This is a genomic window from Undibacterium sp. Di26W, from assembly GCF_049340265.1.
GTDB lineage: Bacteria > Pseudomonadota > Gammaproteobacteria > Burkholderiales > Burkholderiaceae_D > Undibacterium.
The window spans coordinates 230,685-288,098 of the sequence record NZ_JBMPOR010000005.1; the positions used below are offsets into that span (position 1 = coordinate 230,685).

Below are 57,414 nucleotides of genomic sequence, written 5' to 3' on the forward strand. Positions count from 1 at the left end.
GACATCACCAGGCAGGCGATACCGGTGGTGCCAGCTGTGCACTTCACCTGTGGCGGCGTGGTCACCGATACCGATGGCCGCACTGATTTGCCAGGCCTGTATGCAGTAGGTGAAACAGCCTACACCGGCCTGCATGGAGCGAATCGTCTGGCCAGCAATTCTTTGCTGGAATGCCTGGTGGTTGGCCGTGCTGCCGCCAAGCACATAGAATCACAAGAACGTGCCAGCGTGATTGCCCTGCCCGACTGGGATGAAAGCCGCGTATCCGATGCAGATGAAGAAGTCGTCATCGCCAATAACTGGGATGAGCTACGCCGCTTCATGTGGAATTATGTCGGCATCGTACGCACCACCAAACGCCTGGAACGCGCCAAGCATCGCATACGTTTATTGAAGGAAGAGATAGACGAATATTATGCCAACTTCCGCATCTCGAATAATTTGCTGGAACTGCGCAACCTGGTGGAAGTCGCCTCGCTGATCGTCAATAGCGCCCTGTCACGTCGCGAAAGCCGTGGCCTGCATTTCAGCCGCGACTATCCTGACACCCTGCCCAAGGCCTTGCCTACGGTACTCTCGCCCAAGCGCAAAAAATAATTACCACCCTCACTCGCCATCAAGTTGCCTGCATCCGCATCTTGATGGCCCTCCCCTGCAATTCATTTCAGTCTCAGTTATCTGATTTTTTGTCGTACCAGCGGATAGTCGTTTGACAAATAAATTTATCACAGTGATACTGCCCGACGCCGCCTTTATTTCGTGCGCTACAGCGCAAAAAATTGGAGTGCTGCGGCCAGATAATTTTTCACGCACAGATAAAAATTCGAATGATAAAACTGAATCAGGTACGCAAAACCTATAAACAGGGTGGGAATGAAATCCGGGCGCTGGATGGCATAGACCTGCATATCGCCACCGGTGAATTTGTCGCCATCATGGGGCCTTCTGGCTCGGGCAAATCCACCTTGCTGAACGTACTCGGTGCACTGGACAAACCCGACCATGGCAGCTACCTGTTAAATCAGGATGAGATCAGCGCCATGGATGACGATGCGGCTTCAGAAGTGCGAAACCGCAACATAGGTTTTGTGTTCCAGTCTTTTCATTTACTGCCACGCCTGACTGTACTGGAAAATGTATTATTGCCACAACGCTACAGCAAATCACCCGATGCTCAGGCAGAATCCAGGGCGCGCCAGTTACTGGAACGCATAGGCCTGGGACAGCGCATGGACCACAGACCCGGTGAATTATCCGGCGGCCAGTTGCAACGTGCGGCAATTGCCCGCGCCCTGCTAAACCAGCCAGCCCTGCTGCTAGCAGATGAACCTACCGGCAACCTGGATTCCAAAAGTGCCGCTGATGTATTGAGTCTGCTGGGTGAACTTCACTCAGGCGGGCAAACTCTGGTGCTGGTCACCCATGACCCGGCAGTGGCGGCAAAAGCACAAAGAACCATCCACCTTGCCGATGGCCGTGTTGCAGAGGTGAACGCATGAAGAACAATCCAACCATGACCGTGCGCAACCTCGCTGCATGCTGCCTGCCTGCGGCAATACTGATCGCCTGCCCCTTGTTCACGGATTCATCGCTGGCGCAGACCAAGGTGCCATCAGCAACAACATCAGCAACCACAGCCACAGCAAAAACCCGTCCCGTATTACTGACCGGTGAAGTCATCGCCAAAGATTCGCAAGCCATTTTTGTACCGCCATCCAATTCTTCTCCTGTGGTCTTGCGCAATTTCGTGGCAGAAGGCAGCAAGGTCAAAAAAGGCGATTTGCTGTTGCGTATAGAAACACCCAATAGTTCCAACATCGAACAACTGATCATAGGCATAGACCAGACACGCGCAAAAACCGAAGCCGAAGTCGCAAAGCTGGAAGTGACCGCGCTGGAAGCCGAGAAAAACCTGGTCACCGCCAAAGCCGCGCTGGCCAAGGCACTGGTCGATGCGGCACTGCCAAAATTACAGATTACAGCACTGGATTTCGATAAATACCAGGCAGAAAAAGAACGTGCCGAGCGCGATTTGAAAGTCAAGCAACTGGCTTTTGATGATGGTGCAGCCGCAGTCAGCAGAAGAAAATCTGACGGCGATCTGGAACTGCAAAAACAGCAGGTCAACGTCGCCTATCTCAAAGCACAACTGGCGCGTTCGGAAGTACTGGCCAGCCAGGATGGCATCGTCGTACATGGCTACAGTGCCTGGCGTGGCGAAAGGCTGGAAGAAGGTTCCAGCGCGTTTCCTGGCAATATCGCCGGTCAGGTCATGGGGTCGGGACATATGGAAGTCAAGGCCTGGGCGCTGGAAGCCGACAGAATCTACCTGGCCGAAGGCCAGCCTGTGCAACTGACATTCGATGCCCTGCCCGGTGTGACCATCCAGACCACCATCACCACCATCTCGCATGCGCCGGAAGAACATACGCGCTGGGGTTATGGGCGTTATTTTCGGGTAGATATCAAATTACCGGCGCAACTGGGCAATTATGTCCTGGCCCCCGGTATGAGCGTACTGGTAGAACCCTTGCAGGCAGCAAAAAAATCTGCCGCTGCATTACTGCCAGTAGCCAAAACAGTGAAAAACGAAACAGCCAATGAAATCACCATAGAGGGTGACATACAGTCACGCGTGGTCACCCCGATCGGGCCGCCTTCCATTCCCTACATCTGGCAATATACCCTGGCGCAAATGGCACCTGAAGGCAGTCTTGTCAAAGCAGGTGACGTCCTGGTGATGTTCCAGGCATCCGAAGTGCCGACGCAACTGGCCAGCCAGAAAAGCCAATTGAATGAAAAACAAAGGGCTATGGAAAAACTCAAGCTGGAACACGCTGAAGCAGAAAAAGCTGCCGACCTGGCTGTCGCCGAAGCACAAAGCAATGCTGAAAAAGCCGCCAGAAAAGCCACCATGCCGAAAGAGCTGATACGTCGCATTGACTACGACAAACTGGTGATAGAAAAATCCCTGAATGCCGATCTGGCAAGCTTGTCAGTCAAATTGCGCGCCACCCAGATTCGTGCCCGCAAGGCAGAAAAAATCGGACTGGAAGCAGAAATCGCCCAGTTGCAAGGCAAGATAGATGTGCTGCTAAAAGGTCAGAAGAACCTCACCGTGGTCGCCCAAAAGCCCGGTATGATGATTTATAAAACCAATTTCAGTGATGACAAATTCGCTGTCGGCAGCCAGGTCTGGGTGGGTATATCGGTAGCCAGTATTGCTGATCCGGATAAATTATTTGTCTCGGCCAAAGTACCAGAAGCACAATCCAATGCGATACGGGTGGGGCAAACAGCACGCATCAATATCCCTGGCGCAAACTTGACCCTGCCTGCCCGCGTCACTGGTTTAAGCACGGTCTTCCACAGCAAATCCACCACCCAGCCCATCATCGTGCGCGATGTGGAACTGGAGTTTGAACAAGCACCCAAAGGCTTGAAACCTGGTGCCGCCGTGCAGGCGACACTCTCAGTTGCTGGCTCAACTGCTGGCACCAACCCGGTCATCAAACCTGCCGTGGAGAAAAAATGATGTGCGCAAAAATAATCTCTTGCCTGGCGCTTACCCTGATGACATGTGCCGCCTGCAGCAATCAGCCAGAATCAGCCCCAGTGGCCACTGAAAATTTTGCCTCGCGCAACTGGAAAGAAAGCATCGTCGTCGATGGCGAAATCATTGCTGCCAACAAGACGCCGCTGACCGTGCCAGGTGAAGGCTGGGATAGCAGGACATTGATAGAAATGCTGCCCGAAGGCAGCCTGGTCAAGAAAGGCGAAGTCATCGCCCGTTTTGATGCTCCCAGATCACGCATGGAACTGTCACAGGCCGAGCTGGAATTGTTGCGCAAGGCCCTGGCAGAAGAAAACATACAGGCGAGCGATGCCAGCAGCCGCTCCAGCCTGTCCGCTGACAGTGCCAAGGTACAAAACGACCTGAGTCTGAGTGAACGCTACGCGAACGCTGACCTGGCTATTTTTTCACGCAACAAAATACTGGATGATCTGCAAGACGCAGGTTTCCTGAAAACCAAGCGTGGTTACCTGAACTGGAAAACCAGCCAGGTACAGGCGCGCAGCGCCGCCGAACAGGCGGTACTGGGCTCGCAAAAAGAAAGCGTCACCCTGAATGCCAACCAGCATCGCAAAAACCTGAGTGCGCTGGATTTGCTGGCTCCCCATGATGGTGTATTCTTATTGCAGGCAGGCTGGGATGGCAGTAAACCACAGATCGGTGCCAGCAAACGCCCGCGGGAAGAATTTGGTTCCCTGCCCGACCTGGAACAACTGGTCGCCAATTTCAATATTGAAGAAGGCCGCACTTTTGGCCTGAAACTTGGCCTGCCTGTGAAAGTACGCCTGGCCGGTAGCGGCAAGGAAATTGAACTCAGCATCACCAAGGTAGGCAATAGTGCCAGCGTCATGTCGCGTGAATCCCCGGTGAAATTCATCAACTTCGAAGCTGCATTCAAAAAAGAACAGGCGCAAGCGCTGGGGCTAAAACCCGGCCAGGCACTGATAGGCACCGTCAGTCTGATCAACCAAGCCAATGCCATGACCCTGCCGAATATCGCACTGGTCCAGGACGGGCCCAATTTTACCGCCTATGTCAAGGAAGGTGATCAAGTCAAAAAACAGGCCGTGACGCTGGGCTTGCGTGGCCCGGCCCGTAGCGAAATCAAGACCGGCATCAGCAACGGTGCACAAGTGGTTTTACTGCCTGAAACCAAAGCAAAAGACAAAACCAAAGAAACCGCCAAGGAAAAGAATTCATGAACCGCGCCCTGATCCTTGAAGCAGTCAACGAACTGCAAAGACGCAAATTACGTACCGGCCTGACCCTGCTGGGCATGATATTCGGCGTCGCCGCCATCGTTGCCATGTTGGCCGTGGGCGAAGGTAGCCGCCGTGAAGCGCTGCGTCTGGTGGCCGAACTGGGGCTGGACAATGTCATCGTCGAAAGCAAGCAAATCGATGACAAGCGCCTCAAAGAAATCCGTACCCGTTCGCTGGGCCTGTCTGCCGCCGATGCTGATGCGGCGCTGTCTGTCGTGCCTGGTGCCAAAGCGGTGGCACTCAAGAAAGAAATCAAGGTGGACCAGCTTGCCAGCGGCAGCCTGGTCGTCACGGCGCGCGCTTTTGCGGTATCCAACAGTTACGCCGAACTGGGCGGCCTGCAAGTGGGCCAGGGGCGCTGGCTGAATGAGGATGACGATGCCAGCCTGGCACCGGTATGCGTTCTGGGTCCGCGTCTGGCACATAAATTATTTGGTGACAGCAATCCCATAGGCGAGCGTATTAAACTCAATCATGCCTGGCTGGAAGTGGTGGGTGTGCTGGCCGACCGCGCACTCAGCAAGACTGAATTTGAAGGTGTGAAACTGGGCCTGGATGATGAACGCCTGTTCATGCCCTGGCAAACCGGACGTGCCCGTTTTCACTTCACCATGCTGGAAGATGAAGTCGATGGCATCAGCCTGCGCCTGGATGGTAAAACACCACCCGATATCGCCGCCCGCGTCTTGCAAAACCTGATAGAACAAAGACACGCCGGCACCGATGACACCAACCTCATCGTACCTATGGGCCTGTACCGCCAAAACCAGCAAACCCAGCGCATCTTCACCATCGTCATGAGTTCCATCGCCGCCGTTTCCCTGCTGGTAGGCGGCATAGGCATCATGAACATCATGCTGGCGAATGTGCTGGAACGCCGCCGTGAAATCGGCCTCAAGCGCGCCCTGGGCGCACGCCGGCGCGATGTCATTGAACAGTTTCTGGCAGAAGCCCTGGTGATTGCCTTTAGCGGTGCCATTCTGGGTGTGATACTGGGTGCCATTGCCGCCTACAGCATTGCCGCGCTGGCCGGCTGGTCTGTCGCCTGGTCGCCGGTCAGTCTGATTGTAGCCGTCAGTCTATGTATCGCAGTGGGGCTGGGCTTTGGTGTATTCCCGGCACGACAGGCTGCTGCGCTGGACCCGATTGCGGCTTTACGGACGGATGGTTAAACAAAAAATAAAGTAAAAATCTCGCCGATTTCAACTGAACCTGATTGCGTTTAGTTGAAGATTGGCGAGACTGCTATACAAACTGCATCAAACAGTGTCAAACGATCCGCAAAGAATAATCCGTCGCCTTGATATCCTTGGTCAGGCTACCGATAGATATGCGGTCGACCCCGGTTTCGGCTATTGCCCTGACCGATGCATGATCAATCCCGCCAGAGGCTTCCAGCAGTGCACGGCCAGCAGTGATGGTCACTGCTTCGCGCATCATGGTGGTGTTGAAGTTGTCCAGCAAGATGGAGGTGGCTCCAGCGTTCAATGCAGTCTGCAATTGCTCCAGGGTTTCCACTTCTATTTGTATAGTCACACCGGCATTCAGGCTCAGGGCCTGCTGCATGGCGGCAGCGACGCCACGGGCGGCGGCAATATGGTTTTCCTTGATGAGGATGCCATCGTATAAAGCCAGGCGCTGGTTTTTGCCACCACCTACACGGACAGCGTACTTTTGTGCCAGACGCAGACCCGGCAAGGTTTTGCGGGTATCCAGTATTGCTGCTTTTGTGCCAGCGATAATAGCAACGTATTTGCTGGTGGCGGTTGCCACGGCAGACAATAATTGCAGGAAGTTTAAAGCAGAACGTTCGGCTGTCAGCAAGGCCCTGGCAGGTGCCTTGATTTTGCAGACGATGGTGTTTGCCTTCATCTGTGCGCCTTCGGCGTATTGCCAGTCCACTTCGATAGTTGCATCCAGGGCCGTCATGACAGCATCGAACCAGGGGGCGCCACACAACATGGCGTCTTCACGCACGATGACTTGCGCCTGCACCACTTCGTCGGCTGGCACCAGCAGACATGTCAAGTCAACAGCACCGACATCTTCAGCCAGTGCATCGCTTATATTGCGTTCAAATGCTGTTTGCAAATCCGTGTCAAAGGGAAAATGCGTATTCTTTAAATTACCATGCATATCTAGTAAACCTCAATTAATTTTATTATTCTTGCGCAGTATTCAGGCTGGGCCTATGCCAGAAAACAGTTTGGCTTCTTTCGCCAAATCAGCAGAAGGACGCACATTGGCTTTTTTGGCTGCTGCAAAATCCAGCATGCGGTCTATGCAGACCTTGGCTTTTTGGCCAACAGCAGGGTCAACCTGAATTTCATTATTGCCGTTTTCCAGCACCTGCACCAGATTGCGCAAGCCATTCATGGCCATCCAGGGGCAATGTGCACAGCTCTTGCAGGTTGCGCTATTGCCTGCGGTAGGGGCAACGATAAAACGTTTTGTCGGTGCGGCCATCTGCATTTTGTGCAAGATGCCATTGTCGGTGGCGACGATAAATTCATCGGCATCCAGGGTCTGGGCTGCGTGGATCATTTGCGAAGTTGAACCCACCACGTCAGCCAGGGCAACCACGGCCGCCGGTGATTCAGGGTGAACCAGGATTTTGGCATTCGGGTGTTCTGCCTTCAGCAAATCCAGCTCTACTCCCTTAAACTCGTCATGCACGAGACAAGAGCCCTGCCACAGCAACATGTCAGCACCGGTCTGTTTCTGGATATACGCCCCCAGATGCTTGTCCGGTGCCCAGAGTATCTTTTTACCCTGCGCATGCAAGTGTGCAACGATGTCCAGGCCTATACTGGATGTCACCATCCAGTCAGCACGTGCTTTGACGGCAGCGCTGGTATTGGCGTAGACGACCACGGTACGGTCAGGATGGGCATCGCAAAAAGCGGCGAATTCATCGGCCGGACAACCCAGATCCAGCGAGCAGGTTGCATCCAGGTCGGGCATCAAAATGGTTTTTTCAGGGCTGAGTATTTTTGCGGTTTCGCCCATGAACTTGACGCCGGCCACGACCAGGGTTTTGGCGGGATGGTCACGACCAAAACGCGCCATTTCCAAAGAATCGGATACACATCCACCGGTTTCTTCTGCCAGATCCTGCAATTCGGCATCGACATAGTAATGCGCAACCAGGACCGCCTGTTTTTCTTTCAACAACTGGCGCACCCTGGCTTTCAGTTCCAGTCGCTCTATGGCTGAAGGTACATCAGGCACGCGTGCCCATGCGTTGGCGGTACAGCTACTGCCCACATCCATTTGTGGACGTTCAAATTCAACAACTTTGGTTTCCATATGGTCCATATCGCCCTACATATCTGGAGTGCACGCATGCTGCGACACTCTGATGACAAGAAATATCTGGCAGCTCAGGGGCATCCCCAAGCTGCATTCCAGGCCATAGTATACGCTCTTACCAGATATTTACCCGGGTCGCCGCTGGACGCAGAGGAGAACGCTCGCCCTTGCACTGGAAAGCATCAGAAAATTCAGGCATGTTTGCCAGTGGCGCAATGACGCGGTATTTGTCTGGTGCATGTGGGTCTATTGTCAGTTTCATACGCAGCATCTCGTCGCGTATCAGGCTGCGGAAGCTTTGTGCATTGGCAACAAAGAAACGTTGATCTACCGTCAAGCCATCAATCTCTTTGGCTTGTGGTTTATGTTCCAGCGACTTGTGCAGGGCTTGCAGGGCGACTTTCATCCCGCCCAGATCGGCAATGTTTTCACCGGCCGTCAGCTTGCCATTGATATGCAGTTTGTCGATAGGATTAAATTCGTCAAACTGTTTTTCTATGGCTTTGACGCGCAGCAGGAATTTTTTCTCATCCGGCTTGGTCCACCAGCTTTTCAGATTGCCTTCGGCATCATACTGACGGCCTTCATCGTCAAAGGCGTGCGTCAGTTCATGGCCAATGGTGGCACCGGTATTGCCATAGTTGGCAGCCGGGTCGGCATTCACATGGTACAAAGGCGGTTGCAAAATACCCGCCGGAAACACCATTTCATTCATGGTGGGATTGTAATAGGCATTCACCGTCTGTGGTGTCATGCCCCATTCATTCCGGTCTATGGGCTTGCCCAGCTTGGCCAGGTTGCGCCTGAATTCGAATTCTGCCGCGCGTGCCATATTCGCTGCATAAGGGCCAGTGTCGATTTGCAGATTGCTATAATCACGCCAGACATCGGGATAACCTATCTTGACGATCAGGGTATCGAGCTTTTTGTAGGCCTGCTGCTTGGTCGTATCCGACATCCATTCCAGCTTGCTGATACTGTCGCGCATGGCCAGCTTGATGTTGTCCACCATTTCCAGCACACCCGTCTTGGCTTCAGGACCGAAGAATTTCGCTACATACAATTCCCCCATGGCTTCGCCTGCCATGACATCAATCGCATTCAAGACGCGCTTCCAGCGTGGTTGCAACTCTTTGGTGCCAGCCAGGGTTTTGCCGTAGAAATCGAAGTTGGCGTTGACAAAGTCTGCACTCAAGTCGCGGGCAGCAGCATTGGTCAGTTGCCAGCGCAAATAGGTTTTCCATTGATCCAGGCTGACACTCTGCATCATGCGCCCGGCTTCGGCGATGAATTTGGGGTGTGCCAGATTGAACTGCCCGGGCTGGGCCAGACCCAGCGCATTGAAATAAGCCGCCCAGTCGGTTTTCTTATCGCTCTTTTGCAGGGCATTCAAATCTGTCAGGTGATAGCTGGCTTGTGGATCGCGCAATTCCACCTTGGTCAGCGATGCCTTGGCCAGACGGGTTTCCAGCGTCATGACGATAGCCGCATGACGCTTGGCCTGATCTTGCGCGTCACCCAGCAAGCTAAAAATCTGTGCTACATAGGCCAGGTATTTGTTGCGTATCTCTTTGGTTTTGGCGTCATTCTTCAGGTAATTGTCGCGGTCTGGCAAACCCAGGCCGCCCTGCATGATTTCTGGAATATAACGTGTGGTGTTTTTTGCGTCCTGATCAACAGCAAAACCAAACAATGGCATGACGCCCTGCTTATGCAGACCAGCGATCACGATCAGCAATTGCTGGCTATCCTGGATGGCATTGATTTTTGCAAGCTGTGGCTCCAGCGGTTTAGCGCCCTCTTTTTCTATCTGCGTCTCGTTCATGCCGCTGGCATAAAAAGCACCAACGAGTTGCGCTGCACGACTCTTGCCTTCGCCGTTGGCGGCGGCCTCCGCAATCTGTTTCAGCGCAGCCAGATTTCTTTCCGTGACTTCGTCGTAGGCGCTATAACGTGCGCGATCCGCAGGGATGGGATTGGCTTTCAGCCATTCCCCATTTGCATACTGAAAAAAATCCTTGCAGGGATCGGCCTTTTTATCCATGGTCATGGATTCCAGCACCAATTGATTGGAGGTGGCAGTTTCAGCCATCGCCAGATTGCCCATGCATGCCAGGCCCACCAGACTGGCCAGCAGGCTACGTTTAAGAATATTTTTTGTTTCCATTTTTTATTTCCCTCTTTTTTGTATTTATTGCGGCAATACCTGCACAACCAAGCCCGAATACTGTCCTGGCGAACGATACACCCGCTGCGTCGCCTTCTGGAAATCTTCAGGATTGGCCTTGGGGATATCCATGAATTTTTGCGGATTCAAATCCACCAACGGGAACCAGGTGCTTTGCACCTGCACCATGATGCGATGGCCGCGCCGGAAAGTATGCTGGATGTCCGGCATGGTATAGCTGATGGCAGCTACCTTGCCCGGCTCAAAAGGTTCGGGTTTTTCGAAGCTGTTACGGAACTTGCCGCGCAAAGGTTCTCCCCGCACCAGTTGCTGGTACCCCGCCATGGTGACTGCAGGTGGCTGCACGTCGTTGGCCCGGTCGCGCACCACCTGTTTGTCTGGATAGGTGGATGGATACACGTCGATCAGTTTCACGATCCAGTCAGCATCCGTACCAGACGTGGACACAAACAATTTTGGATTAACCGGCCCGACCAGGGTGACATCTTCTTCCAGTGGCGCGGTCTGGTAGACCAGCACGTCGGGGCGACTGGAAGCAAAACGCTGGTCAGACACCACATATTCACGCGGTGCGCCGGTTGCTGCGTAAGAAATGAAAGGCACGGGCTTTTTGGGGTCGCTGATGTATTCATCAAAGGTATTGAATTCGGTCTGCGGTTCTTTCCAGCTCAGGCTGCCATCACTGCCAAAATACAGCGTACGCTTTTGTGCCTGCTGTGGTGGCCAGCTGGCATATTCACGCCAGACATTGGTGCCAGTTTCAAACACGGTCACCTCTGGCAAAGCCTTGCCGCTGGCACCTTTCAAATACTGCTCGAAGAAAGGGAAGACAATATTCTTGCGGTAGTATTCGCCGGTCTTGGTGTCGAAATTCACATTCCCCAGCGATTTGCCATCGGCACCACTCCAGGCACCATGCGACCATGGCCCCATCACCAGACCGTTGTAATACCCCTTGTTATTGTTTTTGATGCTGTGATAAGTCGTCAATGGCCCTTGCGGATCTTCAGCGTCATACCAGCCACCGACGGTCAACACGGCAGCCTTGATGTTTTTCAGGTGGGCAGCGATATTTCTGCTTTTCCAGAAATCGTCATAACTCGTATGTTCTATCGTCGGTATCAGCAACTCGCGCTGTTTGTCTGTCAGTTGCGCCGTGATGTTTTTCAGGCTCATGTGTTTGAGGAAAAACTCATAACCATCGGATGTACCAAAGTCGAATGATTCCCAGCGTTTGGGCAAGGTCGTCGGATTTTTTTCTATCGTAAAGCTGGAATAAAAACCAAAATTGGCCGCCAGCATGAAAGCTCCACCATGGTAGGAATCATCCCCCATGAACAAGTCTGTGACCGGTGCCTGTGGCGATGCGGCCTTGATCGCCGCATGCGAATCGATGATGCTGGCCGAAGTATAAAAGCCAGGGTAAGAAATACCCCAGATACCGACCTTGCCGTTATTACCCCTGACGTTTTTCAACAGCCATTCAACGGTGTCATACATGTCCTGGCTTTCCACACCTTCGCCAGCCTGTTTGTTGGCTTTGACGTGAGGTGTCATTTCTTGCCACACACCTTCCGACATAAAACGACCACGCACATCCTGCTTCACGAAGATATAACCACTTTGATCAAATTCTTTCGATGGCCCCAGTGAAGAAGGATAAAAATCCACTCCATAGTGTGACTGATCCCCCTCGTGTACACCGCTGCCATAAGGGGAACGGTTCATCAGGAAAGGATAGGTCTTGCTGCTGTCCTTGGGTACATAGACAACCGTGAACAGGCGCGCACCATCACGCATGGGGATTTGGTATTCGTACTTGGTATATAGCTCGCGTATGGCAGGCTTGGCAGCTTCAGGGGTATCCGCCATGGCTGATTCGGCATAGGCCGGGAAGCTGGCAAATAAGGCAAGCGCACACAAGCTTGCACATTTTTTCATCAGAAATTGCATAATATCCTGTATAAACTGGGTCTGGTTTAGGGGGGCTTGTATCAGGGTTTATTTCTGGGCTTGCTACAAAGCTTCAATCCGGGTGTAATTGAAGACTACATGCAGGACAAAATCGACGACTCTGGCGGCTATCTGCGGTTGCTGCGTCACCGTCGCGCTGATTTTGTCAAGAAAGCTCAAGAATAGTAACTGAGTGTAATTCCAGCAATAAGTTTCCTGTTTTCGTCCTAAGCTATAGAATCACCCTGAAATTTATCATTATATTGTCAGAATATCATGAACACACTGAAAAGAATTCTTCTGGTCTGCAGTTTGCTGGCGGTTAGCTTCCCGGCTATGGCGCACTCCAGCCACTTCCGCCCACGAGTCAGCCTGGGGATTTCGATTAACCCGTTTCCGATTTATTACGGCGCACGTTATTCCTACGGCTCGCGCTACTATCCGTATGACTATGGCTGGCCGTATTACAGCAGCGTGGTGATTGCCCCTTCTGTCAGTTATGTTGCACCGGTCACCCGCTACACAGAGGTGATAGAGCAGCCCTACAGCAACGAAAGCAATGTCATCAGCCAGCCAGATGTTAATCCGCAAAACAATGTGGGCAAAGACTGGCTGTATTGCCACCAGCCCGATGGTTTTTACCCTGCAATCAAAAACTGCCCTGGCGGCTGGCAACGCGTGCCGGCAGCGACTTCCAGATAGCTGATACCGGGTCAAGAAAATAAAAAAGGGTGCAATATTCATTGCACCCTTTTTACTTAGCCTGCATCTACAAAATATCTGAAAAATACTTGCTTTTCACACTTTATTTTGCCAATACAGCGCGTATGGTTGCGGCCAATTCTTCGGCAACAAATTTGGCAACGTAGGCGTCCGCGCCCACGGTCTTGATATGGTCTTCGTTGGTGGCACCAGACAATGAAGAATGAATCACTACCGGCAAGAACTTGAAGCGGTCGTCGTTCTTGATTTTACGTGTCAGGGTAAAACCATCCATCTCTGGCATTTCCAGATCCGTCAATACCATCGACACCTTGTCGCGCACGCCCTTGCCTTCTGCCTGTGCCGCTGCTGCCAGGGACTGTAATTTCTCCCAGGCTTCCTTGCCGGTCTTGGTCATGATGAACTGGGCACCCATTGCCGTCAGCGCCTGCTCAATCAAGCCACGAGCTACTGCAGAATCATCAGCTGCCAAAATAGCAGAACCAGGTATCATCTGCAGCTTGGCACCGATAGTTTCCGGGTCGACATCCTTGGTATCAGACGGCGTAATCTGACGCAAAATCTGCTCCACGTCCAGCACCTGTGCCAGACGGGTATTTTCTGTATCGCCATCCAGACGGGCAATGCTGGTCACCATACCACCCGCCGCACTGCTTTCCGCCGACAAGACCTGGCTCCAGTCCAGACGGACGATTTCTTCCACCGATTCCACCGCAAAACCTTGCGTGGTACGGGCATATTCAGTCACCAGCATGATATTCAGGCCAGTCTTGGGCTTCAGACCCACCACTGCCGGCAAATCAATCACAGGGATGATTTGCCCACGCAAATTCACTACCCCCAGCATATGCGGCATCGCCCCGGCCATGCCGGTGATGGTAGGCATGGCAACTATTTCGCGTACCTTGAAAACGTTGATGCCAAACAACTCAGATCGCTCGCTACTGCCATCCGTACCCAGACGGAACAGCAACAGCTCAAATTTGTTCGATGCGGTGAGGTTGGTACGTTCGTCAACTTCCTGTTGTACGGAACTCATGTCTGTTTTCCTCAAAAGTGATAGGACCAAGCCTATTATCCTACGGTTTGACTGCCACGCATTACTTTATAACACGGTAGCAAGGGGTATAAGCCTTGCCCGGCAACTTCATACGGCTTTGGGCTACAAAGGATGCCAGCAAGGTATCCATTGATGCCATTATTTCACTATCGCCACGAATTTCAAAATGTCCATGCTTTTCTATCGCCCGTATGCCCTGGTTCTTGACATTACCGGCCACCACACCCGAGAAGGCACGCCGCAAATTGGCTGCCAGCAAATGGGTTTCCTGGTTTTTGTGCAAAGCCAGATTACGCATGTTTTCATGCGTGGGTTCAAACGGTTTCTGGAATTCGGCATCGATTTTCAGTAACCAGTTGAAATAATAGGCATCACCCCTGGCCTTGCGGAATTCGCGTACCTTCTTGATACCGGCATGTACTACCTGTGCCACACGGGCCGGATCATTCACTATGATCTGATAACTCTTTTGTGCTTGTGGGCCCAGGGTTGCCGCAATGAACTGGTCAATCTGGCGGAAATAATCTGCCGCGCTTTCCGGCCCGGTAAAGATCAATGGGAAAGGCAATTCAGCATTGTCGGGGTGCAGCAAAATCCCCAGAAGGTACAAAATCTCTTCTGCCGTACCGGCACCACCAGGAAACACGATGACAGCATGGCCCACGCGCACAAATGCTTCCAGTCGTTTTTCTATATCCGGCAAGATCACCAGATCATTCACGATGGGGTTAGGCGCTTCAGCAGCGATGATGCCAGGCTCGGTAATCCCCAGATAACGCCCGGTGGTCACCCTTTGCTTGGCATGACCGATGGTCGCACCCTTCATCGGGCCCTTCATGGCACCTGGGCCGCAACCAGTGCAGATATCCATGCCACGCAAGCCCAACTGGTAACCTACCTGCTTGGTGTAATCATATTCTGCACCCGAAATCGAATGCCCGCCCCAACACACCACCATATTCGGGTTCACTTGCGGGCGCAGCAGATTGGCATTGCGCAAGACATGGAACACGGCATCACTGATGCCTTCCGTGGTGTCCAGATCAAACTTGCTGTCATCGCCAATTTCAGCCTTGATAAACAGGATATCGCGCAACACGGCAAACAAGTGTTCCTGTATGCCCCTGATCATCACGCCATCCACAAAAGCACTGGCAGGTGCACCCTTGACATCAAGCTTGATGCCACGCTCGCGCTGTACGATGCTGATATCAAAACTCTTATAGCGTTCCAGCAATTCCTTGCCGTCATCGAGGCCACTGCCGCAATTCAGTACAGCCAGCGCGCAACTGCGAAACACCTGGTACAAACCGCCATGACTATTGTCCAGCAATTGCAGCACTTCGGCCTTGGATAACACTTCCATCCGGCCTTCCGGGGAAATCTGGGTGTCGATTACTTCAAATTCCATGACTACTTTTTCACTCCTGAAAATAGCGCACAGGCTTGCTGCGCATGACTATACTGCCAAGCATACCGTACATCCATTATGCATGGATTTCTATCCAACTTCCGCAATAGCGATGTTTTTTTGATGCAAGAATTTGCGAACAATTGTTGCGGTGCTAAATCGTATAAAAATATTTACACATATAGATTGTAAGCCACACCGATGCCATGTACAATTCGCTTCCTTCAGACGCGGGGTGGAGCAGTCTGGCAGCTCGTCGGGCTCATAACCCGAAGGTCGTAGGTTCAAATCCTGCCCCCGCAACCAAATTGACAACACGCCACCGGCTGCGTTTAGCAGCTTTTCGGTGGCGTTGTTGTATTCAGCATGGGTATTGCCATCGCTACTGAGAATATCGCGCATCGAGCGATCAAGATGCGTGTCACGTACGATAACAGCGGATAACAGCGAATAACAGCGGACGGCAGCGCCTGAATAGAAAAATCAGGGCTCGGGTTCGTGATACACCGCTTCGATGTTGTGGCCGTCCGGACCAATGACAAAAGCGGCATAGTACCTGCCCTGATATTGCGGGCGCAGACCAGGCGCACCATTGTCTTTGCCACCAGCTTCAAGCGCTGCGTGATAGAAGGCATCAACTTGCTGGCGACTCGCGGCCCGGAAGGCCAGGTGAAGATGCGCCGGCTTCTGCTCGGTTTGGTACAGGCACAATGAGACTTCGTCTTTTGCACAAAGCTCGACACCATACGTCGGAACCCCCTCAGATACCACAGCGACGCCGAGCGGTTCCAGCGCTTTGAGGAAGAAGGCTTTGCTCGCAGCATAGTCGCTGACTCCGAATTTGACGTGATCAAACATGGCTTATCCTTAAGTGTGTGCTTGCATGAGGGCAAACTTGCTTTAAAGTGCTAGAAAATGTTAAATGGAAATTAGCAGAAAAGTTCAAATGAAGCAATTTTTGTGCATCCTTTCGACATCTTTTTTGCCGCACTTAATTGAAAAAACTTCGGTATAATCCTAAAAAAGATCAGTGCCTGAAAACGCTTTGATTTCATTGGATATTTTGGTTTTTTTGCCTGACAGATTTCGGGGCACTTAAACCGAAAGTCGCAGATTTCCCCCCACGAAACCAAGATTTTTCCATTGCATTCGCACGCCGTCAACAAACACAATCCCAGCCTTGGTAATTCAATGCAATCTTCCATCAGCAGACATCCACAACAACCAATACTTGCCAGCCTCACTCATTTAGCCTGATGAAAGACAACAAAGATAACACCACCCTGGAATTGCCGGGCTTTGGTGAACCATTGCCGCTAACACGCGAGCCGAGAAAAGTGGTTCAGCTGGTGCAGCGCCAGGGCAAGAAGCAGGAACAGTTGGAATTACTGGAGGTACTGGGGCCGACGGATTGCAGTGGCTTGCCAGCATGGGTGCATGATGAAAATACGGATCTGACTGGTTTGCCGGTCTGGCGCTAAGCCACCGATACTGTTACCACAAACTACGACCACCACTACATACGCACCAGCGCCTTGATGACCGGCCATTGCCGGCGTGAGATGGGCAGGCGTTCGGTTGCGCCGGACACAATCACCTGCCAGGATTCGGATATTTTTTCCTGGCCGGCTTCTGCATCAACCACCTGCACTGCTCTTTCCACACCACTGATTGCAGCCCGCGCCACCAGGGCATTGCGATGCACCCTGACCAACAGGTCGCCGAGTTCAGTTTCGATCGATGTCAGCGATTCTTCCACCAGATATTCACGCTGGCTGGTATGCAGGGTGACGTATTTCTGTTCGGCTTTAAGGAATAGCACCTCGACTACCGGCACCAGCAAAATGCGCCCTCTTTCCAGCACAGAAAAATGCTTGCGCCTGGGGATGGCATTATCACCACCCACCACCGGCAAGGTGGCAGGACGGCCATCGCGGATCTGTTCGGCGACGCGCTGGATGGCATCCTGCAAACGGCTGGCGCGCACGGGCTTCATCAAATAATCCAGCGCATGCACTTCAAACGCCTTGACGGCGAATTCGTCATACGCCGTCACAAATATGATGGAAGGCTGACGGAAGCCAGCCTGATGCCGCCCCAGGTGCTGTGCCAGTTCTATGCCGCTCATGCCTGGCATTTGCACATCCAGCAGCAAGATATCAGGTTGCAGAGTGGCCAGTTGATCCAATGCAGAGATGGCGTTTTCTGCTTCACCCAGCACTGCCGTTGGACAATCTGCCTGTATGTCGGACAAAAGGGTCATCAACCTTTGCCTGGCAGGGGCTTCGTCGTCAACGATCAATATCTTGGGAATCATCATCTCTTGGCAGGAAAATGCAGTCTGATTTCAAATTGCGCGTCCTTCACACCGTACTGCAGTTGCGCTTCAATATCATAGAGCAAACTTAATCGCTGCCTGATGTTTTCCAGCGCCATTTGGTTACCAGATGTTAAATTGGCGTTAGCATGATACGGGTTGGTAACAATTATTTCGACCTTGTCCAGCAAGCGCCCCAGCTCCACACTTATCCTGGCTGGAATGACTGAGGGTTCGACGCCATAATGCACGGCATTTTCCAGCAGTGGCTGCAATAGCAATGAAGGTATTTCGATTTCCTTCATGTCTTGCTCACTCAGCCTGTCACTGGCCCACTCTACCTGCAGGCGATCACCCAGTCGTATTTTTTCGATTGCCAGATATTGCTCGCACAGGCGCACCTCTTCGCGCAAGCTGGTCATGATGCGGTTGTCACGCATCAGTACCCGGAACAGGTCAGCCAGATCTTCCAGCATCAGTTCTGCCCGACGTGGCTCGGTACGGATCAGCGCCAGTGCTGTATTGAGGCTATTGAACAGAAAATGCGGACGGATGCGTGCCTGCAAAGCCTGCAGCCTGGCTTCGCCCAGCGCGGGTGAAAATGCACGGGCGCGCAATTCGAAATACTGCTGGAACGCCAGCCCCAGCAAGAAGCAACTGAACATCGCGAAATTAATATCGAAATGCGGGAAAGAGTATTCAAACCATTCCATGTTTTTCAGATACATCAAGTACAGGCCGGCAATTGCCGCTGGTAACAAGCCGCATAGCAAGCGCTGCAACCAGGGCTGAAAGGGAAAACGCATGGCCAGCCTGCGCAGGTTACACAGCAATAACAGCGACACCAGGCTGATGGTTTCCAGCAGGATGGCGCTCTCCAGGAAATTCTGCAGCACGAGATACCAGTTATCGCCACGCGCCCACAACACCAGCATGCCCACTATATTGACCGTCACCAGCACACGGGATATCACGCCGACATTGCAACAATCGGGGATCAGGGGTTCATCTTGTGGCAATGTGTTTTTTTTCGTCATTCTTGTTTCATTGAGGTGGACCACACGTGCATGAGGTGCTGACTACGTCCCCAATGCCTGACCAAATTGCATAAAAAACTGCAAAACCTGCGATATTGCACCGGGATTATTGGCATTTTGCGCATGTAAGGCGCCAAGTCACGGGGTATTGCAGGCCAAAATCTGGGATAATCTGCACCAATCTTTAAGCAAACGCAGCCAAATTGGCAAACTATTACTATGACATCACAATTCAATAAAAAAAGCGAGGCATGGTCTGCCCGCTTCTCGGAACCTGTCTCAGATCTGGTGAAACGCTATACCGCCTCGGTGTTTTTTGACAACCGCATGGCTGCTTTTGATATCCAGGGCTCGCTGGCCCACGCCGAGATGCTGCAGGCACAACACATCATCAGTGCCCAGGATTATGCCGATATCCAGCGCGGCCTGGCACAGATACAGTCAGAAATCGACAGTGGCAAGTTTGAATGGCTGCTCGACCTGGAAGATGTCCACCTGAACATAGAAAAACGCCTGACCGAACTGGTAGGCGACGCTGGCAAACGCCTGCACACTGGCCGCTCACGCAATGACCAGGTCGCCACCGACATCCGGCTGTACATGCGTAGTGCCATCGACAATATCGTAGTGTTGCTGGCCGACTTCCGCAGTGCCTTGCTGGACCTGGCTGAAAAAAATGCCGACACCATCCTGCCTGGCTTTACCCACATGCAGGTGGCCCAACCGATCACCTTTGGTCATCACATACTTGCCTATGTTGAAATGTTTGGCCGTGACAGCGAACGCATGCTCGATTGCAGAAAACGTGTGAATCGCCTGCCGCTGGGTGCAGCTGCCCTGGCTGGTACCACCTTCCCTATCGACCGTGAACGCGTTGCCAGGACGCTGGGCTTTGATGAAGTCTGCTATAACTCGCTGGATGCTGTCTCTGACCGCGATTTCGCCATTGAATTTTGCGCTGCTGCTGCGCTGATCATGACGCATATTTCCCGCATGTCGGAAGAACTGGTGATCTGGATGAGCCCACGCGTCGGCTTCATCGATATCGCGGATCGTTTCTGCACCGGTTCGTCGATCATGCCGCAAAAGAAAAACCCTGATGTGCCAGAACTGGCGCGTGGCAAGACCGGGCGCGTCAATGGCCACCTGATTGCCCTGCTGACCCTGATGAAAGGCCAGCCACTGGCCTACAACAAGGACAACCAGGAAGACAAGGAACCATTGTTTGATACCGTGGACACCGTGATCGACACCCTGCGCATCTTCGCCGACATGGCTGGCGGCATCAGCGTCAAGCCGGAAGCCATGCGTGCAGCAGCGCTGCAAGGCTATGCCACAGCAACCGACCTGGCCGATTACCTGGTCAAGAAAGGCCTGCCTTTCCGTGATGCCCATGAAGCCGTGGCACTGGCGGTACGCACCTGCGTTGACAAGGCTTGCGACCTCAGCGATATGTCACTGGAAGAATTGCGCGCCTTTTCCAGCCTGATCAATGAAGACGTATTTGAAGTACTGACACTGGAAGGCTCGGTTGAAGCCCGTAACCATATCGGCGGCACCGCACCAAATCAGGTAAAAGCAGCGATTGCCCGCGTACGTAAGCAACTGGCATAAGAACCTGTGTACGATCTTACTGCGCGAGCGCAATCGGAGTCCACGCGGGGCTCATGCGCTGCTCAAAATGCTCATGTACTTAAGTACATTCCGCTTTTTGCGCGGCTCTTCACCCCGCTGACGCACGCTCGCTACAGATCGCAAACAGGTTCCAAGCACCAATAGCCCTACAACAGCCCCACAAACAACAGTCCCTGCTCATGCCAGCGCACCTGCTTACGCAGTCGCTGGCATGCTCGCCCCCTCTCCGGCCCAGCATTTCCAGGCCAAAAAATCAGCCTCGTCAGTAGTACTACTTAAGTAATGGATATTGCATCGCAGCATGGCGTTTTATTGCTGCTGCGGTTGCCAGCCAATACAATCCTTCGTGACAATAAACATCCAATAAGTTTAGCGATCTCGCTTTCCTTGCATCTGGACAGGCAAATTCGTTCTGAATAGCAAGAGATACGAACAACACAATTCATCTGTTCCGTGTTGCTAATTGCGAATCGCAAGAGTCATCATAATTTTTCAGGAGATCACCATGTCATACCGTCTTAAATTGTTAGCTGCTACCACCCTCTTGGCCTATTCCACATTGAACCAGGCTGCTGATATCAAAATCGGCGTTGCCGAAGCCCTGACCGGCCCTGCAGCCAAATATGGTGTTGCCATCAAAAATGGTTTCACACTGGCGGCAGACCAGATCAATGCCAAGGGTGGTGTGAACGGCAACAAGATACAACTGGTGGTTGAAGATGAACAGGGCAAAAAAGAAGAAGCAATCAATGCCTTCAAAAAATTGCTGTTCCAGGAAAAAGTATTAATGATTTTTGGCCCTACCCTGTCCAATTCGGCCTTTGCTGCTGACCCGATTGCCAACGCCACCAAGACTGTCGTATTTGGCACCAGCAACACCGCTGACGGCATTACTAATATGGGGCCTTTCACTTTCCGCAACTCCGTCATGGAAGCGGACGTATTGCCAGTCACCACACGCGCAGCGGTCAAACAATTCAATATCAAGAAAGTGGCCGTCCTGTACGGCAATGATGATGCCTTTACCAAGAGTGGTTACGACGTTTTCAAAAATGCCCTGACTGAACAAAAAATCCAGGTCACGGATACAGAAACCTATACCAAGGGTGACGTGGATTTCAAAGCACAGTTGACCAAGATCAAAGCGTCCAATCCAGACGCCATTGTCTGTTCCTGCCTGGCAGAAGAAGCGGCGAATATCATCCTGCAAACCCGCTCTCTGGGTATGAAGCAGCCGTTCATAGGTGGTAACGGCTTCAACTCGCCAAAACTGTTTGAAATCGCCAAAGACGCTGCCGACAATACCCTGATGGGCAGCCCATGGTCTGCCGAAAACCAGTCTGCTGCCAACAAGAGCTTCATGGCTGACTACAAGGCAAAATTTGGTTCCGACCCTGACCAGTTTGCTGCGCAGGCATTTGACGCGCTGCAAATCGTTGCCGAAGCACTGAAAAAAGTCAGCCTGAGTGGTAACCTGGAAAAAGATCGCCTGGCATTGCGCGACGCCTTGCCAGCCGTGAAGATGGAAGGCGCCACCGGCAAATTCGCATTCCGCCGTGCTGCCCCCAAAGATGGCAAGGAAGCTGGCTACGATGCGCAGCAAGATGCCATCGTCAATATTGCCAAAGGCGGCAAATTTGTATTGTTAAAATAAATAGCCGCTGTATTGCTGACCCACACTGGGTCAGCAATACACGTTGCATGATTTCTCTTGCCGGGATGAGTTTCATCCGATAGAAATATACACATGTGCACATGTGTCGGTGACCTGCCCTGCATCTGCACAGGCAAGCAAAGCAATCCTAATCATCTGGATACCCATGCTGGAACAACAACTCATTAACGCTCTGACCCTAGGCAGCGTGTATGCGCTTTTCGCCTTAGGATTCACGCTGGTGTTCGGCGTCCTTGGCGTCATCAACTTGTCGCACGGCGCGATTTTCATGCTGGGTAGCTATATTGCCCTGCTGTTGGTCAGCGCTCTGCAGATGCCCCTGTGGGTGGCCATGTTGCTGGCCATGCTGGCCTGCGGCTTGCTGGGTGTCATCGTCGACTTTCTGGTCTTGCGGCCATTACGAAAACGCAATGCCCCGCATCTTGCCCCAATGATTGCCACCATAGGTGTGGCCATCATGATCACCAATATATCCCAGGGGATTTTTGGTGCAGAAAACAAACGCTTCCCTTTTGGCACCATACCGGAAGAAAGCTTCAGCCTTGGCAACCTGCACCTGACTGCGGTACAACTTGCGATTGTCGTCATCGCCTTTGTCCTGATGCTGGTGCTGCTGCAAGTCATGCGTCGCACGCAAATTGGCCGCGCCCTGCGGGCTATTGCCGAATCGCCCAAAGCTGCTTATTTGCTGGGCATCAATGTTGAAGGCCTGTTTTTCCTGACTTCATTTGCCGCAGCGGCACTGGGTGGCGCTGCCGGTGTACTGGTCGGCCTGTCGTTCAATGCAATTTCCCCATTCATGGGGCAACCCATGCTGCATAAGGGCATTGCCGTGATTATCCTGGGTGGCATGGGCGATATACGTGGTGCCATGATAGGTGGCCTGTTCCTCGGTTTTGCTGAAGTGATGAGCGTTGCTTATCTGTCGAGCGATTTCCGCGATGCGGTGGCTTTTGGTCTGTTATTTATCATCTTGCTGGTACGCCCTTCCGGTATGTTCGGCAGAGTACTGGAAAGAAAGGCGTAACACTATGCTTGAATGGTGGGATAGTTTTTGGGCTATTTATAGCACTGTCATTTTTGGCATAGGCGTCAATGCCATGCTGGCACTTTCGATTTACCTGACCTTGTCTTGCGGCTTGCTGTCACTGGCCAATGCGGCATTCATGGGCATCGGTGCCTACACAGCTTCCATGATCAGCATGCAGACCGGCTTGCCCTTCCCATTGGCCTTGCTGGCCGGTGCCATCATGCCTGCCATCGTCGCGCTGATCATCGGCATACCGACATTGCGTCTTTCCGGCGTCTACCTGGCCATGGCGACGCTGGGCTTTGGTGAAGTGGTACGTGTCATCGTGTTGAATATGGAAATCACCGGCGGCCCCATGGGCCTGAACGGCATTCCCCAAAAAACCGAGTGGTGGCACATCGTCATCCTGCTGGCGGTGATTTTGTTTGTACTGGCCAGGATGCGGCGTTCAAAAATAGGCCGTGCCTTTGAAGCAATCAAGGAAGATGAGATTGCCGCCCGCCTCATGGGTGTGAATGTCGGTGGCTACAAGCTGCTGGCGTTTGTGATGGGGGCATCCATCGCCGGTATTGCTGGCGGCCTGAATGCGCATTACACCTTCACCATAGGTCCAGGCAACTACGCATTTGAAAATGCGGTGGACATATTGACCATGGCAGTTTTCGGCGGCACCAGCAACTTGATCGGCCCGCTGATAGGCAGCAGCAGCCTGAGCCTGTTACCGGAACTGATGCACTCTTTAAAGAATTTCCGCCTGGCTGCCAACGGCCTGATACTGATACTGGTCATCCTGTATTTACCCAAAGGTATCTGGGACCCGGCAAGAATCAGAAACTTTCGCAAAAAGTTAACATCATCACGCTCCGGAAAGGTTAGCTAAATGCTGGAATTACGTTCTATCAGTAAAAATTTTGGCGGCCTGCGGGTATTGCAGGATGTCAGCTTCACCATGCCGCAAGGCAGTATCTATGGCTTGATTGGCCCCAATGGCGCTGGAAAAACCACCATCGTCAACCTGATTACCGGCCTGCTGCGCCCCAGCAGTGGTGAGTTGCGTTTCAATAGCCAGGACCTGACCACGGTGGCCAGTCACAAGATTGCCCAGTTGGGCGTTGCCCGCACATTTCAGAACATCCGTATTTTCAAGGAAATGAGCCTGCTGGAAAACGTCGTGGTCGGCATGCATGATCATCTCAACTATGGCGTGGCCAGCATGTTGTTCAATTTGAGCACATACAAAAATGCCGAAAAACAGGCCAAAGAACGCGCACACGAATTATTGTCATGGGTCAGGCTGGACCATAAAGCCCATATGCTGGCAGACAACCTGTCGTATGGCGAGCAACGCAAACTGGAATTTGCGCGCGCCCTGGCCACCGAGCCCAAGCTGCTCTTGCTGGATGAACCGGTAGCAGGCATGAATCCGGCAGAAAAAACTGAACTGATGGCAGAAATCAAAAATATACGTGAACGCGGTTTTTCGATTTTCATGATAGAACATGACATGCGCTTTGTGATGGAATTATGCGACCGTATTGCCGTGCTCAATTTTGGCAAGATCATCGCCGAAGGCACGCCCGAAGAAGTCCGCAACAACCCGGATGTGATTGAAGCCTACCTTGGCAAGGAGGACGCAGAATGAGTCAGATCTTGCGCGTCCAGGACCTGCATGTCATGTATGGCCATATCGCTGCCGTCAAAGGTATCAGCCTGGCCCTCAATGCCGGTGAAATCACCGCCCTTGTCGGTGCCAACGGTGCCGGCAAAAGCACCACCCTGCTGGCTATTTCCGGCTTGTTGAAATCAGCTTCCGGGCAAATCTTCCTGGAAGATGAAGACATCAGCCAAAAGTCGCCACACCACATCGTGCAAAAGGGTGTGGTACAGGTAGCCGAGGGCCGCGCCATTCTGACCACGCTCACCGTCAGGGAAAATCTTGAGCTGGGTGCCTACACCCGCAAGGACAAGACACAGATAGTGCAGGATATGGAATGGGTGTACACCCTCTTCCCGGTCCTGAAAAACCGTGCGACTGGCCTGGCAGGAAATTTATCGGGTGGCGAACAGCAAATGCTGGCCATAGGCCGTGCCCTGATGGCAAAACCCAAAGTGCTGCTGCTGGACGAACCCTCGATGGGGCTGGCCCCACTGGTGGTGCAGGAGATTTTCCGCATCCTGAAGGAAATCAATCAGACTGGCCTCAGCATCCTGCTGGTAGAACAAAACGTCAGGCAGGCGCTGAAGATCGCCAAACATGGCTATGTGCTGGAAAACGGCAATATCGTTCTCAGCGACACGGGGGCCAACTTGCTCAGCAATCCCAAGGTCATCGAAGCTTATCTGGGCGCATGATCAAATCACACGCCAACAAAAAAAAGACCATCTGCATCAGATGGTCTTTTTTTTCAAGGCGAACAATGTCGATCAGCCACCGGCAATCGTCATGTTCTCGATCAAGATGGAACCTGTCTGTTTGGTGCCTCTGATCAGGGTGTCGTTACCGATGGCAACAATCTGCTTGAACATGTCTGGCATATTGCCGGCGATGGTGATCTCTTCAACAGCGTACTGAATCACACCGTTTTCCACCCAGTAGCCAGAAGCGCCGCGCGAATAATCGCCGGTCACATAATTCACGCCCTGCCCCATCAGTTCAGTCACCAGCAAGCCACGCCCCATTTTTTTCAGCATAGCCACAAAATTATCCGAACGCTTGGTCAGCGATGATGTCATTGACAAATTATGCGAGCCGCCAGCATTGCCGGTGGTCTGCATGCCCAGCTTGCGGGCTGAATAAGTGGACAGGAAATAGCCTTGCAATACCCCATTGCTGACGATGTCACGTTTCTGTGTTTTCACGCCTTCATCATCAAACGGTGAAGAACCGACCGCACCGATGACATGCGGGTCTTCCAGTACCTGTATATGATCCGGGAAAATCTGGGTACCCAGCGAATCCAGCAGGAAAGTAGATTTGCGATACAGTGCGCCACCCGAAGTTGCCTGCACCAGCGAACCCAGCAAGCCAGCCGCCAGCGGTGCTTCAAACAAGACCGGGCATTTGCGGGTATCAAGCTTGCGTGCATTCAGCCTGGCCAGTGCCCGTTCAGCAGCATAACGGCCTATGGATTCAGGGTCGGCCAGTTTTTTTGCATTGCGTTGGGATGAATACCAGTCATCCCTTTGCATTTTTGCACCCTTGCCAGCAATCGGCGCAACAGAAATGGTATGGCGCGAAATAGGATAACCGCCCATGAAACCGCGTGAATTGGCCGCCACAAAATGCGATTGCTGGGCATGCACGCTGGCACCCTCGCTATTCGTGATGCGCTTGTCCACCGCAAACGCTGCTGCTTCCGTGCGTTTTGCCAGTTCTATGGCTTCTTCGGCACTGATCAGCCACGGGTGGCACAGTTTCAGGTCACGTGGTGCCAATTCCAGCAATTCTGGCTCTGGCAAACCGGCGCAATCATCTTCTGCCGTAAAACGGGCGATATTGTAGGCCGCGTCGACCGAGTCACGCAGTGCCTGCTCGGAAAAATCCGAGGTACTGGCATTGCCGCGTCTTTGGCCGATATACACAGTGATACCGATGCCTTTGTCACGGTTTTGCTCTATGGTTTCCACCTTGCCCTTGCGGACACTGATGGACAGGCCACCGCCCTCACTGATCTCTACCGCCGCATCAGATGCCCCTTTTTCACGGGCAAAACGCAACATATCCTGCGCGATTTGTTTTAACTGGTCTTGGGAATGGGTGAAAACTGGTTTGCTCATAGATGGGGTTTCTGTGGGAAGCTAAACGAAAAAACTGCCATGAAATTACCGCAATAATACCCCCTTGCCAATGCAAAGCTTGCCCTGACGTGGGTGTTTTTGGGTATTTCCTAGCTAAAAGGGGTATCATAGCAGCCGTTTCATTAAGTTAATAGTAAAGGCGCAGAATTATGCCAAATCCAAATCGTGGCTCATGTGGCTACCAATCCAATGAGTTCGAGCCAGAATACGATCGTCCATCCAAGTCACAATTAAAGCGCGAAATGACCGCCCTGCAAAAATTGGGGCAAGAACTGGTCGAACAAGCGCGTGAACGCGTCAAACGTGTCCCCATGCCAGAAGATGTGCGCGAAGCCATCCTGATTTGCCAACAAATCAAGGATCATGAAGGCCGCCGCCGTCAGATGCAGTATGTGGGCAAGAAGATGCGCACCCTGGATGAAGAAGAAGTCGCATTGATCCAGAGAACCATCGACAGCTGGAAAGGTGCCTCCAAATCGGAAACAGCCGCTATGCACGCGCTTGAACGTCAGCGCGAAAAACTGCTGGCCGACGACAATGTACTGACCGAGTTGCTGGCAGAAAATCCGCAACTGGATGTACAGCAATTGCGCACCCTGATACGCAATGCACGCAAGGAACAGGCAGAAAACAAGCCGCCCAAGGCCTATCGCGAGATTTTCCAGATTTTGAAAGACCTGCAAAAATCCAAAGCTGGTGCCAAGGCGGATGATGCTGACGAGTCTGATGAAGAAGATGACGACGACGAGTACGATGACAGATAAGTCTGTAGATCAAAGCAAGCTGAAAATCGGCCTGGTCTCCATTTCAGACCGGGCTTCTGCCGGTATTTATCAGGACCAGGGCTTGCCAGCCTTGCAGGAATGGTTTGGCAAGGCAATGACTACCCCCTGGGATATGGTCACCCGCCTGATACCAGATGAACGTGCAGCGATAGAACAAGCCCTGATTGCCCTGGTGGATGAAGAAGAATGCCATCTGGTCATCACGACCGGTGGTACCGGCCCGTCCCGGCGTGACGTGACGCCAGAAGCCACACTCGCCGTTGCCACCAAGGAAATGCCAGGCTTTGGCGAACAGATGCGCCAGATCAGCCTGAAATTCGTGCCAACGGCGATTTTGTCACGGCAAGTCGCCGTCATACGTGAAACCACTACCCATGCAGCCCTGATATTGAATTTGCCAGGCCAGCCAAAATCCATCAAGGAAACCCTGGAAGGCTTGAAAGATGCTGACGGCAAGCAGCAGGTCGCCGGTATTTTTGCAGCCGTCCCGTATTGCATCGATTTGATCGGTGGCCCGTATATCGAAACCGATGATGCGGTCTGCAAGGCATTCCGGCCAAAGAACGCCCTGCGCCCTAAAAATCCGGCCTGATATCTGACGACAACTGATCACCCGCCGACATGGCAACAATACTCACCCACCCCATCATCCCGTTGACCTGCGGTCTGTTGCTTGGCCGCCAGCGTATTTCATGGCCCTTGCTAACCCTGGGCATGTTGTGCGCCATCTTGCCAGATCTGGATGTCATCAGCTTCAAGCTGGGCATCGCCTATGAATCGGCATTTGGGCATAGAGGCTTCAGCCATTCGCTGCTGATGGCAGCACTGGTGGCGACTGTCGCCTGCGCATTTCATGCGCGCCTGGGCAGCAGCCGCCTGCGGGTCTGGTTGTTTATCGCATTTGCCACCGCATCCCACGGCATGCTGGATGCCTTGACCACTGGTGGGCTGGGCGTGGAATTTTTCTGGCCGCTGAATGAAGAACGTTATTTCTTTCCCTGGCAATTCATCAAGGTATCGCCAATAGGCGTGAACCGTTTCCTGACGGCACGCGGCTGGCAAGTCATGCAATCTGAATTGTTGAGCGTATGGTTGCCCTGCGCCTTATTACTGCTCACGGTAAAATCTGTCACTTATTTTAATTCTTCCAGAAAACCATCATGACACAAGACATTCTAGAAACGATAGAAATAGAAAGCAGCCCCAACCCCACGGTCGCTGTCATCTGGATGCATGGCCTGGGTGCCGATGCCAATGATTTTGTGCCCATCGTCAGGGAACTGGATCTGAGTGGCAACCCCGGCATCCGCTTTGTCTTCCCGAATGCACCGACCATGCCGGTGACCATCAATGGCGGGTATGTGATGCGTTCCTGGTATGACATACTGGGCACTGACATCGCCAGACGTGAAGATGAAAAGGGTCTGCGCGTATCGCAAAAACGCATAGAACAATTGATCGCCCGCGAAAATGCACGCGGCATTCCATCAGAACGCATCTTGCTGGCAGGCTTCTCGCAAGGTTGCGCCATGACCTTGCAAACCGGTTTGCGCTACCAGGAAAAACTGGGTGGCCTGCTGTGCCTGTCCGGCTATGTTCCCTTGCGTGATCTGATTGCCACCGAGCGCCATGCGGCCAACCAGGATACCCCCATCTTCCAGGCCCATGGCCGCTCCGACCCTGTCATCCAGATACAACGCGCCGAAGAATCACGCGATCTGCTGAAGCAACTGGGATACCAGCTTGAATGGCATGAATACATGATGCCACATTCCGTCTGCCCGGAAGAAGTGGACGATATCAGCCTGTGGCTGAAAAAGGTTTTGCAGGGCTGATCTGAAAGTCTGATGTTAGCTACATCAAACAGTTATTTGGGTATGGCTGAGGGTTTGAGTCAGCAGGGTTTTGCCCTGTTGCCCGGCTTTCTCAACCCGGCTGAACTATCGCAACTGGAACAGGCCTGCCAGCCCATCGCCCATGACTATGGTGTGCGGCTGGTCTTGCAAACCCATCCGGCTATTTCGCTTGCCCTGCCCTGGCAAAAAATACAGGCGGTCTTGCAGGCGGCAGGCATGCCGTATGCAAAGCCGGTACGCAGCATCTTCTTCAACAAAAATGCTGAACACAACTGGCTGGTAGCCTGGCATCAGGATATGACGATTTGCGTGAGCCAGAAAATGGATGTGCCCGGCTACACAAAGTGGACGCTTAAAAACGGCGCCCACCATGTCGAGCCACCGGCAAATGTATTGGAAAGCATGCTGGCCCTGCGCATCGCCCTTGATGCTGCCGACCATGACAATGCCGCCCTGAAAGTGATGGCAGGCAGCCATCGCCACGGCAAACTGCACGGTGCACAGGTAGATGCCTATATTGAGAATGCCGCGCAAACCGATGTGCAGGTCTGCGCCATGCAGGCGGGGGATGTCTTGCTGATGAAACCACTGCTATTACATGCATCGGACAAGGCCAACCATACTACCCATACTAGTCAGCGCCGGGTTTTGCACCTGGAATTCAGCGCCACCGCGCTGCCCACACCCATGCAATGGGCAGAAGCAGCGAATACAGTGACGGTCTGAATTTAAGAAAAGTCTTTCAAGGTTTCCAGGTCAATCTGCACCGAAGCATCACCGGCTGACATCCAGATTTGCCCATCCTGTATCGTGCATTGCAATTGCATGTTGCGCTGGGCGAGTTTTTCCAATGCCTGGCTTTGCTCTGAAGGTACATTCATGACACGCAAATTCTTGGCGCGGTCGAGACGGCTATTCATTGCCTTCCACCAGATATCACTGGCGCTGGCAAAGCTGTAGACGATGACTTGTTCCGAACGGCCACAGGCTTTCAGCAAACGTCTGTCGTCCGGCTGGCCAACTTCTACCCACAGTTGTATGGCATCGGTGTAATCCTTCAGCCAGATATCGGGTTCTTCGGTATCGGATATGCCCTTACCGAATTCCAGGCGTTCTGCCGCATGGATGGCAAAGGCCAGCACACGTATCATCATGCGTTCATCGGTTTCGGATGGATGGCGGGCGATCGTCAGGCTATGGTCGGCATAATAGCCACGGTCCATGTCCGAGATATTCAGGTCGGCCTTGTAAATGATGGATTTGAGTGCCATTACTTGAACACCACCGTCTTGTGGCCATTCAATAAAATGCGATGTTCAACAAAGCATTTGACGGCACGCGCCAGCACCACGCATTCCACATCACGACCGATGGCGGTCAGGGTTTCCGGTTCCATGGAATGATCAACACGCTCTACATCCTGTTCAATGATAGGGCCTTCATCCAGGTCACCGGTCACAAAATGCGCGGTAGCGCCTATCAGTTTGACGCCACGCTCATGCGCCTGGTAGTAAGGCTTGGCACCCTTGAAGCTGGGCAGGAAGGAATGATGGATATTGATCGCCTTGCCCTTCAGCGCATCGCATAACTGCGGCGACAGTATCTGCATATAACGCGCCAGCACCACCAGTTCTATATCATTGGCGGCAACGATATCCAGCACTTTTTGTTCCTGCGCACGCTTGGCTTCTGCCGGCGCACCTGCTGCCAGCGGCAAATGGTGGAAAGGAATGTTGTAGCTGGCCGCCAACTGATAAAAATCAGTGTGGTTGGACACGATGGCCTTGATCTCTACCGGCAATAAGCCACTTTTGTAGCGGAACAGCAAATCATTCAGGCAATGGCCGATCTTGGATACCATCAGCATCACACGTGGCTTGTGATGTGCATCATGCAATTGCCAGTTCATTTGCATGCTGCCACCGAGCACGGCAAAGTCGTCCCTCAACGCGCTATCACTGATCGCCGTATCTTCCACGGCGAAATGCACGCGCATGAAAAAGGTAGCCGACTGCGCATCACCGAACTGGGCCGAGTCAATAATATTGCAGCCATGATGGGCCAGGAAACCCGATACGCTATGCACAATGCCGCGTTGATCGGGACAGGATAAAGTCAGGATGTATTCTGGTCGTATGCTCATGATTTCAGGGGTATAGCCCGGGTTGATGACGATATGGGCTTTAAAACAAATTAAATTCGTAAATTTACTGGCAAGCTTAAAGATTAACCGTCTATTGTCGCATGATCGGCCGCATAATTCATAGAACCTGCTTTCAATTAAATAATCACAACAAAAAGCACGTTCGTTCTAATTCATGTATAGTCACTCTTCTGACACCCCCATTTTGATTCAGACGCATTCAGATGCGTTCAAACATATTCAAACGCAAACCGCACCAATATCAAGGAGACAGCATGAGCACACTCAGCAACCAGCAATACCGCCTCGCCGCCCGTCCGGTAGGCAACCCCAAGCATAGTGACTGGAACTTCACCACAGAAACCGTACGCGACATCACAGATGGTGAAATTGTCGTACAGACCATTTATATCTCGCTGGACCCGGCCATGCGTGGCTGGATGAATGAAGGTAAATCCTATATCCGCCCGGTCGCCATCAATGAAGTCATGCGCGCTGGCGGCATAGGCAAGGTGCTTGCATCCAAATCCCCCAAATTTGCGGTTGGTGATTATGTGTCCGGTGGTACGGGTGTGCAGCAATACTGGGTAGGTGCAGCCGATGACAAAACGGCTGGCTTTTATAAGGTCAGCCCTAAGCTGGCTCCCTTGCCAAAATTCATGAATGCCCTGGGCATGCCTGGCATGACGGCCTATTTCGGCCTGCTGGACGTGGGTCAACCCAAGACAGGTGAAACCGTGGTGGTATCCGGTGCCGCTGGTGCCGTTGGCCAGACCGTGGGCCAGGTCGCCAAGCAAAAGGGTTGCCGCGTGATTGGTATTGCCGGTGGCAAGGATAAATGCGATTTCGTTGTCAATGAACTGGGTTTTGATGCCTGCATCGATTACAAGACTGGCTCGGTCAAAGATGGCCTGAAAGAACATTGCCCGAATGGCGTTGACATCTACTTTGATAATGTCGGCGGCGATATCCTTGATACCGTACTGACCCGTATCAACCTGAAGGCACGCATCATTATTTGTGGCGCGATCTCCCAGTACAACAACACGACACCGGTCAAGGGCCCGGCCAATTACCTGTCACTGCTGGTCAACCGCGCCCGCATGGAAGGTATCGTCGTCTTTGATTACGCCGCCCGTTACGGCGAAGCCGTGGCTGAAATGGGCAAATGGATGGCCGAAGGCAAGTTCCAGACGCGTGAAGACATTGTCAAGGGCATAGAAACCTTCCCTGATACGCTGATGATGCTGTTTGAAGGTAAAAACTTCGGCAAACTTATTTTGCAGGTCAGCGAAGAATAAGCACCCTTCGCCCTTTAGCCGCAATACAGAAAAGCAGTCATGACGACTGCTTTTTTGCTTTGGCTGAATCCATCACCAGCAGCATCACCGTCACCACCGTCACTTCAGCCAGGGCTTTACCCAGGATAAACCTTCCGACGTACCTGCACGTGGGCGGTATTCGCAACCTATCCAGCCCTGGTAGCCCAACTCGTCAAGCAGGCCAAACAGGTAGGGATAATTGACTTCCCCCTGATCCGGCTCTTGCCGGTCTGGCACACCGGCAATCTGAACATGGCCAATGCCGGCATGCTGGAGTGACATATCCCGGCGCAGCTTGGTAGCGACATCGCCTTCGACGATCTGGCAATGGTAAATATCAAACTGCACACGCAAATTTTCTACTCCGGCTTCCTGGCAAATTTCCTGCGCTTCGTCTTGGCGGTTTAAAAAATAGCCCGGTATATCACGGGTATTGATGGGCTCAATCACGATGGTGATGCCATCCCTGTCAGCCAGCAAGGCCGCATAGGCCAGATTGCGCAGATACACGGCGCGGTGCTTTGCCCTGTCTTGCTCTGGCTGTATCAGCCCGGCCATCACATGCAGAGTACGGTTACCGAGGGCGCGGGCATAATCCAGCGCCTGTTCAAAACCCAGCTTGAACTCTTCTTCACGTCCGGGTATCGACGCCATGCCACGCTCACCCGCTGCCCAGTTACCCGGCGGGGTATTGAACAGTACCTGTGTCAAACCGTTGTCCTGCAATAGCTTTTGCAAGTCCTGCACCGGATAGTCATAGGGAAACAGGTATTCCACTGCCTTGAAACCATCTTTCGCTGCAGCAGCAAAGCGTTCGGTAAAAGCTAATTCGGTATACATCATGCTGAGATTGGCAGCAAAACGTGGCATTTTTGGCTCCTTATCTTTTTGCGTAACGTTGCGCCATCACGGCACATACCATCAACTGTAATTGATGGAACAGCATCAATGGTAATAAGACCATACCTACGGCATGGCTGGCAAATAAAACTTTGGCCATGGGCACACCGCTGGCAAGGCTTTTCTTGGAGCCGCAAAACACGATGGTGATCTCATCTTCCTTGCTGAAGCCGAAACGGCGGCTGATAAACATGGTCAGCCCCATGATGATAGCCAGCATCAGTCCGCTGACAGCCAGCAGGCTCAATAACATCAGCGGCGGCAATTGTTGCCACAGCCCCTGCACCACCGCCTCGCTGAAGGCGACATACACCACCAGCAAGATTGAACTCTGGTCCACCATTTTCAATATGCCTGCATATTTTTCCAGCCAGACCTGCAACAGCGGGCGCATCAGTTGGCCGGCAACGAATGGCAGCAATAACTGATAAACAATTTTCAGCATGGCGTCAATAGAGGAATGACTTTCGCCATGCGCCACCACGACCAGGCTGACCAGCAAAGGGGTAATGAAGATGCCCAGCATATTGCTGGCCGACGCACTGCACACCGCTGCCGGCACATTGCCGCGTGCCACCGAGGTAAATGCGATGGACGATTGCACGGTAGAAGGCAGGACGCACAAAAACAGAATGCCGACATATAACTCAGGTGTCAGCAAGGGTAACAGCAATGGTTTCAGGCTCAAGCCCATCAGGGGGAAAACGGCAAAGGTGAATATCATCACCAGCACATGCAGGCGCCAGTGGGTAAGGCCGGCCAGCACAGCCTGGCGTGATAATTTGGCACCGTGCATAAAAAACAGCAAGGCAATCATGCCCGTCGCCAGATGATCAAAACCTGTTGCGACGACCCCTCTGGCAGGAAAGAGACTGGCCAAAGCCACAACACTGAACAACAACAAGGTCATGTTGTCGGGTAAAAAACGAGGTCGCTTCATGATGGATGCGAAAATTCGGATAAAAGGTTTAAGTTTGATGCCTTGATTGTACTTGAATAATGCATGCCGGCATGGAGGTATGACAACACAGGGCCAGCAAAACACCACCGATTGCTTTTACCTGGCTTGACGCTACATTAATGACGCTACAATAAGGCCCCACACTGGCATCTGCCTTGCAGGCCAGACGAACACCCACCAGTAACCTGATAAAAAGCTTATGACCAATTCTTCCGCCCTGCATTTTCGACTGGCTACTGCTGACGATGTCAGCACCATCATGCGCATACGTCTGGAAGTAAAAGAAAATACCCTGTCCAACCCCAACATCATCACGCGCCAGATGTGCCTGGATTATCTGGATACCCTTGGCCGTGGCTGGGTGGCAGAACTGGATGGTGAAATCCAGGGCTTTTCATACGCCGCCCATGAAGACAGCAGCATCTGGGCCTTATTTGTCTCGCCCGGGCATGAGGGCAAAGGCATGGGCAAGGTCTTGTTGAAGCTGGCAGTCGATTATCTGTTCGGGCTGGGCAACCAGGAAGTCAAACTGGGCACCTCACCCGACACCCGCGCCGACCGCTTTTATGCGGCCCGGGGCTGGAAGCGGGGCGAAATGAAGAGTGCCACCGAGGTCGCGTATACATTAAGCAAGCGTTCTTAAGCCTCGGCAAACCACATCACCCAGAAATAGTTGGAACCACAGCTGGAACCACAGCCGGCAAATAGATATCGCAAAACTCCGCCGGCATGCGGCGCGCGCGGCCACTGCTCAATTCTATGCAGACCAGGTCCCAGCGACCCCGAAGTACGGTGGCACCGTCACTATCGCGTATCAGTTGAAAACGCCGGTCCATGGTGAGTTTGCCATCACTGGCAAACAGCCAGGTGGCCAGCGTCATTGATTCGCCCAGCAAGCTTGGCAAGACATAATCATATTCGCCGCGCCGTATCGCCATGGCCCTGTCCAGCCTGTGGTAATCAGCCAGGTTCAGGCCCAGGGCTTCTGAATGCCCCCACGCGACTTCTTCACACCAGCGTACATACACGGCATTATTGGTGTGGTTCAGCCCATCGATATCACTGTCTTGCGGTGTAACAGGCCGCGTGAATGGCTGCGGATAATCCCAGATCATTAAACCACTCATATATATATAGGGGGAGGTAGAGAGGATAAAAAAAGCCGATAGCTAAAACAGGTTTAAAACAGGTCAATCACAAACCCAGCTCTTGCCAGATCTGGTCTACCTTCGCCTTCACTTCTGGCGTCATCTGTATGGTGCTACCCCATTCGCGGCTGGTTTCACCCGGCCATTTATTGGTCGCGTCTATGCCCATCTTGCTGCCCAGGCCACTGACCGGAGAAGCAAAATCAAGATAATCGATGGGCGTATTGTCTACCAGGGTGGTATCACGCAAGGGGTCGACGCGGGTGGTAATCGCCCAGATGACTTCTTTCCAGTCACGGATATTGACATCTTCATCCACCACCACGATGAACTTGGTATACATGAACTGGCGCAAAAAGCTCCAGACACCAAACATGACGCGCTTGGCATGGCCGGCATAGGCTTTTTTTATCTGTACCACAGCCATGCGGTAGCTACAGCCTTCCGGCGGTAAATAGAAGTCTGTGATTTCGCTGAACTGCTTTTGCAGCAAAGGGATGAAGACTTCATTCAGCGCCACGCCCAGCACCGCCGGTTCATCTGGCGGCTTACCTGTATAGGTAGAATGATAAATCGGATCACGCCGCATGGTAATGCGGTCTATAGTAAACACAGGGAACCAGTCTTGCTCATTGTAATAGCCGGTATGGTCGCCATACGGGCCTTCCAGCGCATGTTCATAACCGCTGGGATGATTGGCATCTGGATAGATATGCCCTTCCAGCACAATTTCTGCCGATGCCGGCACGCGCAGTTCGCTACCTATTGCTTTGACCAGCTCAGTGCGGCTGCCGCGCAAGAGGCCGGCGAACTGGTATTCAGACAAACTGTCGGGCACTGGCGTCACTGCACCTAATATAGTAGCCGGGTCGGCCCCCAGGGCAACTGCGATGGGATAAGGCTGGCCTTTATTGACGATGCCATGCTCACGAAAATCCAGTGCGCCGCCACGATGGGCAAGCCAGCGCATGATGACTTTATTGCGTCCCAGGACCTGTTGTCTATATATACCCAGGTTTTGCCGTTTCTTGTTCGGACCTTTGGTAATCACCAGCCCCCAGGTAATCAAGGGCGCGATATCACCGGGCCAGCAATGCTGTATCGGTAAACGCGCAAGATCAACGTCATTGCCTTCCCAGACGATTTCCTGGCATTTGGCACCGCGTAATTCTTTGGGTGACATATCCCAGACGGCCTTGACCAGTGAACCCAGGCCCAGTATTTCCTTGAACCCTTTGGGTGGTTCTGGTTCTTTCAGGGCAGACAGTACATGCCCTATCTGACGCAATTCACTCAGGCTTTCTGCCCCCATGCCAAGCGCGACACGGCGTGTGGTACCGAACAGATTGCCCAGCACGGGTATGGTATGACCTGTAGGTTTGCTGAATAAAAGAGCAGGACCTTCGGCCCGCAAAGTGCGGTCGCAAATTTCTGTCATCTCCAGATAAGGTGAAACTGGCAGGTCGACCCGCTTAAGTTCGTTTTTTTCTTGCAATTGAGAAATAAAATCTCTCAAATCAGAATATTTCATGATTTTTCGCTTTTTTGTATCTTTACACTAGGAACACTAGCATTTTCAGGCAAGTGCTTGATTTTATTGAACTTTGCTGCAATGCAGCACGTTTCATCAGACATAAAAGTAATTAAAATTCATTTTGATAGTGTTGACTTGATATAAAACCGCCCCTACAATTCGCCCAACTTGATGAAGAGGTTAATGACTTCCGCACTTTCGATACAAAGAAAGTTTCGCCAAACGGTAACATCATTCAAGGGGATCGGGCCCCACATAACATTGTAAGGATTGTTTTCAAAAGGCGTCTGCCTTATCCCGAAAATAGTTGTTTGTCACTGGACACACCATGAACAGGTCCGACTGACCTGATTTGACAAACAGCTCCGGCGTCTTGCGATCACACACTGTGACGAGGACGATGTTTCTGATTCGCGGAAGTAGTTTTTTACGTTTGGCTTTTAAGTAAGTTGAATGACTCATCGCGGAGATTCAGGAGGTAACATGTTTCAACGTTTTATTTTAGCAGTACAAAGAAGCAGTATCGCTTCCACCGACAAGCGCCAGACGCTGTCCCTGGTAGCGCGTGACACTACAAATGGTTTTATGACTATCGTTCGTCAATTGTTCATGATGTCTGGCGTTATTGCCATGACGGCATTGGCGATGATGTTTATCAAACCGGAACTGACTGACAAATTCAAAGACCTGTCCCCTTATGCCGAAGCAGAAGAGGAAGAGACAGCGGCACCAGTACCTGCCCCCAATCTTGCAGCCTTGATGCATGCACCGGGCCAGACAGGCAGCAACCCGTATAAGCAAGCCGGTTTGTCTGAAGAAGACTCCAAAATGCTGGGTAACCAACGTCAACAACAATGGGTCACCAACTGGCTGGCAAAACGCTATCACATCGCCAACGATGCCACCAATATGCTGGTATCTGCCGCTTATCTGACGGCCAAGGAAATCAAGCTTGATCCTTTGCTGATTCTGTCCGTTATGGCGATAGAATCCGGCCTGAATCCGTTTGCGGAAAGCCCGGTTGGCGCACAAGGCCTGATGCAGGTCATGTCCAAGGTTCACCATGACAAGTTCCAGGAAATGGGAGGCGTCAAAGCTGCCCTGAACCCGGTCGCCAATATCAAGGTAGGCGCCCTGATCCTGAAAGACTATGTCACCCGCGGTGGTTCTGTCGAAGCAGGCCTGAAGATGTATGTCGGCGCAGCCGATGCAGAAAATGACTCTGGCTACGGTTCTCGCGTCTTGAATGAGTACAAACGCCTGAAAGACGTTTCTGCTGGCAAGAACGTGCCTACCTTCTTCAGCCCACCGGCTCCGGTAGCCCGTCCGGTGGAAGCAGCAGCCAAACCGGAAGCGGCCGAAGTCAAAGCACCGGTGGAAGCGAAAAAGGACCAGATCGCCACGCTGTAATTCTGCCAGGATACATTGCAGCACCTCTCTTCAAGTATAAAAATGCCGTCAGTATGAAAATACTGGCGGCTTTTTTATTTGTGCTATCTTCCCCGCGCTACTTTTTGACCAGGAACTTCTTCAGACGCCGGACTGCCTCCTCCAGGTTTTCCAGAGAATTGGCATACGAAATCCTGACATGGGTATGTGCAGTTGCCGGACCAAAATCCAGGCCGGGCACGATCACCACCCCAGCCTCGTTCAACACCTGCCGTGCAAATGCGTCAGCATCATCAGAAAAAGCCGAGCAATCCGCATACACATAAAATGCCCCATCAGGGGTAACCGGCACGCCAAAGCCCAGTTCACGCAAGGCAGGCACGATATAGTCACGCCTGCGCTTGAATTCTGCCTTGCGTTCTTCATAGATCGCAATGGTGGCCGCTTCAAAACAGGCCAGTGCCGCATATTGTGCAACCGATGAGGGGCAGATGAACAGGTTCTGCGCGAGTTTTTCCAGCTGCGGCACGATTCTTTCCGGCACCACCAGCCAACCCAGACGCCAGCCTGTCATGTTGAAATACTTGCTGAAGCTGTTGATGACCACCACATCATCATCCAGTGACAGGGCAGAAAACGGCGCTTCGTCATAGGACAGGCGCTGGTAGATTTCATCCACGATGGTAAAGCCGCCCAGTTGCTTGACGGTCGCCACGATTTTCTTCAGCTCAGCATGCGCGATTGAGGTGCCGGTAGGATTGGATGGCGATGCCAGCAAGACACCACTGCTTTGCGCATCCCAATGCTGACGTACGATGGCTTCCGTCAACTGGAAGCGATGTTCTGCCCCGCTGGCGATTAATTTGGCCTTGCCTTCAAAGGCTGCCACGAAATGGCGGTTACACGGATAGCAGGGGTCAGGCATCAGCACTTCCCTGCCCGGCTCGACCAGGGCGGCACAAGCCAGTAACAAGGCGGCAGAAGCACCGGCAGTCACAATAATGCGGCTGGTCGGCACTTGTATGCCATAGGTGCGCAGGTAATCATCGGCAATTGCCTGGCGCAGGGCTGGCAAACCCAGTGCCGAGGTATATTGCAGGCGGCCATCTACCATAGCTTTGGTGGCAGCATCAATGACCGGCTGCGGTGCGGTAAAGTCTGGCTCGCCTATCCCCATATGGATGAGATGGCGTCCCCCGGCTTCCAGCGCCGCTGCCATTTTCATGAGTTCCATCACGTGGAAAGGGGCAATATTGTCGAGCCTGGAGGCAAGATGATTGTGCATGCAGTATCCTGAAAAAACGGGCTAAAAAACTTGTTGGAGCATAGTTATATAGGGCTTACGCAAAATTGTCCCAGCAAGGCGTCAGCGACGAAGACAGTACTTTAGTACGACTAGGAGCTGCAACACAGCTGGGGTAGTTTTGCGTAAGCCCTATTATAAAAAAACCGTCTTATTTTTCAAAAATAAGACGGCATTCACTCTATACAATAGTACTTTCGCGCTTATTTGCCGGCAGCCACCTCGGTAGCGCGCAATTTGGCCGCAACCTTGTCCAGCACGCCGTTCACATATTTATGACCATCCAGGCCGCCAAATGATTTGGTCAGTTCTACCGCTTCATTAATGACGACGCGATAAGGGATTTCAATGTGGTTCTTCAGCTCGTAAGTACCAATCAGCAAGGCCGCATGTTCAATCGGTGACAGTTCGGCAATGCTGCGGTCGATCAGGGGCGCGATTTCTTCACGCAGGGTGATGGATTGTTTGATCGCGCCATGCAGCAGGGAATCAAAATGCTCTCTGTCAGCCTTGTCAAAACCGTGGGCTTCACGGATATGGGCTTCAATTGAACCCGAATCTTCATTGTTCAACAACCATTGATACAGGCCTTGCAAGGCAAATTCGCGCGCACGGTGACGTGGCGAGCGGGTCTTGCTTGGATTGGCATGTGGGGATTTAGTATTCATATCTTCTCTTACATTTTTTAAAGCTGGGGTGATCGTTGCAAGAACGATCAGGCATCATAGTGCACGTCTTCTGTGGCTTCTGCCAGTTCTTCCAGTGCCAGGGTAAGGTTGGCCATTTCTACGGCAACGCGGGCGGCGTCACGACCTTTTTCTTGCATGCGGACTTCTGCCTGCTCATCGTTTTCTGTGGTCAGGATGGCATTCGCAATCGGGATACCGGCATCCAGGCCAACGCGGGTAATGCCAGCGCCGGATTCATTCGATACCAGTTCAAAGTGATAAGTTTCACCACGGATGACGGCACCCAGGGCGATCAGGGCGTCAAACTGGTTGGTTTCTGCCAGTTTTTGCAGGGCCAGCGGCACCTCCAGCGCGCCAGGTACGGTCACATGCAGGATGTCTTCATTCAACACGCCCAGCAATGACAGTTCAGCCAGGCAGGCATCCAGCAAACCCTTGCCGACGTTTTCATTGAAGCGCGCCTGTACGATACCGACGCGTACACCTGCACCATCCAGATTTGCTTCGTAATGTCCTACTGTCATGATGTTCTTTCTTGCGCTGCTGCGCTTGATAATTGAATTGATATGGGGATGAGGACAGCATATCAGGCCGGCAGCGCAACCGCCGGTCTTTCGCTCCCATCACTGTTTGTCAGAGCAAGGCTTGTCCAAATAACCAACAACTTCCAGATTAAATCCTGTCATGGATGGCATTTTGCGTGGATTGGCCAGCAATTTCATCTTGCCGACACCCACATCCTTCAAAATCTGTGCACCGATACCGTAATTGCGCAAATCCATGCGGGCCGCACGGCTTACTGGTTTGGCTTCTGGCGTATCGAGCGCCTTGAACTGGTCAAACATCTGTTCTGCAGTTTCTTCGCAATTGAGCAGGACGATCACGCCGGAATCCGATTTCTTGATGGCGGCCATGGCTGCTGCCACATTCCAGGAATGCGTGGTGGCCTGGCTTTCCAGTAAATCGAGTATGGATACTGGCTGATGCACACGCACCAGGGCTGCTTTTTCATGGGTGATATCGCCATGCACCAGGGCCAGATGGGCCGAGCCGCTAGGCTTGTCACGGTAGACCAGGGCCCTGAAAGTGCCATGCACGGTATGCATTTCACGTTCGGCAACACGGTCAACAATGCTTTCTGTCTGGCTGCGATAATGGATAAGATCAGCAATGGTGCCGATTTTCATCGCATGTTCACGGGCGAATTCTATCAGGTCAGGCAGACGGGCCATGGTGCCGTCATCCTTCATGATTTCGCAAATCACGGATGCCGGTGTCAGGCCAGCCAGCTCTGCCAGATCACAGCCAGCCTCGGTATGCCCGGCACGCATGAGGACACCGCCTCTTTGCGCCTTCAGCGGGAAAATATGGCCCGGCTGGACAATATCGGCCGCAGTAGATTTTTTATCAACGGCGACTTGCACGGTACGGGCGCGGTCTGCTGCCGAGATACCCGTGGTGACGCCCTCTGCCGCTTCGATGGACACGGTGAAATTGGTACCAAACGACGTGCCATTGCGGCTGGTCATCATGGCCAGGTTCAATTGCTCGCAACGTTCTTCTGTCAAAGTCAGGCAAATCAGGCCACGGCCAAACTTGGCCATGAAGTTGATGGCTTCAGGGGTGACAAATTCGGCAGCCATAATCAGGTCGCCTTCGTTTTCACGATCTTCTTCATCAACCAGTATCACCATGCGGCCAGCGCGCAATTCGGCAACGATTTCCTGGGTAGTAGACATGCTCATAGGGGGAATATCCTGAACCGGGCCACCAACGCAATCACAGAAGCATTTTGCGTCGTACCACGGATTTTTCAGTGCAAATGAATGAAGTCGCTATTTTAAAGGATTTACGCCTGCTCTTCCCGTGCTTATATTGATTTATACCGGATTTCTTGCCGATACCTGCGGGCCTGGTGCCGGTTTATTCGATTTGTACCTGCCCCTGGGCGATTTCCCTGACTCTGCCACCTACCCGTATCGCTTGATCTTTTGTCACCTCAAGATATAAGCGGCAAGACCGCCCCATCTGTACGCCCTGGGCAATTACCATACTGACTGGCACATCCCGTCCCTGCGCCATCCACCAGCCACCCAGGTTGGCACAGGCAGAACCAGTGCCAGGGTCTTCGCTAAAGCCACCATCCTGTCTGGCAAAGACGTAACGCGCAGTGACCGGTCTGTGCCCTGCATTTGGCGCTGTCGCTTCATCAAAGGCAAACACATAAGCCATCCTGCGGCCCACCCGGTTGGCTGGCCATATTGCCAATTGCGCACTGTCAGGCTGTACTTTGGCCACGGCGGCGGCAGATTTCAGCGGTACCAGCAATTGTTCGCTGCCGGTATTCACCCACACCGGGTCAGACAGCAAATCAGATTCCTGCAAACCCAGCATGCCTGCCACCTGCGCGGGTGACAGTTCACAAGGCCGGGTCAGTACCTGATCACGCTGTACTTCGCCACGATATGGTGCCTCCAGGGTCCAGATGCCCTGCTGATCCAGCATCATGGGAATTATGCCAGCCTTGCATTCCAGGCTGAATTGTCTGTCACCTGCCTGCAGCTCATTTTGCAACTGCTGGACGACGTGGGCCGTGCCCAGGCTGGGATGACCGGCAAAGGCCATTTCCATGTCCGGCGTGAAAATACGCATCCTGGCGCTGGCACCGGCCTGCTCTGGCGGCAGGATGAAACTGGTTTCCGACAAATTGAATTGTTTTGCCAGCGCCATCATTTCGGCATCCGTCAAGCCGTCTGCCTGCTCAAACACACACAGGGGATTACCGCCAAACTGGCTTTCAGCAAACACATTCACCAGACGAAAAGCATACTTCCTCATGCCATGGCCGCCTTGGCATGGGCAACATTGACTTCTGCCGGCAACAGCACATTGTTTTTCACTGCCGTCAATTCAGCCAGGATGGAAATGGCGATTTCAGCCGGCGTCTTGCTACCTATATACAAACCTATGGGTCCATGCAATTTGGCCAGGTCGGCATCGGTCAGATCAAATTCCTTCAGTCTTTCCCGGCGCTTGGCGTTGTTGACGCGGGAACCAATGGCACCAACATAGAAAGCCTCGGATTTCAGGGCTTCCATCAGGGCCAGGTCATCCAGCTTGGGATCATGCGTCAGGGCCACGACCGCGCTGCGGCTGTCGAGTTGCATGTCCAGTATCAGGTCATCTGGCATGGCGTGGACCAGTTTGACGCCATCGACCTGCCAGCCATTGGTATATTCTTCACGCGGATCGCAAACGATCACCTGATAATCCATGCCCAGCGCAATACTGGACAGGAAGCGCGACAACTGCCCTGCACCAATGATCAGCAGCCGCCAGCGCGGGCCATGCACAGTCAACAACATGTCATCGCTTGCCACCAATTGTTGCGCGGGCGTTACCGTATCCAGCCTGACTTCGCCGGTACGTAGATCCAGTTGCCGGCTCAGCAGTTCGTGCTGTTCCAGTCTTTGCAACAATTCGCTGATACGGCTGCGGGCAGAAAGTGGCTCTATGCACAACTGTATGGTACCGCCGCAGGGCAGACCAAAACGATGGGCTTCGTCAGCGGTGATGCCATAGGTGACCAGTTCCGGCAGTTCCCGCACGATGCCTTCGCGCTGCACGCGTTCTATCAGGTCATCTTCTATGCAGCCACCCGATACCGAACCGACCACCTGCCCATTGCTGCCTATCGCCAGCGTCGCACCTTCGGGTCTGGGGCTGGAACCCCAGGTTTTGACGACCGTCACCAGTTCACAGGCCATGCCAGCACGTATCCAGGCATCACAGGTTTTCAATACTTCCAGGTCAATACTATCCATTGCTTTACATTCAAAATTAAGGAGCCGCTTGCCGTGCCCATGCACAAAAGTGTCAACATACCAGAATATTGTCTTACATGCAGCGCCGGAGATCTCCATTACATCGGTATGACATCTGTATGACATTTAGAGGACTTAGACGAGATTCTTTGCATTACAATGCCTGCCAAACCTATGTACTGGAGGCCACTTGTCAACAATCAAACAAAAAATAGCAGCCATACCGGAAGGTGCTGGTGCCCTGTTTTTCATACAGATTTTCGCCACACTGGGTTTCGCCGTCCTGTATTCCACCCTGGTGTTATACGCCACCAAGAAGCTGAACTTCAGTACCAAGGATGCGACTGCCATCATGGGCGTGTTTGGCGCATTCAATTATGGCCTGCATTTGTTTGGCGGCTATCTGGCGGGCCGGTTCATCAGTAACCGCAACCTGTTTGTCGGTGGCATGGTGTTGCAAGTCATCGGTTGTGCCACCATTTCCATCGGTACATCCGGCATGCTGTACTGGGGCCTGGCTTTCTTCCTGACTGGCAGTGGTCTGAATGTCACCTGTCTGAACCTGATGCTGACCCAGCGCTTCAAGCCGGAAGACAATCGCCGCGAAAGTGCCTTCCTGTGGAATTATGCCGGGATGAATCTGGGGTTTTTCATCGGCTTCACTGCAGCCGGCTATTACCAGTTGCTGGAAGATTATTACAGCCTGTTCATTTTTGCCACCATAGGCAATTTCATGGCGATCGTGCTGGCAGCCCTCAACTGGCGCGTCCTTTCTGATCTGAACACAACACTGCTGGATGCAACACCGCGCCAATTCCGCTGGCGCTTTCTGGTCGGCCTGCTGGTCATGGCGGGCCTTGTCCCGCTGGTTGAATTCATGCTGCACAGGGCAGAAGGCACCGGCGATCTGGTGATGATAATCAGCGTCATCATTGGCCTGATCCTGACTGCCCTGACCGCCATCCACAAGGATGAGCGCGAAAGCAGGAACATGTGTGCCTATCTGCTGCTGACCCTGGGCTCACTGGTATTCTGGACGCTGTACCAGATGGCCCCGATGGGCTTGCAGCTGTTTGCCGTCAACAACGTGGACCGCATGGTCTGGGGGTATGAAGTTGCACCGCAGTGGATACAGAATATCAATAGCTTCGTCATCATGTTTGGCGGCCCGCTGATGGCCATGCTGTTTGACAAACTGCGCGCACGCGGCTGGAATATTGATGTCCCGCGCCAGTTTTCTGCCGCCCTGATATTGATAGGCATTGCCTTTCTGGTGCTGCCGCTTGGAATACAAACGGCAGCCGCCAATGGCCTGGTCGCCTTCAAATGGATCTTCATCAGCTACCTGCTGCAAAGCGTGGCCGAATTGCTGATCTCACCCATAGGTTATGCCATGATAGGCAAACTGGCTCCGCGCCAGTATCAGGGTGTGATGATGGGGTCCTGGATGCTGGTGACCGGAACAGCCTCCATCCTGTCCAGCAAATTTTCTGGCCTGATACCGGAAGCAACCGAAGGCCTGCCATCCCTGACCAATCCTACCTACCACTACATCTTTTCGGTTCTGGGCTGGGGCAGCGTTGGTGTCGGCATCGTGCTGGTCGCCCTGATCCCGGTATTGCGCAAGCTGATTACCGATGGCCCCGGGAAGACAGCAAAAGCCTGAACCACATCCTGCCCTGCCCCTATCGTGGCAAATCAGGGCAAATCAGGGCAAGCTGAGAAAAATTATTCTGCAATGGGCGTGAAGCGCTGCACTTTCACCCCATTGATTTCCAGCGTTTCAAAGAACACTGCCTTGGGCCGGGTCCAGATGCTGCCGTCATGTGAACGATAGACGATCACCGGGCTCAAATCAGATTCCTGCGTTGCTTCGCATACCAGTTCGTAAATACCACCCTTGTAGTGGCGGTAGCGCTGTACCTTTGCCCTGTTGGCAGCGACATGTTTACCCCTCTTTGCGGGTACCACCTCAGCCAATGGTCCGGCACTTTGCTGCTTCAGAAAGGCAGGTACTTTGGCTGCCGTCAGCTTGTTCACATCTTGCAGCAGGCGTGGGTCTATGCCATTAAAGCCATAGCGTTCACCGAGTTCAGTGGCAATCCGCAGCATGAGTTTGGAGGCCACTTCAGCATCTGCTTCCGCCCTGTGGGCCGAACCTTTAAAGCGTATACCCAGCGACGACGCCAGCGGCCCCAGGGAATAACTGCCCAACCCCGGAAACACGCGCCGCGACAGTTTCACCGAACAGATGACGCCATCGTAAGACGGCCACAAGCCCAGACGATCGCTTTCTGCCAGCAAGAATTTCTCGTCAAAACTGGCATTATGAGCTGCCAGCACATCGCTACCGATAAATTCCAGCAGTTCGGGCATGACTTCCGATACTGGTGGCGCACGGTCCACCATGGATTGGGTAATACCTGTCAATTCGGTAATGAAGTACGGTATGCGCGCACGGCAATTGATCAGGGATACATAGCGATCCACAATTTCACCACCTGCTATACGCAAGGCGGCCACTTCTGTCACACGTCCACCCTGCTCTGGTGTCATGCCCGAAGTTTCAAAGTCAATCATCACTACTGGTTTTTCAAACATCATTTTTTTCACTGGCGGGAACTAATCAATATCAATACAATCTATTTACAGGTCGCGTCAATAAAAACATGCGAAAGCGGCCCCGGAGCTGCTCTATCTTGCTCCAGTCTCCTGACTTATCCTGATGACCGTATTGTAAACGCTGGCCGATCTGGCCCGGTCTTTACACTCATTTTGTCATCCAACAGCATTTGGTACTTCTTGGCTGGCATCGTCGCCACAGTCTGTCCATCTTATGCGCGATGTATCCATCATCATGCATGCAGCAATGAACGGGCAGCGCGCAGGCAGCACATTGTGTTTGTTAACTATGATAAATAAAATCTTTGACTTGTTTTCGCTCCCGACACGGGATTTATTGCGCGATCTGATCTATCGCCGTTTGTGGACATCGATACTGATCAGCTCCTTCGGTGCCCAGGTCACCATGCTGGCATTGCCACTGACAGCGGCGATACTATTGCACGCCAGTCCTTCGCAAATGGGCGCGCTGACCTTTATGGAAGTGCTGCCCTTTGTCTTGCTGTCCCTGCCATCCGGCGTGCTGCTGGACCGGGTGCGCAAGCTGCCGGTATATATCGTTGGTGAAATCACGATATCGCTGGCGGTTGCCAGTGTGCCGCTGGCATGGTGGCTGGGTTATCTGAGCATGACCTGGCTGTATGTAGTCGGCTTCATGATAGGCATGGTCAACACTACCGCCGGCTCAGCCTCACAAATCGTGCTGACGCAAATCGTACCGCGTGACCGGCTGGTTGAAGCCCATGCCAAAAATGCCCTGGCCACATCCGGGGCTGAAGTCGCCGGCCCGGCCACCGCCGGGGCTCTAATTAAATTAATGGGTGCACCACTGGCCTTGCTGGCAGATGCCCTGCTGTTGCTGACATCTGCCGTCATCTTGCGCGGCATCCATATCAATGAAGTACGTCAGCCACGGGAAGACGCGCATTTCTGGCGCGACCTGAAGGCTGGGCTGTCCTTTGTCACCAATAAGCCCTTGCTGATCGCACTGGCAATGACGGTCGGCGGCTGGCAACTTTGTTATAACGCCGCCCTGGTGGTGCAGATTTTATTTGCCACGCGTGAACTGGGCCTGTCCGAACAAGCCATCGGCCTGAGTTACATGGGCATGGGTATAGGTACCATTATTGCCAGTGTGTATGGCTATCGCATCAGTCGCCGTCTTGGCCCCGGCCCCTGCATGGTGCTGGGGGTGGCCGTCTGCGGGGTGGGCTGGAGCTTGCTGGCGCTGGCACCGGCCAATAATTGGGGTATCGCTGCCTTTAGCTTCATGCTGATGTGCTTTTCCATCGGTGGTGTACTGATTTTTATTAACTTCCTGGCATTGCGCCAGGCAGTGACGCCCGAAGCCATGCTGGGACGCATGACCAGCACCATGCGCTGGCTGATCCTGATACCGGCCGGCCCCGGTGCGCTGATCGGTGGCTGGATGGGCGAACACCTGGGCCTGCGTTATTCGCTGGGTTTTGCCGGTGCCAGCGCCCTGTTGCTGGCGTATATTGCCGGCAAAAACCCGGTAATCCGGGGCATTACTGCCCTGCCAACACTCAGTAAACAGGAAGAGATGCAGCAAGTGTGATCACGGCATTGCAAATTGACGGAAAAAAGCGAGATAATGCGCGATTATTTATGTTTTTTCATCGGCCTTTTCCGGCAGACAGGAGTCTGAATAGGCCGGTAATTCGCCAGGCTGAAAAAATATCCGCCTTTTTCTACCTCAATTTGACAACAATACAGGTACACCAATGCCAAAAGAAATGTCAGCCGCCAGTTCCAAGCCTGGGTTTAAACCCTACATCCCCGATTCGGCCCAATTACCCGAAATGACCGCACGCGCCCTTATCATGGGCGTGGTGCTGGGGATGATCTTCGGTGCGTCTTCACTTTATCTGGTTCTTAAAGTTGGCCTGACTGTCAGCGCCTCGATCCCGGTCGCGGTGATCGCCATTACCCTGTTCCGGCTCAGCAATAAACTGGGTGCCAAAGACGCCACCATTCTGGAAAACAGTATCACCCAGACTGCCGGTTCGGCGGGTGAATCCCTGGCCTTTGGTCTGGGTGTGACCATGCCAGCGATTCTGATTCTGGGTTTTGACCTGGAAATCTCGCGCGTGATGCTGGTTGGCTGTCTTGGCGGACTGCTGGGTATTTTGCTGATGATCCCCATGCGCAGAACCATGATCGTGGAAAAACACGATGAGCTGAAATACCCGGAAGGCACAGCCTGCGCCGAGGTATTAAAGGCAGCCGCAACGGATTCATCGCGCGAAGCAGCTGGTGAAAAAAATAACCCGAATGCGCTGGATGATGCCAGCAAACGCGCTGCCATCATCTTTGGCGGCTTTGGTATCGGCCTGCTGTACAAAATCGCCAACGTCGCACTGAAAGGCTGGAAAGATACGCCCGAAGTCTTGTTTGGTGCGCCACTGAAAGGCGGCTCGCTGGGTGCGGAAGTATCACCAGAATTGCTGGGTGTCGGTTACATCATCGGCCCGCGTATTGCTGCCGTCATGGCTGCAGGTGGCGTCATGTCTTACCTGCTGCTGATCCCCATGATCAAGTTCTTTGGTGATGCATTGAGTGTGCCCCTGGCTCCCGGCAACAAGCTCATCAGCCAGATGAGCGCGCATGATGTCCGTGGTGCCTACATTCTGTACATAGGCGCCGGTGCAGTTGCTGCCGGTGGTTTGATCAGCCTGGTGCGTGCCATGCCGACCATCTGGTGCAGCCTGTCGGCTGGCTTGTCTGGCCTGGGCAAGGGTGCGGCTGCCGTTACTGCACCAGTTCGTACTGACCAGGATATACCGATGAAATGGGTGGTCATCGGTGCGCTGGCGATCATCGCCATCATCACTTTTGCCACACCGCTGCACATGAACTTCCTGGGTGCGTTGCTGATATTGGTGTTCGGCTTCCTGTTTGCGACCGTGTCTTCCCGTCTGACGGGTGAAATCGGCTCTTCCTCCAACCCCATCTCTGGCATGACAGTGGCGACCCTGCTGTTCACTTGCCTGATTTTCCTCATCATGGGCTGGACTGGTGGTCAATACTATGTCACTGCCCTGTCTGTCGGCGCTATCGTCTGTATCGCTTCCAGCAATGCCGGCACCACCTCGCAGGATTTGAAGACCGGCTACATTGTCGGCTCCACCCCGCGCCTGCAACAGTATGCGATTCTGGCTGGTGCGCTTTCTTCTGCCCTGATCCTTGGCCCTATCCTGCTGAAACTGAATGATTCCGGCACCGTGTATGTACCGGCAGCCCAGGTGTCCCCGGCGCTGGTGACCGATGTCTCCAAACTGACCGACACCGCTCAACTGCAAGGCCCGCAGGCCGACACCGACAAAGGCACCTACAAGGTCTGGCACAAGAATGACAATGTGGGCGGCCCTGCCGGTAAATACTTTGTAGACAATGCCGGCAAGGCAGTGTATCTGGTTGACCCAGGTATCAACGGTGCTTACAACAAGCGCCCTGACGGTACTGAAGTCAAGAAATATGATGCGCCGAAAGCCGTGCTGATGTCTTACATCATCAAGGGCATACTGGATCGTCAACTGCCATGGACCCTGGTCTTGTTTGGGGTGATGATTGCCGTCGTGCTGGAAATGGCAGGCATACCATCGCTGGCCTTTGCCGTCGGCGTGTATCTGCCACTGTCTTCGTCTGCCCCCCTGTTCGTTGGTGGCATGATACGCTGGGCAGTGGATCGCCGGAATAGCAAGCTGGAACACAATCAGCACCTGAGCGAAGATGAGAAACAGGCTGCCGGTGACCGCAGCTCAGGCGTACTGCTGTCTTCCGGCTACATCGCTGGCGGTGCACTGGCAGGTATCGTGATTGCCTTTACCGCAGGTATATTGACAGACTTCGACAAGAAAATAGGCGACTGGGCAACGCTCAACAATCCTTTCTTTGAAGGGGCGAATGCCGATGCACTGTCACTGATCCCTTACGTGTTGATCGCATTTGCACTGTACTGGGTCGCCCGCGAAAAGAAAGCCAGCTAAACCGGCAAATCAATAAGCTGCTCCCGATTTCGATTCAAGAAAAAAGACAGGGTCTGAATGCCAGGTGCGATCAGACCCTTTTTTCTTGGCTATCCTGTGGCAAGCGGGTCATTGGAAGTACAATATCCGTCAATAATTTATACTGGAACCACCATGTCAGCACCTCACACCGCCGTCGATTGCAAGAATCAGCCCGTAGTCGTCGGTGACATCGTCCGCGTCGTCAACCTGGACAAGCAATTTATCAAGAGTTTCCCGCCTGATGAACGCATCCTGATCGAATCAATGATAGGCCAGTTCTTCAAGGTCATCGATCTGGATGAAGAAGGCCAGCCCTGCGTAGTCCGCGAATGGCATGACGAACACGGCATCATGCAGACCCATGTGATTGCGCTGGATTCGGAAGATATGGAAAAAATTTGAGCAGCCGTAGCTGCTCATTTCAATTTACCCAGGTGGCTTGCTATCAGCGGATATAGTCAAACAAAGACAGGCCGGATGTTTTGACGAATGACTGCTGGGCTGCCTGCAAGGTGGTTTGCTGCTGGTTCAGTTCGGTAATGGCCTTGGCATAATCAAGATCAAGCAAGGCAGACAGATCCTGCTTGTAGGACACACTCTTGGCATCGCCTTCACTATCGAGGTCATCAATTTCTTTCAGACTGGTACCCAGTTGGGCGCGCACCGTCAGCACATTATTCAGTGACTTGTCGATATTGTTATTACCCTGGGTCAGAGCTGCATTCAGGTCTTTTTTGGCAGCGACCGTATTGGCTGGCGTGTTCAGTGCAGTGATGATGTCAGTCAGCGTCTCAAACAGATTCTGATTACCGGGCTGTACCGAGAACTTGTCGCCCGGTCCAGGTGCCACCACAGGCGGGCCACCGGCATTAGTGACCTGCATATCGATACCATCAAAAGTGATGGTTGCACCACTGACGTAAGGGGTCAGCGGGACAACCACGGCACCCGTGGTTTTATTGGTCACGGTAAAAGAAGTGCCAAGATTATCGAATGCAACTTCGTAGTTGTTGCCGGTCAAATTTCCTGACGTGGGCACATTGATCGAAGCAGTAGCCAGTGCAGCGCCGACATTCGAGGGATTGGACTGTACATTGAACTGCCCGGGGGACGTGCGTATATTTTCAAAAATTGCCGTGCCAGCCCCACTCAGGGGGATTTGCCTTGAGGTATCCACCTGCAAATACCGTTGTCCCTGATCGCCGTTGTAAGTTGCGCCACCCAGTTTCTTGGTGTATGGCGCAACGGTCGTCGCAAAGCCGGAAAACAGGTAATTGCCAGTACCGTCAGTGGAATTGGCCAGGCCCATCAGTTGGTCCAGATTACCTTGCAGTTCCTGTGCGACATAACCGCGTTCAGCATCAGAGAAAGTACCGTTGCCAGCTTCGACTATCAGTGACTTGATATTGTGCATGGTGTCAGTCACATTCGACAATACACTCTCGGACACGCTGAGATTGTTTTTTGCACTTTGCCGGTTGGTGGCGAATTGGGTATTCAGCGAATCAGACTGAGAAATCACCAGGGCGCGGGCCGATGCAATGGGGTCATCTTCTGGTGTCAATACGCGTCTGCCCGCAGCGATTTGTTGCTGGGTCTTGTTCAAACCGACCTGAAGATCGCTGATCCTGGCGCCGCCAGATTCATAAATGGTACTTGTACTGATACGCATGATAGCCTCTATCCACCCAATTGAAGCAGGGAGTCAAACAATGTACTTGCAATTTGCATCAATTTGCCTGCCGCCTGGTAAGCCTGTTGATAGCGCAATAAATTCGTCGCTTCTTCGTCCAGATTAACACCTGATTCCGACTGTTGTGCGGTTACCGCCTGGGTCAACAGCTTGCCTTCCGAATCACTGGTGATTTTTAATTCATTGGCCTTGTTACCCACCGCGCTGACAAACTGGGCATAAGCACCCTGGAAAGTCGTGGTCTTGCCGGCCAGAGTATTTTGTGTTTGCAGACTGCTCAGTAAAACGGCATTACGGTTATCGCCTGAACCATTGGTGTTGGGAGCGACATCAAACACGTCACTATTTGCCGGATTACCCGACAATGAAAAACTGATGCCGTTGTAACTGATGGTCGCGCCGGTCGTATAGGGAATTGCCGTACCGGCTGGATAGGTCGTCGACGTACCGTTATTGGTGACTGTCACATTCGCGGTAGCCGGGAACCCTGTCAGGGTGTTACCCGCAGAATTGTAGGTCAGCCTTGTCGCCGCCACTGGCAAGGCGGCCGCCAGGGTAAAGGTGTCGCCATTCGCAGGTGGCGTGGCACCGTCGCTGACAGCAAAACTGACACCACTGAAACTGATCGTCGCGCCACTGGTGTACGGCACAGTGGCCGGCGGTGGATAAGTGGTCGTGACCGCACCAACCTTGACCGAAACGGTCGCCCCAGCCGGGAAGCCGGAAATCGTATTCGCAGCAAAAGTCAGCGTGACTGGCGCCGCCAGGGTAGTGCCGACATAGGAATCATCGGTGGTAGCCGCGCTGATAGTTGCCGTTGCAGAATTGCTGCCAGATGCCACCAGGGAATTGGTAACACCGACACTGACCTTGCCAGTACCAGTATTGGTGGTCGGGAAAGACGTTGTCACTGTCGCTGCAGCCGCCAGTTTTGCCGGGTCCTTGATGGCGATCGCTATGCTGGACCCGCCAGCCGCTGTCGGCCTGATCAGGAATTCATCACCGGCATTCGGTGCTGCGGCCGCAGGTGGTGGTGCCAGTTGGAAGTTCACCCCATCCATCTTCAATGGCAAGGTAGCCGAAGTCTGTGTTGCACCATCCGACAGGCGGGTAATTTTGTAGTTACCACCGATAAACTGCAAGCGGTAATCACTGGTCGTCAGCGCGCTGGCGTCAGTAATCGATGCATTGATGGCGGCGGTAGAGGTATTCAGGGCACTCGGTGTCGATATGGGTGTGCCTATCGTAAAGAAGTTACCACCCGCTTGCCCGTTCAGGTCCAGCCCCAGCTTTTGCTGATTATTGAAATCCGTCGCCAGGCCTATCGCGATACGACCTATGGAATTGCGGGCAACATCCAGCGTGCTGGCGCGAAAATCAAACAAGCCACCAAGCTTGCCGCCGGCAAAACTGTTTTCTGGCAACAAGACCGACGTACCATTTGACACATACGATACTTCGGAACGGCTAGGATCAGTCAAGGATTGGCTGACCGACAATTGATTGACAATGCTGCCCAATACCAAGGGCTGGCCATTGCCGATAAATACATTGTACTTGGCCCCCTGCGGCACCACACTGACCTTGGTCAGCTTGCTTAAATCAGTAATCAGTTGATCACGCTGATCCAGCAAATCATTCGGGCCACTACCGTTGCCGCTCACGCCCTGCGCTTTTTCAATGACATCGTTCAGGTTCGCCAGCTCGGTTGCATAGCCGTTGATGGAACCAACCACGGATGAAATCTGGCCATTCACATCGGAAGATATCTGGTCCAACCTGCCCTGCAAGCTGTTCATACGTCCCACCAGCGACTCACCTGCCGACAAAGCGGCCTGACGCGCTGCTGCACCAGCAGTACCATTCGGGCTGGATGCCAGGTTCTGGAATGCCTTGAAGAAATCCTGCAATGCGGGGGTCACGCCTGCGGTAGGGTCAGCAACCAGGTTATTGATCGAACTGATTTGCGAATAATAAATATCGGCCTGATTCTTGGACGACTGGGAAGAATTCACCTGTCCAGCCAGGAAAGAATTGTATTGACGCTGTATGTCGGTGACGGAAACGCCCTGCCCGATAAATGAGCCGCCCAGATTCTGGGGTGCATTGGCGGCTTGCAAGACAACCTGGCGGTTATAACCTGGAGTTGATGCATTGGCAATATTATGCCCGGTCGTCGCTATACCCAACTGCGCCGCAGACAAGGCCGTTTGCCCGATGCCAAAAATATTTGAACCCATAATTGAACCTGCTTTTTTGCTAAGTTAGCCGCCTATCGTGGCTGATCTCTGTCTTGGGGAACGAACAATGTGTATGTCAACAGATACCAGCACACCTCGTGCCATCAATCATGTTTTCGGTGCGTTTCGCCAAAACTTTAATCTGATGCACTTTCACAGGGGAAACTTAAGTTGAAAGAGACTGCTTGATGATTTTTGTCAGCTTGTTGGCATACTCAGGATCAGTGGCATATCCTGCTTTTTGCAAGCCGTAAGCAAAACTTGTTGCATCTTTTGCGTTAGCCATAACATTTTCATAACGCGGATTCTTGGTAATCAATTTAGCATAATCCTTGAACGCATCGGCGTAGGAATCATAGGCCTTGAACTTTTCCACCTTGCGCTGGGCTACGCCATTCACATATTCCGTTGTTACCGCATCAACAGTTTTACCCTTCCAGCCCTTGGTGGCTTTCATGCCAAATATGTTATGGCTGGCAGAGCCGTCAGCAGACTTGATCTCGCGACGGCCCCAGCCACTTTCCAGCGCAGCCTGGCCCAGCATGAACTTGGCGGGAATACCGGTTTCCTGGCTGGCCTGTTCTGCATGCGCTGTCAGTTTTTCCTGGAATTCCCGTACATGGTTAGGGCCGGTGAACGCAGTCTTCGGCGCATTGGCTGGCTGCTGCTCAAATTTCAGATTGTCCAGGTAAGAGTTCAAGCCTCGTATGCTGCTGGCACCGCTGGCACTACCTGTATTGCCGGGGTTATCCGACTCCAGCGCCTGGTTCATGGCATTGTTTGATAATTGCCTGACCAGCACATCCGCCAGGCCCACACCTTTTTTGGCCATGGTCTGTGACAATTGCTGATCCAGCATGGAGGTGTACATGCGGCTTTGTTCATTGTCCATGGGGCCATCCTGGCCACCGGCCTGGCGCATGGACTTCAGCATCATATTCATGAACAAGGCTTCAAATTGCTTGGCTGCACCCTTGATGGCATCAGGTGAATTATTTCTTGCCGATTGCTTTAGTTCGTCCAGCGATTTGCTGTCGAAGGCAGTTTTATCAGAGAAATCGGTACGGCCTATCATAACGATTCCTTAGATGATTTCCAGGTCGGCACGCAATGCGCCCGAGGCTTTGATGGCTTGCAGGATGGACAGTAAATCTTGCGGCGTCGCGCCGATTGCGTTCAAGGCCTTCACCACCTCTGATAGCGAGACACCAGCCTTCAGCATCAGCAACTGACCGGGGTCCTTGGTGATGGTGACGGTGGAATTGGCAGTCGCTGCCGTCTGACCTGCGGCCAGTGCATTCGGCTGGCTTACCGCATTATCGGTATTAATGACGACCGACAGGTTGCCATGCGCGACCGCACAGGTTTCCAGAGTCACCGCCTGGTTCATGACGATGGAACCGGTCCTGGCGTTCAGGATGACCTTGGCTGCCAATTGTGCTGGCGTGACATCGATGTTTTCCAGGTTACCCAAAAAGGACACGCGCTGATCAGCACTGGTTGGCGCCTTGACCTGGATCACACGGCCATCCATGGCGGCAGCCGTATCCGGACCAAAGCGGCGATTGATGGCATCCACCACCCGGCTGGCGGTAGAAAAATCGGAGGTATTCAATTCCAGCTGTATGGTCGCCCCCTGGGCTACAGAATTCGGCACGGCTCTTTCCACCGTTGCCCCGCCAGAAATTTTACCCACGCCCAAATGATTGACCTGTGCCTTGCTGCCATTCGCGGCAGCGCCCACACCACCGACCAGCACATTGCCCTGTGCCATGGCATAAATCTGGCTATCTGCACCTTTCAGCGGTGTCATCAGCAAGGTACCGCCACGCAGGCTTTTTGCATTCCCCATCGAAGACACGGTGATATCCAGCGTCTGGCCTGGTTGTGCAAATGCAGGCAAAGATGTCGTGACCATCACCGCTGCCACATTCTTCAATTGCAAACTGGTACCAACCGGGATGGTGACACCCAGTTGCTGCAACATGCTGATGATGCT

Annotated in this window: 52 protein-coding genes and 1 tRNA gene (2 of these 53 running past the window's edge); 26 read left to right on the forward strand and 27 right to left on the reverse strand. The window is 52.9% G+C overall.

The window, feature by feature from the left end; translation table 11 throughout:
- From nadB to ACO0LM_RS08915, 5 genes are all read left to right on the forward strand, one after another.
- Positions 1-597, forward strand: partial view of an L-aspartate oxidase gene (gene nadB / locus ACO0LM_RS08895; RefSeq protein WP_423036235.1) — the 3' portion only. It extends 1,011 nt beyond the left edge of the window; the window shows 597 of its 1,608 coding nt (coding positions 1,012-1,608); the start codon falls outside the window, past its left edge; it ends in the stop codon at positions 595-597.
- 230 nt (positions 598-827) lie between these two features.
- Positions 828-1,499 carry an ABC transporter ATP-binding protein gene (locus tag ACO0LM_RS08900; RefSeq protein WP_423036237.1) on the forward strand — a complete coding sequence of 224 codons (672 nt, stop codon included), beginning with the start codon at positions 828-830 and terminating at the stop codon, positions 1,497-1,499.
- A complete protein-coding gene (locus ACO0LM_RS08905; RefSeq protein WP_423036239.1) occupies positions 1,496-3,535 on the forward strand; it encodes an HlyD family efflux transporter periplasmic adaptor subunit in 2,040 nt (679 codons plus the stop codon). Before ACO0LM_RS08900 ends, ACO0LM_RS08905 begins: the two co-directional genes overlap by 4 nt.
- Complete coding sequence (locus tag ACO0LM_RS08910; RefSeq protein WP_423036241.1) at positions 3,532-4,776, forward strand: efflux RND transporter periplasmic adaptor subunit; 1,245 nt, start codon at positions 3,532-3,534, stop codon at positions 4,774-4,776. Before ACO0LM_RS08905 ends, ACO0LM_RS08910 begins: the two co-directional genes overlap by 4 nt.
- Positions 4,773-6,008 carry an ABC transporter permease gene (locus tag ACO0LM_RS08915; protein ID WP_422980741.1) on the forward strand — a complete coding sequence of 412 codons (1,236 nt, stop codon included), beginning with the start codon at positions 4,773-4,775 and terminating at the stop codon, positions 6,006-6,008. Before ACO0LM_RS08910 ends, ACO0LM_RS08915 begins: the two co-directional genes overlap by 4 nt.
- Before the next feature lie 97 nt (positions 6,009-6,105).
- Here ACO0LM_RS08915 and nadC read toward each other — a convergent pair whose 3' ends face one another.
- The 4 genes from nadC to ACO0LM_RS08935 form a co-directional block, all read right to left on the reverse strand.
- On the reverse strand, positions 6,106-6,972 hold the full coding sequence (gene nadC / locus ACO0LM_RS08920) for a carboxylating nicotinate-nucleotide diphosphorylase (RefSeq protein WP_423036243.1): 867 nt from the start codon (positions 6,970-6,972) through the stop codon (positions 6,106-6,108).
- A 42-nt stretch (positions 6,973-7,014) separates the two neighbouring features.
- Entirely contained in the window at positions 7,015-8,145 is a 1,131-nt protein-coding gene (gene nadA, locus ACO0LM_RS08925) for a quinolinate synthase NadA (RefSeq protein ID WP_423036245.1), read from the reverse strand.
- Positions 8,146-8,263: 118 nt separating this feature from the next.
- The gene (locus ACO0LM_RS08930; protein ID WP_423036247.1) at positions 8,264-10,315 is read right to left on the reverse strand and encodes a M13 family metallopeptidase; all 2,052 of its coding nucleotides are present in this window, start codon (positions 10,313-10,315) and stop codon (positions 8,264-8,266) included.
- A gap of 24 nt (positions 10,316-10,339) precedes the next feature.
- A complete protein-coding gene (locus ACO0LM_RS08935) occupies positions 10,340-12,277 on the reverse strand; it encodes a CocE/NonD family hydrolase (RefSeq protein ID WP_423036249.1) in 1,938 nt (645 codons plus the stop codon).
- A 288-nt stretch (positions 12,278-12,565) separates the two neighbouring features.
- Here ACO0LM_RS08935 and ACO0LM_RS08940 point away from each other — a divergent pair, with 288 nt between their 5' ends.
- Positions 12,566-12,991 carry a hypothetical protein gene (locus ACO0LM_RS08940; RefSeq protein WP_423036251.1) on the forward strand — a complete coding sequence of 142 codons (426 nt, stop codon included), beginning with the start codon at positions 12,566-12,568 and terminating at the stop codon, positions 12,989-12,991.
- Positions 12,992-13,094: 103 nt separating this feature from the next.
- Here ACO0LM_RS08940 and ACO0LM_RS08945 read toward each other — a convergent pair whose 3' ends face one another.
- Entirely contained in the window at positions 13,095-14,051 is a 957-nt protein-coding gene (locus ACO0LM_RS08945; RefSeq protein WP_423036253.1) for a chemotaxis protein, read from the reverse strand.
- Between the two features lie 61 nt (positions 14,052-14,112).
- The gene (gene ppnN / locus ACO0LM_RS08950) at positions 14,113-15,483 is read right to left on the reverse strand and encodes a nucleotide 5'-monophosphate nucleosidase PpnN (RefSeq protein WP_423036255.1); all 1,371 of its coding nucleotides are present in this window, start codon (positions 15,481-15,483) and stop codon (positions 14,113-14,115) included.
- A 229-nt stretch (positions 15,484-15,712) separates the two neighbouring features.
- On the opposite strand from ppnN, the gene ACO0LM_RS08955 reads away from it, so the two are divergent.
- Positions 15,713-15,789 (forward strand) — tRNA-Met (locus ACO0LM_RS08955).
- 177 nt (positions 15,790-15,966) lie between these two features.
- Here ACO0LM_RS08955 and ACO0LM_RS08960 read toward each other — a convergent pair.
- Complete coding sequence (locus tag ACO0LM_RS08960; RefSeq protein ID WP_423036257.1) at positions 15,967-16,341, reverse strand: VOC family protein; 375 nt, start codon at positions 16,339-16,341, stop codon at positions 15,967-15,969.
- Positions 16,342-16,739: 398 nt separating this feature from the next.
- Here ACO0LM_RS08960 and ACO0LM_RS08965 point away from each other — a divergent pair, with 398 nt between their 5' ends.
- Positions 16,740-16,964 (forward strand): hypothetical protein, encoded by a 225-nt coding sequence (locus ACO0LM_RS08965; RefSeq protein ID WP_423036259.1) that lies wholly within the window; start codon positions 16,740-16,742, stop codon positions 16,962-16,964.
- Between the two features lie 35 nt (positions 16,965-16,999).
- Here ACO0LM_RS08965 and ACO0LM_RS08970 read toward each other — a convergent pair whose 3' ends face one another.
- Positions 17,000-17,746, reverse strand: a complete 747-nt coding sequence (locus ACO0LM_RS08970; protein ID WP_423036261.1) for a LytR/AlgR family response regulator transcription factor — start codon at positions 17,744-17,746, stop codon at positions 17,000-17,002.
- 53 nt (positions 17,747-17,799) lie between these two features.
- Entirely contained in the window at positions 17,800-18,837 is a 1,038-nt protein-coding gene (locus ACO0LM_RS08975) for a sensor histidine kinase (RefSeq protein WP_423036263.1), read from the reverse strand.
- 219 nt (positions 18,838-19,056) lie between these two features.
- On the opposite strand from ACO0LM_RS08975, the gene argH reads away from it, so the two are divergent.
- From argH to ACO0LM_RS09005, 6 genes are all read left to right on the forward strand, one after another.
- A complete protein-coding gene (gene argH / locus ACO0LM_RS08980; protein WP_423036265.1) occupies positions 19,057-20,451 on the forward strand; it encodes an argininosuccinate lyase in 1,395 nt (464 codons plus the stop codon).
- Between the two features lie 526 nt (positions 20,452-20,977).
- The gene (locus ACO0LM_RS08985; RefSeq protein WP_423036267.1) at positions 20,978-22,126 is read left to right on the forward strand and encodes an ABC transporter substrate-binding protein; all 1,149 of its coding nucleotides are present in this window, start codon (positions 20,978-20,980) and stop codon (positions 22,124-22,126) included.
- A 166-nt stretch (positions 22,127-22,292) separates the two neighbouring features.
- On the forward strand, positions 22,293-23,174 hold the full coding sequence (locus ACO0LM_RS08990; protein ID WP_423036269.1) for a branched-chain amino acid ABC transporter permease: 882 nt from the start codon (positions 22,293-22,295) through the stop codon (positions 23,172-23,174).
- Positions 23,175-23,178: 4 nt separating this feature from the next.
- Positions 23,179-24,057 carry a branched-chain amino acid ABC transporter permease gene (locus ACO0LM_RS08995; protein ID WP_423036271.1) on the forward strand — a complete coding sequence of 293 codons (879 nt, stop codon included), beginning with the start codon at positions 23,179-23,181 and terminating at the stop codon, positions 24,055-24,057.
- The gene (locus tag ACO0LM_RS09000; RefSeq protein ID WP_423036274.1) at positions 24,058-24,819 is read left to right on the forward strand and encodes an ABC transporter ATP-binding protein; all 762 of its coding nucleotides are present in this window, start codon (positions 24,058-24,060) and stop codon (positions 24,817-24,819) included.
- A complete protein-coding gene (locus ACO0LM_RS09005; RefSeq protein WP_423036276.1) occupies positions 24,816-25,529 on the forward strand; it encodes an ABC transporter ATP-binding protein in 714 nt (237 codons plus the stop codon). The genes ACO0LM_RS09000 and ACO0LM_RS09005 overlap by 4 nt, the downstream gene beginning before the upstream one ends.
- A 72-nt stretch (positions 25,530-25,601) precedes the next feature.
- On the opposite strand, the gene pmbA is transcribed toward ACO0LM_RS09005, so the two are convergent.
- Positions 25,602-26,954: a metalloprotease PmbA gene (gene pmbA, locus ACO0LM_RS09010; RefSeq protein WP_423036278.1), complete on the reverse strand. Its 1,353-nt coding sequence runs from the start codon at positions 26,952-26,954 to the stop codon at positions 25,602-25,604.
- Positions 26,955-27,124: 170 nt separating this feature from the next.
- On the opposite strand from pmbA, the gene yjgA reads away from it, so the two are divergent.
- The 5 genes from yjgA to ACO0LM_RS09035 are packed head-to-tail and all read left to right on the forward strand — an operon-like array spanning position 27,125 to position 30,342.
- Positions 27,125-27,739 carry a ribosome biogenesis factor YjgA gene (gene yjgA / locus ACO0LM_RS09015; RefSeq protein WP_423036280.1) on the forward strand — a complete coding sequence of 205 codons (615 nt, stop codon included), beginning with the start codon at positions 27,125-27,127 and terminating at the stop codon, positions 27,737-27,739.
- Entirely contained in the window at positions 27,729-28,352 is a 624-nt protein-coding gene (gene mog, locus ACO0LM_RS09020; RefSeq protein ID WP_423036282.1) for a molybdopterin adenylyltransferase, read from the forward strand. Before yjgA ends, mog begins: the two co-directional genes overlap by 11 nt.
- Before the next feature lie 29 nt (positions 28,353-28,381).
- Positions 28,382-28,924, forward strand: a complete 543-nt coding sequence (locus ACO0LM_RS09025) for a metal-dependent hydrolase (protein WP_423036284.1) — start codon at positions 28,382-28,384, stop codon at positions 28,922-28,924.
- Positions 28,921-29,595 carry an alpha/beta hydrolase gene (locus ACO0LM_RS09030; protein WP_423036286.1) on the forward strand — a complete coding sequence of 225 codons (675 nt, stop codon included), beginning with the start codon at positions 28,921-28,923 and terminating at the stop codon, positions 29,593-29,595. Before ACO0LM_RS09025 ends, ACO0LM_RS09030 begins: the two co-directional genes overlap by 4 nt.
- A gap of 12 nt (positions 29,596-29,607) precedes the next feature.
- Complete coding sequence (locus tag ACO0LM_RS09035; RefSeq protein WP_423036288.1) at positions 29,608-30,342, forward strand: phytanoyl-CoA dioxygenase family protein; 735 nt, start codon at positions 29,608-29,610, stop codon at positions 30,340-30,342.
- A 2-nt stretch (positions 30,343-30,344) separates the two neighbouring features.
- On the opposite strand, the gene ACO0LM_RS09040 is transcribed toward ACO0LM_RS09035, so the two are convergent.
- Together ACO0LM_RS09040 and purU are read right to left on the reverse strand one after the other, a co-directional pair.
- Entirely contained in the window at positions 30,345-30,887 is a 543-nt protein-coding gene (locus ACO0LM_RS09040; protein WP_422980716.1) for a YaeQ family protein, read from the reverse strand.
- On the reverse strand, positions 30,887-31,759 hold the full coding sequence (gene purU / locus ACO0LM_RS09045) for a formyltetrahydrofolate deformylase (RefSeq protein WP_423036290.1): 873 nt from the start codon (positions 31,757-31,759) through the stop codon (positions 30,887-30,889). Before purU ends, ACO0LM_RS09040 begins: the two co-directional genes overlap by 1 nt.
- 275 nt (positions 31,760-32,034) lie before the next feature.
- Here purU and ACO0LM_RS09050 point away from each other — a divergent pair, with 275 nt between their 5' ends.
- Positions 32,035-33,060, forward strand: coding sequence for an NADP-dependent oxidoreductase (locus ACO0LM_RS09050; RefSeq protein WP_423036292.1), 1,026 nt, complete (start codon positions 32,035-32,037; stop codon positions 33,058-33,060).
- A 99-nt stretch (positions 33,061-33,159) separates the two neighbouring features.
- Here the strand turns inward: ACO0LM_RS09050 and otnI are convergent, their stop codons facing one another.
- Both otnI and ACO0LM_RS09060 read right to left on the reverse strand, forming a co-directional pair.
- Positions 33,160-33,951 (reverse strand): 2-oxo-tetronate isomerase, encoded by a 792-nt coding sequence (gene otnI / locus ACO0LM_RS09055; protein WP_423036294.1) that lies wholly within the window; start codon positions 33,949-33,951, stop codon positions 33,160-33,162.
- A 10-nt stretch (positions 33,952-33,961) separates the two neighbouring features.
- Positions 33,962-34,921 (reverse strand): bile acid:sodium symporter family protein, encoded by a 960-nt coding sequence (locus ACO0LM_RS09060; RefSeq protein WP_423036296.1) that lies wholly within the window; start codon positions 34,919-34,921, stop codon positions 33,962-33,964.
- Between the two features lie 220 nt (positions 34,922-35,141).
- Here ACO0LM_RS09060 and ACO0LM_RS09065 point away from each other — a divergent pair, with 220 nt between their 5' ends.
- Positions 35,142-35,585 carry a GNAT family N-acetyltransferase gene (locus tag ACO0LM_RS09065; protein ID WP_423036298.1) on the forward strand — a complete coding sequence of 148 codons (444 nt, stop codon included), beginning with the start codon at positions 35,142-35,144 and terminating at the stop codon, positions 35,583-35,585.
- Between the two features lie 16 nt (positions 35,586-35,601).
- Here the strand turns inward: ACO0LM_RS09065 and ACO0LM_RS09070 are convergent, their stop codons facing one another.
- The gene (locus ACO0LM_RS09070; protein WP_423036300.1) at positions 35,602-36,057 is read right to left on the reverse strand and encodes an acyl-CoA thioesterase; all 456 of its coding nucleotides are present in this window, start codon (positions 36,055-36,057) and stop codon (positions 35,602-35,604) included.
- Between the two features lie 79 nt (positions 36,058-36,136).
- Positions 36,137-37,621 carry a 4-hydroxy-3-polyprenylbenzoate decarboxylase gene (gene ubiD / locus ACO0LM_RS09075; protein ID WP_423036302.1) on the reverse strand — a complete coding sequence of 495 codons (1,485 nt, stop codon included), beginning with the start codon at positions 37,619-37,621 and terminating at the stop codon, positions 36,137-36,139.
- A gap of 486 nt (positions 37,622-38,107) precedes the next feature.
- On the opposite strand from ubiD, the gene ACO0LM_RS09080 reads away from it, so the two are divergent.
- Entirely contained in the window at positions 38,108-39,034 is a 927-nt protein-coding gene (locus ACO0LM_RS09080) for a transglycosylase SLT domain-containing protein (RefSeq protein WP_423036304.1), read from the forward strand.
- A gap of 97 nt (positions 39,035-39,131) precedes the next feature.
- On the opposite strand, the gene ACO0LM_RS09085 is transcribed toward ACO0LM_RS09080, so the two are convergent.
- The 6 genes from ACO0LM_RS09085 to ACO0LM_RS09110 all read right to left on the reverse strand — a co-directional run bounded on the left by ACO0LM_RS09085 (position 39,132) and on the right by ACO0LM_RS09110 (position 44,829).
- Complete coding sequence (locus ACO0LM_RS09085; RefSeq protein WP_423036306.1) at positions 39,132-40,298, reverse strand: pyridoxal phosphate-dependent aminotransferase; 1,167 nt, start codon at positions 40,296-40,298, stop codon at positions 39,132-39,134.
- A 221-nt stretch (positions 40,299-40,519) separates the two neighbouring features.
- Complete coding sequence (gene nusB / locus ACO0LM_RS09090; RefSeq protein ID WP_423036308.1) at positions 40,520-40,984, reverse strand: transcription antitermination factor NusB; 465 nt, start codon at positions 40,982-40,984, stop codon at positions 40,520-40,522.
- A 47-nt stretch (positions 40,985-41,031) separates the two neighbouring features.
- Positions 41,032-41,529 (reverse strand): 6,7-dimethyl-8-ribityllumazine synthase, encoded by a 498-nt coding sequence (ribH, locus tag ACO0LM_RS09095; protein ID WP_186945612.1) that lies wholly within the window; start codon positions 41,527-41,529, stop codon positions 41,032-41,034.
- Positions 41,530-41,628: 99 nt separating this feature from the next.
- Complete coding sequence (ribBA, locus tag ACO0LM_RS09100) at positions 41,629-42,750, reverse strand: bifunctional 3,4-dihydroxy-2-butanone-4-phosphate synthase/GTP cyclohydrolase II (RefSeq protein WP_423036310.1); 1,122 nt, start codon at positions 42,748-42,750, stop codon at positions 41,629-41,631.
- 178 nt (positions 42,751-42,928) lie between these two features.
- Entirely contained in the window at positions 42,929-43,843 is a 915-nt protein-coding gene (locus ACO0LM_RS09105; RefSeq protein ID WP_423036312.1) for a PhzF family phenazine biosynthesis protein, read from the reverse strand.
- On the reverse strand, positions 43,840-44,829 hold the full coding sequence (locus ACO0LM_RS09110) for an XdhC family protein (protein ID WP_423036314.1): 990 nt from the start codon (positions 44,827-44,829) through the stop codon (positions 43,840-43,842). Before ACO0LM_RS09110 ends, ACO0LM_RS09105 begins: the two co-directional genes overlap by 4 nt.
- 190 nt (positions 44,830-45,019) lie before the next feature.
- Between ACO0LM_RS09110 and ACO0LM_RS09115 the strand changes: the two genes are divergently transcribed.
- Complete coding sequence (locus ACO0LM_RS09115; RefSeq protein WP_423036316.1) at positions 45,020-46,495, forward strand: peptide MFS transporter; 1,476 nt, start codon at positions 45,020-45,022, stop codon at positions 46,493-46,495.
- A gap of 62 nt (positions 46,496-46,557) precedes the next feature.
- Here the strand turns inward: ACO0LM_RS09115 and ACO0LM_RS09120 are convergent, their stop codons facing one another.
- On the reverse strand, positions 46,558-47,433 hold the full coding sequence (locus ACO0LM_RS09120; RefSeq protein ID WP_423036318.1) for a DUF1653 domain-containing protein: 876 nt from the start codon (positions 47,431-47,433) through the stop codon (positions 46,558-46,560).
- A gap of 307 nt (positions 47,434-47,740) precedes the next feature.
- Here ACO0LM_RS09120 and ACO0LM_RS09125 point away from each other — a divergent pair, with 307 nt between their 5' ends.
- From ACO0LM_RS09125 to ACO0LM_RS09135, 3 genes are all read left to right on the forward strand, one after another.
- Positions 47,741-49,030 carry an MFS transporter gene (locus tag ACO0LM_RS09125; RefSeq protein WP_423036320.1) on the forward strand — a complete coding sequence of 430 codons (1,290 nt, stop codon included), beginning with the start codon at positions 47,741-47,743 and terminating at the stop codon, positions 49,028-49,030.
- A gap of 166 nt (positions 49,031-49,196) precedes the next feature.
- Positions 49,197-51,461 carry an OPT family oligopeptide transporter gene (locus tag ACO0LM_RS09130; protein ID WP_423036322.1) on the forward strand — a complete coding sequence of 755 codons (2,265 nt, stop codon included), beginning with the start codon at positions 49,197-49,199 and terminating at the stop codon, positions 51,459-51,461.
- Positions 51,462-51,614: 153 nt separating this feature from the next.
- Positions 51,615-51,884 (forward strand): hypothetical protein, encoded by a 270-nt coding sequence (locus ACO0LM_RS09135; protein WP_422980698.1) that lies wholly within the window; start codon positions 51,615-51,617, stop codon positions 51,882-51,884.
- A gap of 43 nt (positions 51,885-51,927) precedes the next feature.
- On the opposite strand, the gene flgL is transcribed toward ACO0LM_RS09135, so the two are convergent.
- From flgL to ACO0LM_RS09155, 4 genes are all read right to left on the reverse strand, one after another.
- Entirely contained in the window at positions 51,928-53,154 is a 1,227-nt protein-coding gene (gene flgL / locus ACO0LM_RS09140; protein ID WP_423036324.1) for a flagellar hook-associated protein FlgL, read from the reverse strand.
- A gap of 8 nt (positions 53,155-53,162) precedes the next feature.
- Positions 53,163-55,415 (reverse strand): flagellar hook-associated protein FlgK, encoded by a 2,253-nt coding sequence (gene flgK / locus ACO0LM_RS09145; protein WP_423036326.1) that lies wholly within the window; start codon positions 55,413-55,415, stop codon positions 53,163-53,165.
- A 166-nt stretch (positions 55,416-55,581) separates the two neighbouring features.
- Entirely contained in the window at positions 55,582-56,490 is a 909-nt protein-coding gene (flgJ, locus tag ACO0LM_RS09150; protein WP_423036328.1) for a flagellar assembly peptidoglycan hydrolase FlgJ, read from the reverse strand.
- A 9-nt stretch (positions 56,491-56,499) separates the two neighbouring features.
- Positions 56,500-57,414, reverse strand: the 3' portion of a protein-coding gene (locus ACO0LM_RS09155; RefSeq protein ID WP_423036368.1) for a flagellar basal body P-ring protein FlgI. 156 nt of this gene lie beyond the right edge of the window; the window shows 915 of its 1,071 coding nt (coding positions 157-1,071); the start codon falls outside the window, past its right edge — the gene reads right to left on this strand; the stop codon is at positions 56,500-56,502.

Excerpts from the sequence above, each read along its gene's own strand:
- ACO0LM_RS08900 (WP_423036237.1), top strand. The coding sequence starts at position 828 with ATGATAAAACTGAATCAGGTACGCAAAACCTATAAACAGGGTGGGAAT.
- ACO0LM_RS08905 (WP_423036239.1), top strand. The coding sequence starts at position 1,496 with ATGAAGAACAATCCAACCATGACCGTGCGCAACCTCGCTGCATGCTGC.
- ACO0LM_RS08910 (WP_423036241.1), top strand. The coding sequence starts at position 3,532 with ATGATGTGCGCAAAAATAATCTCTTGCCTGGCGCTTACCCTGATGACA.
- ACO0LM_RS08915 (WP_422980741.1), top strand. The coding sequence starts at position 4,773 with ATGAACCGCGCCCTGATCCTTGAAGCAGTCAACGAACTGCAAAGACGC.
- nadC (WP_423036243.1), bottom strand. The coding sequence starts at position 6,972 with ATGCATGGTAATTTAAAGAATACGCATTTTCCCTTTGACACGGATTTG.
- nadA (WP_423036245.1), bottom strand. The coding sequence starts at position 8,145 with ATGGAAACCAAAGTTGTTGAATTTGAACGTCCACAAATGGATGTGGGC.
- ACO0LM_RS08930 (WP_423036247.1), bottom strand. The coding sequence starts at position 10,315 with ATGGAAACAAAAAATATTCTTAAACGTAGCCTGCTGGCCAGTCTGGTG.
- ACO0LM_RS08935 (WP_423036249.1), bottom strand. The coding sequence starts at position 12,277 with ATGAAAAAATGTGCAAGCTTGTGTGCGCTTGCCTTATTTGCCAGCTTC.
- ACO0LM_RS08940 (WP_423036251.1), top strand. The coding sequence starts at position 12,566 with ATGAACACACTGAAAAGAATTCTTCTGGTCTGCAGTTTGCTGGCGGTT.
- ACO0LM_RS08945 (WP_423036253.1), bottom strand. The coding sequence starts at position 14,051 with ATGAGTTCCGTACAACAGGAAGTTGACGAACGTACCAACCTCACCGCA.
- ppnN (WP_423036255.1), bottom strand. The coding sequence starts at position 15,483 with ATGGAATTTGAAGTAATCGACACCCAGATTTCCCCGGAAGGCCGGATG.
- ACO0LM_RS08960 (WP_423036257.1), bottom strand. The coding sequence starts at position 16,341 with ATGTTTGATCACGTCAAATTCGGAGTCAGCGACTATGCTGCGAGCAAA.
- ACO0LM_RS08965 (WP_423036259.1), top strand. The coding sequence starts at position 16,740 with ATGAAAGACAACAAAGATAACACCACCCTGGAATTGCCGGGCTTTGGT.
- ACO0LM_RS08970 (WP_423036261.1), bottom strand. The coding sequence starts at position 17,746 with ATGACCCTTTTGTCCGACATACAGGCAGATTGTCCAACGGCAGTGCTG.
- ACO0LM_RS08975 (WP_423036263.1), bottom strand. The coding sequence starts at position 18,837 with ATGACGAAAAAAAACACATTGCCACAAGATGAACCCCTGATCCCCGAT.
- argH (WP_423036265.1), top strand. The coding sequence starts at position 19,057 with ATGACATCACAATTCAATAAAAAAAGCGAGGCATGGTCTGCCCGCTTC.
- ACO0LM_RS08985 (WP_423036267.1), top strand. The coding sequence starts at position 20,978 with ATGTCATACCGTCTTAAATTGTTAGCTGCTACCACCCTCTTGGCCTAT.
- ACO0LM_RS08990 (WP_423036269.1), top strand. The coding sequence starts at position 22,293 with ATGCTGGAACAACAACTCATTAACGCTCTGACCCTAGGCAGCGTGTAT.
- ACO0LM_RS08995 (WP_423036271.1), top strand. The coding sequence starts at position 23,179 with ATGCTTGAATGGTGGGATAGTTTTTGGGCTATTTATAGCACTGTCATT.
- ACO0LM_RS09000 (WP_423036274.1), top strand. The coding sequence starts at position 24,058 with ATGCTGGAATTACGTTCTATCAGTAAAAATTTTGGCGGCCTGCGGGTA.
- ACO0LM_RS09005 (WP_423036276.1), top strand. The coding sequence starts at position 24,816 with ATGAGTCAGATCTTGCGCGTCCAGGACCTGCATGTCATGTATGGCCAT.
- pmbA (WP_423036278.1), bottom strand. The coding sequence starts at position 26,954 with ATGAGCAAACCAGTTTTCACCCATTCCCAAGACCAGTTAAAACAAATC.
- yjgA (WP_423036280.1), top strand. The coding sequence starts at position 27,125 with ATGCCAAATCCAAATCGTGGCTCATGTGGCTACCAATCCAATGAGTTC.
- mog (WP_423036282.1), top strand. The coding sequence starts at position 27,729 with ATGACAGATAAGTCTGTAGATCAAAGCAAGCTGAAAATCGGCCTGGTC.
- ACO0LM_RS09025 (WP_423036284.1), top strand. The coding sequence starts at position 28,382 with ATGGCAACAATACTCACCCACCCCATCATCCCGTTGACCTGCGGTCTG.
- ACO0LM_RS09030 (WP_423036286.1), top strand. The coding sequence starts at position 28,921 with ATGACACAAGACATTCTAGAAACGATAGAAATAGAAAGCAGCCCCAAC.
- ACO0LM_RS09035 (WP_423036288.1), top strand. The coding sequence starts at position 29,608 with ATGTTAGCTACATCAAACAGTTATTTGGGTATGGCTGAGGGTTTGAGT.
- ACO0LM_RS09040 (WP_422980716.1), bottom strand. The coding sequence starts at position 30,887 with ATGGCACTCAAATCCATCATTTACAAGGCCGACCTGAATATCTCGGAC.
- purU (WP_423036290.1), bottom strand. The coding sequence starts at position 31,759 with ATGAGCATACGACCAGAATACATCCTGACTTTATCCTGTCCCGATCAA.
- ACO0LM_RS09050 (WP_423036292.1), top strand. The coding sequence starts at position 32,035 with ATGAGCACACTCAGCAACCAGCAATACCGCCTCGCCGCCCGTCCGGTA.
- otnI (WP_423036294.1), bottom strand. The coding sequence starts at position 33,951 with ATGCCACGTTTTGCTGCCAATCTCAGCATGATGTATACCGAATTAGCT.
- ACO0LM_RS09060 (WP_423036296.1), bottom strand. The coding sequence starts at position 34,921 with ATGAAGCGACCTCGTTTTTTACCCGACAACATGACCTTGTTGTTGTTC.
- ACO0LM_RS09065 (WP_423036298.1), top strand. The coding sequence starts at position 35,142 with ATGACCAATTCTTCCGCCCTGCATTTTCGACTGGCTACTGCTGACGAT.
- ACO0LM_RS09070 (WP_423036300.1), bottom strand. The coding sequence starts at position 36,057 with ATGATCTGGGATTATCCGCAGCCATTCACGCGGCCTGTTACACCGCAA.
- ubiD (WP_423036302.1), bottom strand. The coding sequence starts at position 37,621 with ATGAAATATTCTGATTTGAGAGATTTTATTTCTCAATTGCAAGAAAAA.
- ACO0LM_RS09080 (WP_423036304.1), top strand. The coding sequence starts at position 38,108 with ATGTTTCAACGTTTTATTTTAGCAGTACAAAGAAGCAGTATCGCTTCC.
- ACO0LM_RS09085 (WP_423036306.1), bottom strand. The coding sequence starts at position 40,298 with ATGCACAATCATCTTGCCTCCAGGCTCGACAATATTGCCCCTTTCCAC.
- nusB (WP_423036308.1), bottom strand. The coding sequence starts at position 40,984 with ATGAATACTAAATCCCCACATGCCAATCCAAGCAAGACCCGCTCGCCA.
- ribH (WP_186945612.1), bottom strand. The coding sequence starts at position 41,529 with ATGACAGTAGGACATTACGAAGCAAATCTGGATGGTGCAGGTGTACGC.
- ribBA (WP_423036310.1), bottom strand. The coding sequence starts at position 42,750 with ATGAGCATGTCTACTACCCAGGAAATCGTTGCCGAATTGCGCGCTGGC.
- ACO0LM_RS09105 (WP_423036312.1), bottom strand. The coding sequence starts at position 43,843 with ATGAGGAAGTATGCTTTTCGTCTGGTGAATGTGTTTGCTGAAAGCCAG.
- ACO0LM_RS09110 (WP_423036314.1), bottom strand. The coding sequence starts at position 44,829 with ATGGATAGTATTGACCTGGAAGTATTGAAAACCTGTGATGCCTGGATA.
- ACO0LM_RS09120 (WP_423036318.1), bottom strand. The coding sequence starts at position 47,433 with ATGATGTTTGAAAAACCAGTAGTGATGATTGACTTTGAAACTTCGGGC.
- ACO0LM_RS09125 (WP_423036320.1), top strand. The coding sequence starts at position 47,741 with ATGATAAATAAAATCTTTGACTTGTTTTCGCTCCCGACACGGGATTTA.
- ACO0LM_RS09130 (WP_423036322.1), top strand. The coding sequence starts at position 49,197 with ATGCCAAAAGAAATGTCAGCCGCCAGTTCCAAGCCTGGGTTTAAACCC.
- ACO0LM_RS09135 (WP_422980698.1), top strand. The coding sequence starts at position 51,615 with ATGTCAGCACCTCACACCGCCGTCGATTGCAAGAATCAGCCCGTAGTC.
- flgL (WP_423036324.1), bottom strand. The coding sequence starts at position 53,154 with ATGCGTATCAGTACAAGTACCATTTATGAATCTGGCGGCGCCAGGATC.
- flgK (WP_423036326.1), bottom strand. The coding sequence starts at position 55,415 with ATGGGTTCAAATATTTTTGGCATCGGGCAAACGGCCTTGTCTGCGGCG.
- flgJ (WP_423036328.1), bottom strand. The coding sequence starts at position 56,490 with ATGATAGGCCGTACCGATTTCTCTGATAAAACTGCCTTCGACAGCAAA.